This is a genomic window from Sporacetigenium mesophilum DSM 16796, assembly GCF_059569055.1.
Genome location: NZ_JCANUR010000008.1, coordinates 1 through 57,671, shown reverse-complemented (window position 1 = coordinate 57,671; position 57,671 = coordinate 1). Strand labels below are relative to the sequence as shown.

The following is a 57,671-nucleotide window of genomic DNA, read 5'->3' as shown; positions in this document are numbered from 1 at the left end:
GTTGTTTGTTATGGTATAAGCCTTCAGCTACATGATCTTCAACTAATTTTTTTATCTCATCTAAATTATCTGACTTTAAACTTGCATGATAAGGAGCAAGCATATCATAATTTGATTCCATTTTAGGTTTTACTTCATTTATAAAATCTTCAGATAACTTAACTAAGTCAAATGCATCTGACATTTTCATAAGTGCTAAAAACTCATCTTGAGGCATTATTTCCCCAAATTTACCATCTCTTGAACCTTCTATTTTCTTATCAAACCAAGGCATTTGATGATGTCTTAATTCTTCAGGTTTTATGTTTCCTATGTACACTTGATTTGGTAAGTAATTTACTACCTCTTCATAGCTTCTTATATGGTTATTAATTTCTTTTAATAAGTCTGAATTAGGATTAGCATGTCTTTCCATACTACAAGTACTTCCATTATGTACTATCATATCTGGAGTATGTACTAATATGTAGCTAGCTCCCTTTAAAACTGGATAAGTCATCTTTTGCACCCCCAAATTTTTTTAAAAAGTTTTATATATTACAATAGATGGGCAAAAGCCCATCTATCTCATTAATTTTCAAATACCGTTTGGCCATCTACTTCAGTAGTTAAAGCTTTTAACGCTTTTTCTACTAAGCCTCTTCTTAATGATTTTTCTTCACTAGCATCTAATGATGGGTTACCTAGTGGATGAGGTATTGCTATTGTTGGAACTATTCTGTTTGCACCAACTGTAAGTGATATTGGAACTACAGTACACATGTGAACCACAGGTATACCTGTTCTTTCTATTTCTTTTACCATCGTTGCACCGCAACGTGTACAAGTACCTCACGTAGAAGTTAATATAACTGCATCTACGCCAGCTTCTATTAATTCTTTTCCTATTTCAGCTGCGAATTGTTTAGAACTTTTAACTGCAGTACCATTACCAACAGTTGTATAGAAGTATTCAAATAGTTCTCCTATTTTACCTTCCTTCTCCATATCTCTTAATACGTCAACTGGTATTACTCTATCAGAGTCTATATTTGCATAAACTGGATCATATCCACCATGAGCAGTTTCATGAGTTGCTTCTGTTAAATCGCCAAAACCAGATATGCTGTATTTTCCGTATTTAGAAGCTGATGAAGACTCTATTCTATCTGGGTTTCCTTTTGGAACTATACCACCAGATGTAACTATAGCTATTTTAGCTTTTGATATATCTTTTATAGCTGGGCTTGGATCAACTCTATCAAAGTTTGGCATTGGATATTCAGTAGTAAATTCCTCGCCTTTTATTTTCTTTACAAGCATCTCAACAGCTCTTTGAGATCCTCTCTTATCTGAGAAGAAGTTCTTTCTTATTCCTCTAGCCATATAACCTTCTTCAGCTGGAGATCCTAACTCTTCATTTTTAGCTAACTTTAATGCAAATTTAGCTACTGCTGGAAGAGCTTTTCTCATACCTGCTGCAGAGTCAGTTGTTTCAACTATGTATACATCTTTCTTAAACATATCTGCCCCTGGATTTTCTACGTACATTGCAGTTAATACAGGTATATTTAATTCACTTTGAACAGTTGTAGCTATACTACCAGCTGCAACTCCGTATCTACCTGCATTAAATGCAGGTCCTGATATAAATAACTCAGGATTGAAGCCTTTTATCATATCTAATACTTCTTTAGAAGCACTTTCAATATTTTCGTTAAAGTATGAGTCTCCACATACCACTGTAGCAACTATTTCAGCATTATCTCCTAGTAATTGGTTTAGTTGTTTACTTATTGGAGGTAACTCATCAGCTACATGTGGCTTAGTGTCAGCCTTCTCTTCTCCACCTATACCAGCAAAGAACTGATTTACATAATGAACTACTCTTAATTTTTCCATAAATTTCCCTCCTTTCAACTTTTCATTAGTCGTTGAACTTGCAGAATTGGCCTCTTATATTTTTCATTTCATCTACTATAGAATCTACATCTATAACCATTTCCATCATACCTACTTGATCATCATATACACCTGCATCAAATGAATCTTTCATTTCAGGTTCTACAACGTGGAACACTCTTAATCCTAATTCTACTCCTGCTAAAGGTCCTGCGAAAGTAGGATCTCCTGCAGTAACAGTTTCAGCTGCTAGACCAGCAGCTTCAGCTTCAGATGCACCTAGAACAACCACAAGATTTTCTGCGCCAAATTTGTCAGCAAAATCTTTAACTCTCTTTTGGTTTTCTAAGTCCATAGCCCCAGCAGCAGTTCAGACAAAGCATTCTGTTGAAGAAAAAACTACTTCAGCTCCGTCTACAGTTTTTATACATTCTTCTATTGCAGGTCCTGGAATACCATCACGGTCTCCAACTATTATGACCTTTTTATTAGTTAATAAGCTCATAACTATATCCTCCTATTGAAATTTTTATTTTTATTAGAATCCCTTACTAGTTAAATAACCAAATCCTGTTTCATTTGTTGCACCAGTTATAGCTTGTATTTCTACTTCTATACTTCCATCTTCTCTTAAGCTTCCAGCGAAACCTCCAGCTATAACATCTACTACATTTATATGACCAATAATTTTATCCATTTTTGGAAGAACTATTACTTCATTTGCATTACCATTAGTAACAACTGCATTTGCTCTAACATCAGCATCTGCTAATGATTGAGAAGCACCGTCTCTACCAGCATACTCATCTGTAACTATAACAGTTTTTATTTCTTCCATTTCTATTTTCTTACAGTTCATTATAAGGTCAGTATCTGGGTTACCAAATCCTTCTTGAGAAACTATAACTGCGTCTAATCCTAAGTACTTAGCTAACTTAGCAGTCCAGTTAGAAGATCTTTCTTTATCTGCTAAGTAAACGTTTTCATTTGTTATGATAACGCCTACGAAGTTATAATCTTTTCCGTGTCCTGCGTATAAGTCTTCTACTACAGAGTTATTTAAGTGAACATAAGTTGGGTTCTTATCACAAGCAGAAACACAGTTACCACTTACTATTGCACCGTCCATTAATTCAGTTGGATATAATAAAGTAGGAACTATTTGCTTTGCATCTACACCGTATACATATGTATCATGTAGTAATCCTTGAGTTTGTAACATATAAACATATCCAACCTTAGGAAGCTCTGGATATTCTTTTACAGATTCCATTAAAGGTTTAGTTTCATAAACTTTTACTTCATCTGGATTAACATTTCTAGCAGCTTCTCCTAAATATCTAGCAGCTTTGAATCCTATCATTCTAACAGCTTTTTCATGGTCATATTGCTTTAATCCATCAACTGGTTCAGCTATTACCACTACATTGTGCAGTTTAGAGAATGGAGTATATTCAGCTCCAGGTCCAGTCATATCTACTATACCTTCTTGGAAGCCAACTATTTTACCAGTAGTTACAACAGCCATACCTTTTAATGCATGAGTTCTACCTTCTCCTACTGTATCAACCTTAGAAAGTATTCCTGGGAATATTCCACCATTACCTTCTACTTTTACTCTTGGTTCTATAACATCTTTAACAGGAGTTATTCTTACACTTTCTCCTGGATGAGCTAATTCTAGGTCTATTGACTTTATGTGCTCATCTCCACCAATTTCTCTTATCATTTCTTCTTTGTTGATATATAAAACGCCATTTTCAACCTTAGTTGCATCAGCGAATTTCACATCATTTATGAAGATATTTCCTAATTCAAGACGCATTTGGTGCACCTCCTAGTATTTATTTTAAAAGTTAAGAACTGAATTGTTCTCAAATTTTTTTAACTTAAGTAATTATATATGTTTCTTTATCATTTCTTCTATGCTAGTTTTGCTAGCATCATCTTTAGTTACCTCATCTATTTTTTGTCCTTCTTTGTACATAGCTATTGTAGGCAATCCTAATACTTTTTGTGATATAGCTAGCCTTCTAGCTCCAGTTGTGTTTAGTTTACAGAATTTAACTTTATCTCCATAAACTTCTGATAATGCTTCTATATCTGGTAATAAAGCCTTACATGGCTCACAACCATCACTCCAATAGTCAACTAAAACTAACCCTTCAGCTTTTAATACTTCTTCTTCAAAAATTTCTTTATCAAGTACAAACATATTAAATACCTCCTTTGATATTAGTGTTCAAATTTTGACTCTATATATTTCTCTGCTGCTACAACGGCTATTGCACCATCAGCAGTAGCAGTAACTACCTGTCTCAAAGATTTTTCTCTACAATCCCCAGCCGCAAATACTCCTGGTATATTTGTTTTCATGTCTGGATCAGTTAATACGTACCCTGATTCATTTAAAGTTATTTTTCCTTTAAATAAACTAGTTTGTGGTAAGAATCCTACAAATACAAATACTCCCATTGTTCCATCTTCTTCATCAGCTTGATATTCAAATACCTCACCAGTTTTAGTGTTTTCAAATACTACAGACTCTAGTATCCCATCGCCTTTTACTTCTTTAACAACTGTATCTAATAAGAATTCTACTTTAGAGTTTCTTTTAGCTTTTTCTTCTATAGACTTTGCACATCTAAACTCATTTCTTCTATGTACTATTGTTACTTTTCTGGCGAACTTAGTTAAGTACATTCCTTCTTCAATTGCAGTATCTCCACCACCTATTACAAATACTTCAAAGTCTGTGAAGAAATCTGCATCACAAGTTGCACAATATGATACACCCTTACCTGTTAGCTCTTTTTCTCCTGGAACTCCTAACTTTCTTGGACTAGCACCAGTAGCTATTATTATAGATTTAGCTCTATATTCCCCTTTTTCTCCTTTTAAAACCTTTATATCTGATTCTAGATCTGTGTCTAGTATAGTATCTTTTATCATTTCTGCTCCAAATTCTTTGCATTGCTCAACCATTCTAGCGATTAAGCTTGGACCTGTAGCATCTGGTATAGAACCTGGGTAATTTGCAACTTCATCAGTTGTAACTATTTGACCACCTGTTTTATCTTTTTCTATTATTAGAGTCTTCATTTTAGCTCTTGCTCCATAAAGACCTGATGCTAAACCTGCTGGGCCCGCACCTATTATTATTACATCATATACATTTTGCATCTCCATAAGCCCTCCTCCTTTTATATTACATACTCAATTCTTTCTATTGTGTTTTTGAATATATCAAAGTCTACTACTTGGAAGTCCTCTATTATATTCAGAGGCCATTTTGGTGTATCAAAATTCCCTCTGAATTTTGTAGCCGTACTTAAAGCTTCTTCTATCAACATCACAGAATTAATATCTAAGTCCTTATCATGCTTTAATATTATAGTCCTATATGGTGTTTCATTCGGTTTTACACTTCCGTAAAGTGGATGAGATAGTAGCCTGTATCCAGAGTGTATGTAATCTCTACATATTTTAAGTATACCTATATAATCTTCCTCTAAAAACTCAATATCTTTATTTAAATTACTATCTCTAACAAGAGGATTATTTGTTAATACTTTCACCTAAAACACCTCGCTTCTCCTTAAGTTGTCTTCAATAAAAAAACAGGGAAAACAAATTCCCAATTTGTTTTCCCTGTTTATTCCAGGGTTCTGTCCAGATATAGTCCTTTTGCCTGAGAATTTCACTTAATTTCTTGGGAGAAATTTAAGTTTGTCCCTTCGGCGGCCCTTAGGCTCTCTTCTATATCCTTCTATCAGACTGTTTTCGCTTTTCTATACCATAATTATACAATTTTTAATTTTTTTATTCAATACAATTTTGTTAATTTTTTATTTTTTTTTGTATTTTAAAACCTACAATCTATTCTATTATAATAATTCAATATTTATGACTAAATTAAATTATCTTTTCACACTTATGATATAATTTCGCCTTTTTAATATAATCTCCTTCTTAAAATAATAAATATCTTTTCGACAAATATATATATTATAAACATAATAAATGAACCTTATAATATATATTATAAGGTTCATTTATTATTCTTTTATATAAAATATACCCATTACTCCAGGACCTGCGTGAGTTCCTATAGACGTTCCTACATCTACCACGACTATATCTTTTGGATTTATCTCTTTTTGTATAATTTCCTTTAATTTTTCTAGCTCTTCTTGGTTGTCTCCATGGCCAATACCAATTGTTTTATCACTAAGGCTTGTTCCTCCTCTTTCTTTAACTAGCTCTATAATTTTGGAGATAACATTTCTTTTTCCTCTAACTTGAGCTATGTTTGTAACCAATCCATCTTTCACTTCTAAAATAGGTTTTATGTTTAACATAGTCCCTATTGCAGCCTTAGTAGAAGATATTCGACCACCCTTTTGTAGATATTCTAGCGTATCTACAGAAAATATAACATTCATTTTATCTCTCATTATTTTTAGTTCATTTAATATATCTTCTATATTTTTTCCTTCTTTAGCCATTTTTGCAGCTTGAACAACCTGCATACCAGCACCATAAGAAAAACTCATAGTATCAAAAGTGTATATCTCTCCATCAATATCGTTTTTAGCCATAATTCCGGATTGATACGTTCCCGATGCTACAGATGATCCACCAATGTATAATACAGTTTTTCCATATTTTACATGTTTATCGAAGACCTCTTTGAATTGGATGTATGTAGCTTGAGAAGTTTTTGGTATAACTTTTTCAGTTCTAAGTTTTGTATAAAATTCATTTATGGATATATCTATTCCATCTTTATATTCTTGTCCATCAATTATAATAGTTAGAGGAACGATATCTATATCGTATTCACCTATTAAAGTTTTTGGTATGTCTGATAAACTATCACATACAACTTTTATATTACTCATTGTGTAATCTCCCTCTATATATTAATTATTTACTCATATTATATATATTCAATATTTAATTTATTACTCCTTGGTAATTCTACACTATTATCTCATACCAGGATAATCTAGTTGTCTTAATGCTTCATATACTACTATGGCTACTGAGTTAGATAAATTCAGAGACCTAGCTCTCTCAATATTTAGCATAGGTATTCTTATACAAGTGTCTAAATTTGCTTTTATTAAGTCTTCAGGAAGTCCTTTGGTTTCTTTTCCAAATACTAAAAAACAATTATCTTCATACTCCACATCTGAATGAGTTTGTTTTACCTTAGTAGTACCATAAAAAAATTTTCCTTCTGGATTTTTTTGTTTTAATTCATCAAAGCTATCATAGTATTGTATATCTACTAAGTCTAAATAATCTAGACCTGATCTTTTTAAATATTTGTCATCCATAGAAAACCCTAATGGTCTAACTAAGTGAAGTTTAGATTTAGTTGCTGCACAAGTTCTTATTATGTTTCCTGTATTTTGAGGTATTTCAGGTTCTACAAGTACTATATTTAAAGCCATATTATCACTCCTTATTTTATGTGTCTAAATACAAAAGGTCTTTTTACATCAATTGCTTTTTTGGGGCACAGTTCATGACAACAATAACATCTTATACAAGAATTTAAATTTATATTAGGCCCTTTATCATTCATATATATAGTTTTAGCAGGACAAACTCTTGCGCATTCTCCACACTTAACGCAATCCTCATATCTTATTGCAGGTTTTGGAGTAAAGAATAAAGTTATATATTGTTCAAATACTTTAGGCATTTTTCCTTTAAAAAAGTTTATATTTCTATTTTTAGGAATTTTATAATCTTTTATTATTTTATCTTCAAGCTTTTCACCAACTATAATTATATCAGAGAAATCCTCTTTTAAAAGTTTTCTTTCTAAACTTCGTTGTACTGTAGGAACAGTATTAGGGGCTAAATTTATTATTTTACATCCAACAACATCTAAAGCATATGGATTAGATGATCCTATAAGTAAACCCACCTTTCTAGGTATTCCAGCTGATGGCCCTTCACCTTCCATACCTATTATCCCATCCATTATTGTTAATGTGGGTTTTACATATTCACATATATCTACTAATGCATCGGTAAAATCCTTTAGATCGGGCATTTTAAAGTGATATTCAGCTTTTGACATTCCAGGCACTACACCAAATAAGTTTTTTACTCCTCCAGTATACGTAGCCATTACATGTGTTTTAAGCTTACAAAGAGATATAACGTAATCTGCATCTTCTACAGGTTTTATTACAGTGAGGTATTTTAGTATTTTACCTTCTTTATTTTCAACCTTTACTTCAGATGTATCGTAATTTAACTTAATATCTAATTCATTTGCTATATCTTCAATTCCACAAGCTTTATATACACCTTTTAGAATTTTTTCTGTGTACGGCCCACCAGGGCTATCTCCTACTATAACTTCACAATCTAATTTTAAAAGTTCTTCTGCTAATGCTTTTAAAACTAATGGATGTGTAGTTGTAGCTTCTTCTGGCCTTTTCTTCATTAAAAGATTTAATTTTATTAAAACTTTGCTTCCTCTTTCTATGTATTTTTCAAGACCGCCTATATCATCAAGCATTTTATTAAATGAGATTTTTATATCTTCATATATATAATCATTACATTCTCTTATGGAAACTTTCTTCATTATAGCCCCCTATATATCTAGTAGTTTATTCAAAGCTTTTGCAACTCCACTTTCTGTATTTTTATCGGTAATATAATTTGCCTTTTCTTTTACCAAATCCTCTGCATTTCCCATGGCTACACCCATACCTGCATACTCTATCATACTTAAATCATTATAGTTATCACCAAAAGTTATTATTTCTTCCCTATTTATTCCTAAAAACTCTGCAAGCCTTTTAACTGCATGTCCTTTATTTACACCTTTGTTCATTATTTCTATATTGTTATGCCAAGAACTGCATAGCTCTATATTATCAATATCTCTTAGTTCTTCTTTTATTTTCTTTAATATATCTTTGTCTTCATCTATAATTATAACCTTTAATATATCCTTATCTTTTATACTTTCTTCTAGGTTGTTATCTATTACTATATTTATTCTCATGTCTTCTGAAATTGATTTGTTAAACTCATAATATTTTAAAGAAGAATGATTTAATTCTTTGCAATATAATGTATCAGCACTATAAAATTGATAAAATATATTATATTTATCAAGTATATCTATTATTTTTATACAAGAATTGTTTTCTATCTTATTTTCATATATAACATTTTCTGTACCATTTTCTCTTATAAGGGCTCCATTGCAAGCTATTATTGGAGTATTTATATCTAGCAATTTTGCATAATTTCTAGCTGATGTATATATTCTTCCAGTAGCTATAGCTACCTTTACCCCTTTGGCTATAGCCTTCTTTAGAGCTTCTCTATTTTCTTCACTTACTTCATGGTGATTACTAAGCAAAGTTCCATCCATATCTGTAACTATTAATTTGTAATCCATATAATATCACCTCATATTTTCTGTGCATTTAAGTTTTTATTTTAATACAAAATCAACTAAAAAACAATTAATCTCCTATCTTTGAATTAAGAAATAGGAGATTAATTTCTTTTTTATTCACCTTTTAGTATTACCTTATTTTTAGGAGGATAATAATTTTGTGCAATAAGTTCTTTTTTAATTACTTTTTCATTTTGACTGTAAATTCTATAAGTATTTATTCTATATCCTAACCTACCTTTTTCTTTTACTATTTCTTCTCCTTTAGAAAGTGTTTTATCAGTTTCAAAAACTACTTTATTAGGTATAGTTTTAATAACCTCTGTGTCTACTTTTATATTTACTTTATCTTTTATATTTCCATATACATTAGATATAACCTTATTCTTATTTACTATATTTTCAATATATACTGGATGAGAATAATTATTTTTAAATTTTAAATCTATTATACCGTATACTAAAGTAGCATCTCTTCCTTTTTCAACATAGGAACTAGGTATTGAATGGTTCCTAACTTGCGTTATCTGTAATCCTGAGTACAGTACAGAATTATATAGTGTAGATGATACTTGACATATTCCGCCTGCTATACCGTCTTCTAGTTCTCCATTGATTATAACAGGTGCTTCCTTAAAGCCTTGATTTATTCCTCTTTTTCCAGTTAACCTGTTAAAAGAAAATTCTTCTCCAGGATTTAAAAGGATTCCATTTACTTTATATGTTCCTAATTTTATATTATAAGACCTACCTTCTACTTTATCATTAAATTTCGTTTCATATCTTCCAAGTACTGTATTTATTTGAGATAGATAATTGCTATTAATATTTGGACTTATTACATCTACAGGAATTATTACATCTTCATAATTTCTAGAATTTAAATTATCAACTATTGTTTTTTCTAAGTTATCAAAGTTTACTTTTGCTCCATCACTATGTGGAGTTATATTTATATTTCCATCTCTAGTGCTTATTTTTGCATTTATAGGTTCTTTGCTTAAAGATTTATTTATGTTGTCTATATAATTTTTTAATTTATTTGAATCATATTTACTAGTTATATTTATTACTTCTTTTGACTTTCTATTTAAATCCCAAACCTTTTTTATATTAGCTATATATCCATTATCTCTACCTATATTATATGCTTGTTCTATATTCTTTTTTATTTCGTAGTTATAACTTATATCTTTTGAATTTAAAGTAAATACTTTATTATCATAGATTAAATTTATTTGTTTGTTTTCATTGTACTCAGCTAATCTTTGTAAAGCCTCATCTTTAGTTAACCCTCCAACATCTATATTTCCTATATATACATTTTTATATATCTTTTCATTACTGTTATAGCCATAACTATATATATTGAAACTAGATAAAAGTATACAAATTGTAAAAACTACAATAATAATCGATTTTTTCATTAAGATCCATCTCCTTTTTTATAGTAATTACAATATTCCTTTATAGGGCATTTGCTACACTCTGGGTTTCTCGCTTTACATATTCGTCTTCCATGAAATATAAGCAAGTGATGTGCCCTAGACCACCTACTTTTAGGTATAGCCTTCATAAGTTCAAATTCTGTTTTTTCAGGATTAGTTGTTTTGACTATACCTATTCTATTTGCAACTCTAAATACATGAGTGTCTACAGCTATAGTATCTTCACCAAAAGCATTGCTTAAAACTACATTTGCTGTTTTCCTTCCTACTCCAGCAAGCTTCGTCAATTCATCTAAACTTCTAGGAACTTCTCCATTATACTTTTCTATTATATCCTTAGATGTACTTATTATTTTTTGTGATTTGCTTTTATATAATCCACAACTTCTTATCATATTTTCCAACTTTTCTATTTCTAAATTTGCAAAGTCATAAGGTGTATTATATTTTTTAAAAAGTTCACTTGTAATTATATTTACTCTAACATCTGTACATTGGGCTGATAAAATTGTAGCTATTAATAACTCAAATGGTGTTTTGTAGTTTAGCTCGCATTCTGCATCTGGAAAAGTTTCTTCTAAAATATCTAGTATCTCATTTACTTTTTTCATAAGATCTCCCCCTTACAAAGTCTCTCTTTGTATATTTATTATTTCAATTCTATCATCATTGTCTATAAAACTTATTATTTTATCTATAGTTTCATTTACTAATTTAGAAGAATTAGACAAGGTACATAAACCTATTATACTTTTTTGCCATTTATCGTTCTCTCCTACTTCACAAATAGATATATTGAATCTATTTTTAAGCCTTTCTATTATACTTTTTATAACATGTCTTTTTTCTTTTAGAGAATTTGCGTTATATATGATTAATTCTATTTCACAACTACCTATTATCATATTTATCCTCCACACACTTTTATGAAACATTTTATATTTATAGTATTTAACATAGCTATACAATTTATTTACTGCAAAAAAAAGAAAAAAATAGCTCATAAGAGCTATTTTTCTTTTTTAAAAATTAAGCTTTATTCATTTCATGGTATTTAACTAACTTTGCAATAACTAATTCTTTTATTTCACTAAATGATTTTTCAGTTAATATTTGTATAGCTTCTTCTATTCTATCAACTGGGTATATATGAAATTTACCACTGTCTATAGCTTCTTGAACTTCATCTATTAATACTAAGTTTTGCAAGTTATTTTTTGGTAGTATCACTCCTTGATCCCCTGTCAAGCCATTTCGTTTGCAAATAGAGTAAAATCCTTCTATTTTTTCTGTTACTCCACCCACTACTTGAACATCGCCTTTTTGATTTATAGAACCTGTAACTGCTATATTTTGTTTTATAGGAACTCCACTTAATGCTGAAAGTAGAGCATATAATTCAGCTCCAGATGCACTATCTCCATCTACACCACCATAATTTTGTTCAAAACATATATGAGAAGTTAATGATATAGGACACTTTTCGGAGAATTGTTCTGATATATATCCTTCAAGTATTAATACCCCTTTACTGTGTATAGGTCCACTCATATCTACTTCTCTTTCTATATTTATTATCCCTGAGCTTCCTGGACTTGTAGTAACACTTATTACAGATGGTCTACCAAATGAATATTCGCCCATATTTAAAACTGATAATCCATTTATTACTCCTACCTTTTTCCCTTCAGTAGCTAGTAATATAAACCCTTTTTTATATGATTCATCTATTCTCTTTTCCCATTTATTGAGTCTATTCCATCTCTCATATATAGCTTCACTTACATCTTCTTTATCTACGAATTCTCCTTTTCTAATACTTGCAAATGCATTAGCTTCCACTATTATTTCAACTATTTTATTAAATTTCGTAGATAATTTATTATTATCACCTAATATTCTAGAGCTATATTTTAATAAAGATTCAACTGCATCATATGTGAAGTGTTTTAAGTTATTTTTATTACAATAAGATGCAACAAATCTTGCTACTCCTAATTTGTTTTCATCATTTTTATTCATATCACTTTCAAAGTCTACAAGTATTTTGAAATACTTGTTAAATTCACTGTCATATTTATAAAGGGTATTATACAGATAGCTGTTTCCAATTAGTATAACTTTCATATCAATAGGTATAGCTTCCGGCTTTACTCCAGTTAATGTATCTACAGTTATTTTCTTTGATTGAATAGTTCTCTTTAACATATCCCAAGATATAGGATATCTTAAGATTTGGTCTGCATATAAAACTAAATAACCCCCATTAGCTTTGTGTACTGCACCTGGTATTATCTTAGTAAAATCTGTTTTTAAAGATCCATTATACGTGTCATATTCTACCTTACCAAATAAATTACTTGGACTAGGGTTTGCTTCCACTATTACTGGTGCTGAAGAACTGCTTCTATCTGCGCCATTATCTACAAATAGATTTACCTTATATCTTGTGAAATGATTTTTATCGTATTTATCTTTTAAGTCTTCTTCATCCATATAAAATAGATATATATACTCTAATACATCATCTCTTAAATTACTTATATATTCTTTAACCTTTACGTCTTCTCCATATTTATTCATCAGAACTTCTATATGAGGATCGACTATATACGTACCTATTTGCTCTTCTAGGTCTAATATAGCTTCCTTAGCTTCATCTTCTAAATCTTTTACTTTATACACTAATTGTATAGATATATTCTCTAATTCCCTCTTCACTTTATAAAATTCTTCACTTGTAGTATCTATATCTTCATCTATTGGAGTAAATACCATACCGATTTTACTATTTTTAAGCTTAAATCCTTTTTCTTCTCCATATTTTTTAATTTGCTGAATTAAAGCTTCTTTTTCTATTTCATATTCATCTATTATTTGATTTTTACCTATTTCAAATTCTTCACTTTCAAATGCTGATCTTAATTCATCTAATAATGTTTCAATTAACTTTTCCATATCTTTTGTAAATACTTTACCCATGCCTTTTTCAAAGGATAAAGCTATAGGATCTCTTGGGCTTTCAAAATTATATACATAACACCAATCTTTATGGTCTTGTTTGTCCTCTGCATGTTGTTTTAATACCCCTAATGCATAAGTAGTTTTGCCAGTTCCTGATTCTCCAGCTAAATATATATTATAGGCAGGGTCTTCTATTTTTAAGCCAAATTCCATAGCCTTCGTAGCTTCCTTTTGACCTAATATACCTTCTAATGAAGTTAATTCTGCAGTAGTATTATATTTTTTCATAATATCCCCCTCCTTTTTTATGATTTATACATAGTATGTATAATAGCATGTCAATGTTAGCAAAAAATTTAAAAAACTCACTGCGCTCATTTCGCCAACGACCAGATGGGACCTTGCTCAAGTTATAGGTAGGAAATTTAAAAGTCTCCTGATTATAGTTAATCAGAAGACTTTTTTATAAGATTCATATTTCTAATTATTATTTTTTTTCCTCTCCAGCTAAACGACCTATCTCCGTATTTTCTTTTGAATTCTTTGTTCGACATATCCTCTAATTCATTGTACTCCAAATTATATATTAAACTTTCTTTGAATTCTTCTATATTAGTAACTTTTTTGTCTTTATTATGAGGACATACTTCTTGACATATATCACATCCAAATACCTTTTTATTGTTATTTAGTATGTTTGTTTCTTCTTCTAATAAATCTTCTTTTTTTTGAGTTAAAAATGATATACATCTTTTAGGATTTATTTCGAAGTTTCCTAGTATTGCATTTCCAGGGCACATTTTTATACATTTTCCACATTTTATACAAGTTTTATCTAATGGTTTATCGTATTCATAAAAGTCATGATTACTTATTATATAACCTATGAAAATATAAGAGCCATATTCATCATTTATTATATTATTATTCACTCCAAAATAACCTATTCCAGCTAGATTTGCTAGATATCTATCTACTAATGGACCTGTATCTGTATAGTACATATACTCAAATCCATCTACTTTACTTTCTACAAACTTACATATGCTTTCTAGTTTTTCATTTACTACTATATGATAATCCTTTCCATATGTATATTTAGATATATTGGAGTTTTCAATGTCTAGTACATAATACGGAAACCCACATACAATAATTGACTTTGCATTATCTAGAGTAATTCTTGGGTCTACCCTTTTTTCTATATTTTCTTCTTCAAAACCTGTATAGTATCCATTTTTAATTCTTTCTTTTAAAATCTCCCTTAGTTCATCAAATGGTTTTGCCTTTATTATGCCAACATAATCTATATCTATAGATTTGCAATAATCTCTTATTTTATACTTGTCCATAATTTGCCCTTTCTTTAATTTATTTTTAGGTCTATAATATTTAAAGTACAAGGATGGTGATAGTATGGTTAAGATAATAGTACCTGGAAGACCTATTAGCAAGTCAAATTTTAAGTTGCATAATATTCATGGTCAATCTTGGATGCCTATAAAAGGTAAACACTCAAAATATATAGCTTATGAAAATATGATAGCTGGGTATATAAATCAGCAATATCAAGGACCTCAAATTGAAGAAAACCTTATAACTATTTTAAAGTTATATTTTCCAAACAAGAAAATGGGGGATTTACATAACTATCCCAAAAGTATATGTGATGGTATAGAGAAAAGTGGAATAATTGTAAATGATAAACAACTAAAACCCGTTTTGCTATTTGATTATATAGACAAAGATAATCCTAGGGTAGAAATAGAACTTTATCCAATTTCTAAATATAGCGTTGATTATCAAATTATATCAAATAAATAAAAATCGCTACGCTCATGTCGCCAACGACCTTGAAAAGCAGGTCTGTTGCTCAAGCTTAGAAGTTGGAAATTATAATTTCCTAATAAATAAAAACAGGGGTAACCCCCTGTTTTTATTATGTTTATTTATCTAAGATTTTAGACACATCTTTTAACATTTCTCTTATTGGAAGTTGATATGGACATTTAGTTTCACATAATCCACATTCTTCGCAATCCTTAGCTTTTTTGTCTAATACGGAATATCTTTCATTTGCCCAATCTTGTAGATTATATCTAGTGTAATATCCTTCAATTAAGAAATTCTGAGGTATATTTATACCTACAGGACAAGGCATACAATATTCACATCTTCTACAAAATCTATTTCCTAAAGAACTTCTTATTTCATCTATTTTATTTAAATCTTCTTCATTTAAAGTCAAGTCCTTTAGAACTGATGTATTTTCCAAAACTTGTTCTGCACTATCCATCCCTGGTATAGCTACATTTATATAATCCTTTGATAAAATATATTTAATAGCTAGTTTTCCGTCTCTTATTGCACCACCTGCTAATGGCTTCATTGCTATTACACCTATATTTTTTTCATGAGCTTTTTTAAAAGTTTCATCAGCTTGATTCTCTACTATATTATATGGATATTGTACAGTTTCAAATTTCTCACTTTCTATTGATTTCTCTATAACATCTAAACTATGGCTCGTTATTCCTATATGTTTTATTTTTCCAGACTCCTTAGCTTCTACTAGAGCTTTATATGCTTCTTCAAATATATTATCCCATTCTTCTGGCTTTAAGTTATGTATTTGATATAAATCTATATAATCTCTTTTTAGGTTGTTTAAGCTAGTTTCTATATCAGCTTTCATAGCATCATATGTTCTAGCCATGCTTTTAGTAGCTATTATCCAATTATCCTTATCATCTTGTATCGCATTTCCTATATACTTTTCACTTACCGTATACCCTCTAGCTGTATCTATAAAATTAATATTATTTTTTCTTAATTCATCTATTACCTTATTTGTATCTTCCTGTGATATTCTTTGAATAGGTATACCACCAAAGCCAACTCTACTTATTTTTAAATTCGTCTTTCCAAAATTCATTATACTATTCCCCCCACCCATAATTTACAATACAATTATACACCAAAAAATACATTATTTACAAACTATCTCTCTTAACATTTTTATTTCTTTAGCATGTCCGGCATCATCATAAGGAGTTTCTAGATAAAATGGTAGATGCTTTAGTTTTGGATGGGTAATAAATCCAATTAGTGCATCAAACCCAATTTGGCCTTCTCCAATTCCAGCATGTCTATCTTTTTTATCTCCGAAAGGCATCATGCTATCATTAAAGTGAATGGCTTTTAACTTATCTAACCCTATTATATTATTGAATTCATTCAACACTCCATCTAAATTGTTTACTATGTCGTATCCAGCTGAAAAAATATGGCATGTATCAAGACATATTCCTATTTTATCTTTATGTTCTACCTTATCTATTATTTGCCTTAATTGTTCGAATTCAAATCCTATTTCAGTTCCTTTTCCAGACATAGTCTCTAGAAGTATAGTTATTTTTTCATTTCCCGTTATAGCCTCATTAAGAGAAAAGGCTATTCGTTCTATTCCAAACTCTATCCCCCCACCTACATGACTACCTGGGTGAAAGCACATATACTCTACACCTATTGAGTCCATTCTTTGTATATCTTCTTTAAATATCCTTCTTGCAAATTCATAAACATCATCCTTTGACCCACCTAGATTCATTGTATATGGAGCATGTGCAAGCAATGGTCCAAAGTTTTCTTGTTTTCTTATTTGTTGAAATTTCTCTATATCTTTTTCGTTGAAATCTTTGGCATTTCCACCCCTTGGGTTTCTAGTAAAAAACTGAAATGTATTAGCTCCTATGTCTACAGCAGTTTGAGCAGCCTTTGAAAATCCTTTGGCTATTGATATATGTGGACCTATTACTAACATATTAATTACCTCCTATAAAAAATTCGCGACCATCATATCTTTAAAACCTTATATAGTCATTATACCCAAAAAAAATAGTATCAACAGTTTGTTGATACCTAATCTTTTGGCAATACTAACATTGATATGTCATATTTACACTCATATTCCCCATTAAAATCATATCTATTCTTTATTACCTCTGTTATTTTTTCATTTATTGTTTCCATAATTTCATTTGCTTCTTTTTGTGTTAAGCTTATATTGTTAAAATGATTTATATTATTCTTATCTACTACATTATTCTCTATTGCATTATAAAAATCATGGCTTATTTTTTCAAACAAAGTTATGTAGTCTTGATTTTTATTTGCTTCTTCTTCTAATTCAAAGCTCAATATATTCTTCCCTATTACTATTCTCTTTGCTGTTGGTAGATAATATTTTTCAATTATGCCTGACTTTATTTTTTGATTTACTAAGTCTAGTATTCCTGCCTTATGTAAAGTCTTAATATGATAGTTAATTTTGGCATGAGGCTCTTTTAATATTTCTGATAACTGTTTTGCCGACAGTGGCTCTTTATCAAACGATTCTAATATTTCGATCCTATACGGATGCGATATTGCTTTTATCCCCTCTAACTCCCTTAATACCAAGACATCTTTCATGTCCCCACCCCTAATAAAAAATTATATAAATTACTTTTATTATATAACAAGTCAAGAATAATTGTCAAAAAATTCTATATTTTAGAAAATATTTAGTTGTAAATTTTTTGATAAGTCTTGTAATACCTTAGTTCCAGCTATACTATTTCCCTTTTTATCAAGTGCTGGACCGAATACACCTATACCCATTTTACTTGGAACTGATGCCATTATTCCACCACCTACTCCTGATTTAGCAGGTATTCCAACTTTTATAGCAAATTCACCTGATGCATCATACATTCCACATGTAACCATAAATGTTTTTACTATTCTAGATGTTTCTTCATCTATTATTCTTTCTCCTGTAGTTATATCCACTCCATAAGAAGCTAAATTTAAAGCTATTCTAGCCAAATCTACAACACTTACCTCTATAGAGCATTGCTTAAAATATAAATCCAATAATTCTTCTATATCATCTTGTATTATACCATCATTTTTCAAAAGGTATGCCATAGCTCTGTTTCTGTCTCCGGTTAATTTTTCTGATTTATATACATCATAATTTATGTCTAAGTTAGGATTTTTAGATAATTTCCTAAAAAAGTCCAACATTCTTTGTTCTTTTTCTTTAATATCTTTTCCTTTTATAAGAGACGTTGTTACTATAGCTCCAGCATTTATCATTGGATTAGATGGTCTTTTAGTATCATTTGTTTCTAACTTTGTTATAGAGTTAAACGGATCTCCACTAGGTTCCATTCCTACTTTTGAAAAAACATAATCTTTATCATTATCCATTATCGCCAATGCCAATACTATTGGTTTGGATACACTTTGAATGGTAAATTTTTTGTCATGGTCTCCCGATAGATATACATTATTGTCCGTGTCTATTATACAAACCCCAAGGTCTTCTCTATTAGCATTTCTAAGTTCTGGTATGTACGTTGCAACTTGTCCATAATTTGTATATTTTTTATTTTTATTTATTATATCTTTCAATATAGACTCCATAACTATTACCTCCCGATACAAAACTATCTTTAGTAAGTATATACTAAATACCATATAAAAGTCCTGATATTTTGTCAATATTCAGGACCTTTATATTTATGGATATACCCTTATATAATTAATGAACTATTCTACTTCCACCTATAAATTCCCTTATTATAGACGTAGGAGGTATGTCTAGCTCATCATCTAGACTTACAAAATACTGTAAAAACTTTAATAGTCTATTTGCTTCTCTATATTCTCTACAATTTACTTCTATTTCCTTTAAAATAGGCTCTACATACTTTTTAAGAACAGCTAATTCATACACACTGGCTGAATTAAACATGATATCTGCTTCTTCTTGGAATGGGAATATATTTTTTTCTTCTCCTCTCCTTACTGAAGGCCATTGAAATATAGTTCTTTGAGCACTATATCCTCTATGATTATAATCCCTAACTATTCTTCTAATTAATCTTAAATCTGTAGTTGGTATTCTGTTATGATCATCTAAGTTAATTTGTGTTAATACACTTATATATATTTTAAATTTATTTTCATCAGGTATTGACTTAGTAAGTAGTGGATTCAATCCATGTATTCCTTCTAGTATTATAGGTTGGTCTTCATTTAACTTTAATTTTCTTCCGTTATACTCTCTATTTCCTGTTTTAAAGTTAAATGTAGGCAACTCTACTTCTTCACCATTTAATAGTTTTTCTAAGTCTTTATTAAACAAGTCAATATCTATTGCATGTATAGATTCAAAGTCATAATTTCCTTCATCATCTTTAGGTGTGGATTCTCTGTCTACAAAGTAATCATCTAAAGATATTGGTATAGGATGTAAATTATTTACTTTTAGTTGAACAGACAATCTATGTGCAAAGCTAGTTTTCCCGGATGAAGATGGAGCCGCTATTAATATTATTCTTTTATTTTCATCATTAGCTATGATATCAGCGATTTGAGATATTTTTTTCTCATGTAGAGCTTCTACTATCCTTATTAATTCTGAATAGTTTTCTTTTAATACAATCTCATTTAGTGATGTAACTTTGTCTATGTTCATTAAAGTAGACCACTTTTCAGCCTCCCTATATATACTTGCCAGTTTTGGTTGAGGTTCAAAATCTCTAACTTTTGTTGGGTTGTCTCTTTGAGGTCCCATTATAACAACACCAGGTTTATAATATTGGAGTTTGAATATACTAAGATACCCTGTAGAAGGAATCATATAGCCATAGAAATAGCTTTTTAACCAACCACACTCATATATTTTAACACTATCATCTTGCTTATATTTCATAAGTTCAGACTTTGCATGCCTTCCAAAATTATTAAATATATCTATAGCTTCTTCTTTCGATACTATTTCTCTTTTGATAGGCTCATTATTATCTATTATTTCTCTCATTTTGTTTTCTATATTATCTATATCCTCTTGATTTATATCTCTTTCATACTTTATTTCACAGTATAATCCATGGGATAAAGAATGTTCTATTGTTACATTACAACCTTTTAATATTTCTTCACAAGCTCTTATAAATACAAAGGATAACCCTCTAAAATAAACCCTCATTCCATCTTCATTAGATGTATCTATAAATTCTATGTTACAATCTTTATCTATAGTTTCATTTAATTCCCTTAATTTATTATCTACAACTCCTAAGGTTATAATGCCCTTATACTCATTTTTAAGGTCTTTGCTTATATTCTCTAGAGTAATTCCTTTAGGATATTCTAGTATTTTATTTCTTATACTAACTTTAATATTATTCATTATAACACCCCTTAAATTATATCCTATTGTATTAATTTATATGAAAAAAAAAGAGGTATATACCTCTTTTATATTCTTACCATATCAAATTATTTCTAATTATAATATTATAATATTTTTTATTAAGTCTTTGCTTTCATTTATATACTTGTCCTGAATTTCTAGTACAATATATTTAACCCCTTTTATATTAACTATATTAGATATCTCATTTATATCTAGTAATCCATGTTTTAATCCTATATGTAAATCATTTAAACCATCATTATCACTTAAGTGTATTAGTTTGGTTTTATTGTACAAGCTTTTTATATATAGATCTTTATTTATAAGATTATGACCAGTATCATAACAAAAACCTAAGTTACCTATATTATTTAATTTGCTAAATATATACTCAAAATCGTATAAGCAATTTCCAACATTGCTAAAGTCTCCTTGCTTAGAATATGTATTTTCTATATATATATCTATCTCTCTAGATTTTGAGCATATTTTTTTAAAAAAATCTATAGAGTTATCTAGATATTTAGGTTTATTAGACAGAAACCTATTAGTCATAACATATCCAAGGTGAATATTAAAATATTTTAAATTTAGTTTATGTGCATGCTCAAAGTTTTTGCACATAAAATCTACCCATGCATTTCTTATATAATCTATATTTTCGCATGTATTTAATTCCATTGGCAAATGTATACCTACGCTTATATTATGCTTGTTTATTTCGTCTATATAATCATATAGTATTTCATATTCATCTAAGTTATCTATACCTAATTCTATATGATTTAGCCCTTCACTTTTGCACATATATATTTTATCTTTTAGCTCAAAGCTTAAAGAAGATATTCCTAGTCTCAACTATCTCACCTTTATTCTAAGGACCCTATTTTATTAAATGGATACAGTCTCAATATGACCTTACCCATTATATCATCTATAGAAACTAATCCTACTTGAGGGTCCCTACTATCCATACTATTTTCCCTGTTATCTCCCATAGCAAATATTTGTCCCTCTGGAATCACCATATCTATATCTCCCGCAGTATATGCTGCACTTATGTATGGTTCTTTTTGGAGTTCATCATTTATATATACTTCACTGTTTTTTATAACAAGATGATCCCCTGGAATAGCTATAACCCTTTTAACTAGGTCTTTACCTTTTCCATTTTCTTGAATCAAATGCGATTTAAATACTATTATGTTTCTTCTATCAGGAATATCATTTTTATAAGCCATTCTACTTATAATCAAATAATCATTTTCTTCTAGAGTCGGATACATAGAATATCCTCTTACTAATGTAGGTCTTACAAAAGTTGTTATTATAAATGCTATTACTAGGGCTACTGCTATTGTTTTTATCCATTCTAATATTTCTTTACCTACCTTATTCATCAGCTACCTCATCTCCTTCATAACGTAAATACTTACCGATAAGCTCTATTATAATATCATTTATTACATCATATTTGTTGGTTTTTATTTCCAAATCTAAAAGTTCGCAGATTTTTATAAAATCTTGTATTACTTCCATAGGTTCGCCGTATATTTGTTCTATATCTTCTTTGCTAACCCCTCTAAATCCATGTCCAACAGGACACTCATTTCTAAGATGTATTAATTTTTCAAGCTTATCGCTATTAAGCATTTCAAGAACTTTTTCTATTCTTTTCGTTTTTCTTACATACTTGTGTACATAGTTTGTAACACCATGGATTAAATTACCATTATATATATTATACTTCTTTTTTAGAGTATTTAATATACTTCTCTTTGAAACCATATTCCCATGCATAGATATTCTATCTTTTTTATTATCATATTGGCTTTGAACAAATATATATTTAAACAAAGCCTCCTTTAGTCTATATAATCTACCTAAAAAATCTATGTATTCTTCATTTATTATTTGAATCTTAATATTTGCTATTAATTCGGAAAGTATAGATTCTGGCTCTCCATCTATTAACTTAGCTAAATTGTTTTTTAGAGCCTTAATTTCTTTTCTATTTAAAACTGGATTACTTAATTTATCTAATTTTTTTATAGCTGTTTTAAAATCAAAATTTACAGCATATTTACATGAGCTTATAAAATTATATAAATCTCCATTATCTATACCTACCTCTGATAATATTTCTAGTACCCCATCATAATTATACCTTTTTAAAAATTTAGCTATAACGAACTCTTGTTTTTTATTTATACTGCCCATATAACCCTCCCAAATTTTTAATAAATACTAATCTTATTATTTTAATTATTTACTTATTTATCTATATTACTACATATAAATTTTATTAATTGAAAAAAATAAGTGCTGTTAAACCAGCACTACCTTATATATTAATATATAGTTTACAACTCAGCTAGCTTACTTACTATACTATTGTGTAATTTTTGATTAGAATATATGTTATTATCGCCTAAGTAAGTTATTTTTCCACCTGATTCTTTTAATAATAATTCTCCTGCTAGTACATCCCAAGGACTGCAAAATGCATAAAATAGAGCATCTGTCTTTCCACTTGCTAAAAAACTTAAATCTACACTTGCAGCTCCAAAACATCTAGTACGCATTGTGCTTTGTGAAAATTTATTTATTATATTTGACATCTCTATATTGTCTTTTTTCTTCATCTCATCATCTTTTCCTATATTAAAATCTCCTACAGATATTATAGCATCTTGTAAGTTAGAAGTATTAGATACACTTATTTTTGAATCATTTAAATAAGCACCTTTATTTTTTTCACAATAATAAAGTTCATTTAACATAGGTAGGTATATAACTCCAACTATAGTCTCTTCATTATGTAATAATGATAATATTATTCCAAATAAAGGTATTCCCTTAGCAAAATTTATTGTTCCGTCCAAAGGGTCTAGTATCCATTTATACTCTGAATTTTTATCTATAAATCCCTTTTCTTCTGATAATATGCTATGCTTTGGAAATCTCTTTTCAATTTCTTTAATTACTATTTCCTCACATTTATAATCGACTTCAGTTACTAAGTCCTTATATCCCTTTATATCTATTCTTATATTTTTCATGAAATTTTCTTTAAGAAATTGTCCACCTAATAAAGCTATTTCTTTTGCATCATTAATCATAATTTACCCCCTTACTTAATAACTTATTTAAGTTCATTTCTATGGTGTTTTCTACTACATTGATATTTAGAATCTTTAGTATATTCGTCTAATCTATCTAAATTTATCTTCCATAAGTATAACACATAAATAATAAACACTATCATAGCCCAACTTAAATTACTCATAAGTATAAAGTCAAATAATCCATGTAGTAAAATAGGAACATAAAGGGATTTTCTCAAATAGCTTTTTTTCTTTGTGCTATCAATACTACTATATTTATATAAAGATAGATAATATCCCATTGTAACTCCAAATAACATATGAGCAGGTACAGATATTAAGGCTCTATTGATTCCAATTTGAAAAGCTTCCATACTGGTATTAAAAAATACATACAATATATTTTCTATAGTAGCAAATCCCAAAGCTGAAAAAACGCAATATACTATACCATCTAACTTTTCATTAAAGTCTTTACTAGAAAAAGCAGATTTTAATACTACTAATCTTTTAAAATATTCCTCTGTAAATCCAGCAATTATAAATGATATATATGCAACTGATAATAATCCATCGAATATATTAAAATATGTTAATATATTCTCTACTATTAATGTTGGAATAGTACATAAACATCCAAATATAAATACCTTAAGTAAAAGATAAAGAGGTTCTTTATCATACTTATCTTTTAAATATATCCATAATCCAAATGCTATTCCTGGTGCTATCGATAATAATAATAATTCTAATTTCATCTTTATCTTCCTCTCTAGATAATATCTAATTATATTATTGCCAAATAACTTAACAATTTGTACATCATTTTCATAATATATAATAGTTAGTTAAAAACATATTAAGAAGGGATGTTATAAAATATGGCAGATGGACTATTAACCGTATTTGTAGTTGATAGTAATACAAATAGACCTGTTCAAGATGCAACAGTTAACGTATATTCTGTACCAGATGAATCATCTAGTTCTCCTACTTCAGTTTATCAGAATTTAAAAACTGATATATCAGGTCAGGTTACTGGGTTAACTGTACTTGCACCAGATGTAGAGTATTCACTTACTCCTGGTTCAACTGTAAGACCTTATAGTGAATATTTAGTAGAAGTTATAAAAGATGGATATGAAACCATCATTATAAACGGAACACAAGTATTTGCCACCGTTGAAGCGAGGCAACCTATTCAATTAGTGCCTAAAACAAGAAGCCCTCTATTGTATTCTCGACAAAATGAACTTGTATTTACTATAGGAGCAAATACTTTGTGGGGAAATTACCCGCCGAAAATACCAGAAGATGATCTAAAACCACTTCCACCTCCAACAGGCTTTGTTGTTTTGGATAACCCTGTGGTTCCTGAATTTATAATTGTTCATGATGGTATGCCTGATGATGCATCTGCTCAAAATTACTGGATAACATACAAAGATTATATAAAAAATGTAGCATCATCTGAAATATACTCTACTTGGCCAACTCAGACTATATATGCAAACGTATTAGCAATAGTATCATTTACTTTAAATAGGGTATTTACAGAATGGTATAGAAACCAAGGATATAACTATACTATAACTTCAACCACAGCATATGATCATAAATTTATAAATAAAAGAAATGTATTTGATACTATAAGCGTAGTCGTTGACGAGATATTTAGCACTTTTATAAAAAGACCTCCAAGTGCTAGACAGCCCCTTTTAGCACAATACTGTGATGGTGAAAAATCTCAATGTCCAGGTCAAATGACCCAATGGGGAAGTAAAGAATTAGGAGCACAAGGTCAAACCTATGAACAAATTATAAAAAATTTTTATGGTAATGACCTAGTATTTGCACAGGCCCCTGTAGTTACAGGTGTTCCAGTTTCTTATCCTGGTAAATCTCTTCAATTAGGGTCTACCGGTAGCGATGTAAGGACTATTCAAAACCAGCTAAATGCTATATCTAATGGTTACCCCGCTCTACCAAAGGTTAGAGAAAATGGTACTTTTGATGATGCAACTCAAACATCAGTAAAAGAATTTCAACGTATATTTGGATTACCTCAATCAGGAGTAGTTGATTTTAAAACCTGGTATGAAATATCGCGTGTGTATACAGCAGTTACAAAAATAGCAGAATTAAGATATAAATAATTTATATAGGATATTAGTTAATATTTAGACTAATATCCTTTACTTGTTTAGAATATCTATTTATTGGATATTAATGTTATGAGGAGATGATAAAATGAGTTTTCAAAAAATAGATGTGGAAAATAATAATAGGAATCATAATATACATAAGATACTTATATACGGATATAAGCAAGAGGAAAGAAAAGATTTAGGTGATTTCTTAAACAAATCAAATGAAGATGAATATATGATAGTTGAAAAATTTTTATTAGATAGTACACCTGAAGACCTTTTAAGCGATTCATGGGCTAAAAAAAATATTGACTTCGAATCTAATAATAATTACCCTGATGTTAAGTTTATGTTGCTTTGTGGATTTTCTCAAAAGGAAATTCATGATTTTTTAGATAAGTTTAAACAACATGGATTGCAAAGACCATTAATGGCTACATTGACTCCTACAAATATAAATTGGCAATTAAAAAACTTAATAAAAGATGTTTATCAAGAGCATATGCTAATGAGTAAAAAGCTTAAAAGATAAAAAATTCGCTGCGCTCATGTCGCCAACGCCCTTGAAGATCAGGTCCGTTGCTCAAGTTTATCAGTTGGATATTATAAAAGTATAAGGAGTTACTTTAGAAGTAACTCTTTATACTTTTCACTTAATACATCTTTTAATTCTTTTAGTGGTATTTCAAACTTAGGAATTCCAGCCGCATAAGGTGCTATTTCATATAGTTCAAAATATATAACTAAATTGTTATCCTGAAGATAAAAAGGTTGATTATCCTTTATTCCTTTAAACTCATATATAGGAGTACTTTCTCCGTTCGCTTCTATCATTTCGTCTATTTGTTTGTTTATCTTTTTGTTTATTATATTTTTATAATCTACATTTTCTTTAAATAAATCTTTTAGTTCTATTAGTTCTCCATCTGATAAGTCTATATTATAAGTAATATCATTATTGTACCCATGGGCTCCACCACTGTACTGATAGTATATTGTGTATATGCTCAATATATTATTTTCATTTTCTTTTATATCAAAAGTTACGTTTGCTACAAAAGGATTTATTCCTACTCCCTTAGCATTACTGTAATATTGAGAAGCTTCTTTTTTTACTTTTTCAAAAAAGTCTAAAACTTCTTTTCTTAACATTTTATTTATTTTCTTTTCTATATCCTTATTATCAATGCTTATTACAGGTATGTTTAATATACTATTTATATAAGGCTCTTCTCTTATTATATTTATATAGTCTATACTTGCACTTAAAGGATTAGTTTTTACTTTGGTTATTTTGTTTTTAAATATACTATATGGAATTTTAAATTCATAATCTAACTTTTCGTAATTATCTTTATAAGGATTAAAGTATACTCCAATTCCATCATCTAATAAGTAATATCCTGTTTTTGAATCTATTATTATTTTATTCGTACTATAGGGCAAATTATTTTTATTTATATAATTAACTATATAGTCTCTAATGGTTTTTTTATAGTCTGGGTTATCTTTTAATAACTCTCCAATTGATACTATTTGGCCACTATTTAAATCAAATACATAGCTATCTTTTATAAAGTAATAACTATCTTTATTTAAAAATATTTTTTTATTTATTACTATATTTAATATATTTTTATCTTCAAATGGAATATAGTAATTTATTTCAACATTCTTTTTATATTTTTCATTATATAACTGTGAATTTTGAATTTCAGTATTTACAAACTCATTAACCTCTCTATCTATAAGGAGGTTTATATTTTGTTGTATATTTTTATCTTTATAATATACTACAGGCATTTTCCCGCTTATGTTTATGTTATCTTTTTTTACTCTTATATTTTGTTCCTTTATTTTTATTGATTTTAGTCCTTGTTCCAAAAATACTTGTGGTGTCTGTTTTGTATCTAGATTATAAATAAAATCATTTTGATACAATGTAATAAACATTAATATACTTATAACTATAGAAACTCCTAATTTGGATATTTTCATTTATCAACCCTCCTAAATATTATTGTCATATAAGTATTCTTAGGAGTTTTTGTAAATTTATTTTAATTTACTATATATTCGTTCTTGAAATTTTCACCAAATAAACTTATAGGAATTTCAAATCTAGGGTTCCCTATGCCATTTTGAGCTATTTCACCAGGGCTAAAATATATAATTAATTTATTATCTTTTAAATAGTATTTTTGATTGCTTGCTATCTCCTCAAATTTCTTATACAAGTTTCTATCCTTATCATTATTAATTATTTTTTTTATTTCTTTATTTATTGCTTTTTCATAGTTATAATCCACTATAAATAAATCTTTTAAATCTAATAAGTCCCCAGTTCTTAAGTCTATATTATAAGCTACATCATTATAATATTCTGTAGAATTATCATCATATTTATTGTACATAGTATATATACTTAATATATTTCTATTGTTTCTCATAATTTCGTAGTCTATATCAACTACATAATTATCATAGTTTTTATTACTTTTTTTGGCATCATCATAGAATTCTATAGCTTTAGCTTCAAATATCTCGCTTATATCTTTAGGTTTATCATCATATTTTTTATATTTTATAACTGGCATATTTATACTGGCAACCACATTATTTTCTTTTTTATTTATTGTTTTTTTATCAATAATTACATTTTCTATATCGTCATATTTCTTTTCTATTGCTTGTGTTTTAAAATTTTGATTATCCTTATCAGCTATAACTCCAACACCTAATATTCCTCCTATCATTACAGTCATAATAGCATATATAAATTTATTCATATAAATTATTATCCTCCTTTATATTTATTAACTGTAATATTTTTACACTTAACTTTAATTTCTATGCAAAAAAAGCTATGAACTTTAAAATAGCTCATAGCCTTTATTTTCTTATTTATTAATTATTTAATACTTTTATTAACTAACTGTAATACATTATACAAATCGTCTACACCTATTTGCCCAGGAGCTGAAGCTTTTTTTGCTGCACCAAATGTTAATGCAGACCCAAATACTTCTCCTGTTAAACGACTTATAACACCTACTGATGCCATAGATATTGTGGCAATAGGCCTGGTAGCATATTTTTCTGACATAATAACAGTAGCTTCTAACAACTCTAAAACATCCAATTTAGAATTTGGCATTACTGCAATTTTTAGAATATCGGCTCCAATATCTTGCATTTTTCTTAAACGATATATTATATCATCCTTAGATGGAGTCTTATAAAAATCATGATTTGAAGCAATAACTTTTATTCCTTCAGAATGTGCATATTCAATTATATCTTTTACAACTTCATCTCCTGTAAAGGCTTCAACATCTATAATATCTACTAATCCAGTAGCTGCTACAGCTTTGTTTAACTTAGCATATTCATTAGGGCTTATTTCTTTTGCTCCACCTTCTTTAGATGTACGAAAAGTAAATAGTAGAGGGATATTATTTAAAGAACGAACTAAGTCCTTTAAAACAGCTTTGACTTTTTCTATATCTGATGCATCTTCAAACCAATCTACACGCCATTCTACAATATCTATTTTTATATTTGCAAAACTCAATGCGTCTTCTATTATTTCTTTTTTATTTTTTGCTACAATTGGTACGCAAATTTTTGGTATCCCATCACCTATTACTATATTTTTTACTTTTACTGTATTCATGTGAATCTCCTTAAATCTCCACTTATAATACCTCAATTTCTTTTTTTGTTATATATTAATAGCCCATACCCTTTAATATTCTTGATAAAGTACGTAAACGTTCACCGATAAGCTCGTCATCATCACTCAGCGCCTGACTAAACAATTTAATATCTTCATTAATTTTTTCATTGTCGGTACATACAGATACAGTCATTGCATCACCCTGTAATCCTACTCTATCTATAATAGGATTTTCTGTATCATATAAGTTTTCGTATCTATAAGCCTCTCTAAAGTGAAGCTTTGTACTACAAACTAAAATTGCAAGATCAAGTACTCGGTGGAATGGTAATTCTTCAGACTGCCTTGACCATTTTTCCCCTGTGTGTCTCCATACTTTTGCCGAAATATCTACCTTCCCTCTATCATTCCATTGAGCTAATCCCAAGGAAATACCCTTAGCGTCTGTATTATAAGCAGTTCTTCCGTCAATATTTTCATAGTTTTCACATACTATAACTGGTTTATGTTTTAAAGTAGTTGGTATTTTCATTTTTTACCTCCATCAACATTACTGGTTTAGTAATTTACTAATCAAATTATAATTCTATTATTATGTTTATGTCAACATATAACTATTTGTATACATAAAAAGAATGTAGTTTTTGAGTATAGAGAAATTTTCTTTAATACTAAAAACTACATTAATAATTATATTTTTCTATTTTTTATGTATTTAGGGTTATTCCTAACCGACACTTAATTCTCCAGCTTCTATTTCTATAGAATCATAATTTTTGTATTTATATTTTAATTCTTTAAGATTCCCTCTATAAATTATACTACCCTCTAAGCTTAGTAAATTTTGTGGTCTAACAAGATTTCTTGATATATTCAAATCTATAATACCACTTTCATTTAAAATATAATATACGAATTCCGAACATAGGAATCTACTATCATAACAAGATTCCTTATTAAGCATACCGTCCAGTAAACCCTTATAATTATATCTATACTGGTCACTATTATTAATAAAGTGATTTAATAGTCTTGTAGCATCCTTGTATTGCTGCTTCGATACCTCAAGCTCTATTATTGTACCATGTAATGATTTTTGTAATTTATATATTCCTTTATCAATCTCCTCTTGCCTAAATACTCCAACGAAAGGATTGTAAGTATGTTTTCTACTAAAACTGTACATATTATTAAGTTCTTTATCTAATGATATAGATGCATGAGTAAATTCATCATCTTTAATTAATGAGATGAGTTTAGATATCATTGTATTCGTTCTTGTGAGAACCACATATAGGTAATATTTCCCCATTACTAATTACCATCCTTTTTTGTATTATCTATTCATTATACAATATAAAGTATAAAAATAAATAACAAATATCTTACAAAGTTTTATATTTTATTATATAAGACTATTTTTATCAAAATTTATGTTATATTTATTATTTTTGGTTATAATAATTAACAGAAAATAATTTTTACGTAGGAGGATTTATAAATGAAAAGAAAAGCATTATTATTATCATTAGCTTTATCAACTGCTGTATTTGTTGGATGTGCTAAACAAGAACCTGCTGAAGATCAAACTGGAGAAAAAACTCAACAAGAAACTCCAGCACCAAAACCAGAATCAACTCCAGATGTTGTAACAACAGCATCAATAGTAGATACTAATGAAGCTTTTGAAAAAGCAATAAGCAACGAAGGTACATGGATAATAGCCACACTAAAAGATTTAAAATTTGATAAAGATTTAGTGCTTGACGGCGAATTCAAAAATGGTAAAAAAGATGATGCTGGTAAAGATGTAGTACAACGTAAAATAGCTCTTTACACTCAAGATGAAGATCGTAACGTAACTGCTAGATTCACTTTAACTGCACCAAAGTTAACTGTAAATAGTCCAAACGCTAGTATTCAACATGGAACTTTTGTAGGTGATTTATATGTTTCAGCTGAAAACTTCGAGCTAGTTGATAATAAAGTTGAAGGAAATGTATACTTTACTACTCAAGAAGCTAAGGATACATTCAAAATGGATGACAAAAGCTCTGTAACTGGAAAACAAGAATTAAAGAAATAGTATACATACAAAATTAACCAATTGATTAATCAATTGGTTAATTTTTTTATTTCAAAGATTATTCTACGAAATCTATAACTAATGATATTGATATATTTGATTTTATATTCATGGATAAAGCTACTAATACAGGAGTACCAAACTCTGATGCTGATTTCGGTAAAAACTACGGAGATCCACCAAAGGTTTTAGCTTCTAAAATAACAAATGCAGATGCTTATATCAAAAACATGAAAGAAAAAGGTGGAGCTATATTAGCATATACTTATGGATATGTTAAGACTTACATTGAAGCTACAAAACCTGCAAAGAATAAGCCCTCTATTGTAGCATTGAGCTAAAATAGAGGGCTTATTTATATCATTAAATAATTGTTATTAGTTCTTAGGAATAACGATTTTCTTTCCTGCCTTTTTCCACTCTGCAAATTCAGCAGTAGCAGTGAAAAGTGCATCTGTTGAAGAGTTAAGTGCAGTTTCACAAGAGTCTTGGATAACTCCTATAATGAATCCTACCCCAACTACTTGCATTGCTATGTCATTTGGAATACCAAATAAACTACATGCAAGAGGGATAAGTAGTAATGAACCACCAGCTACTCCTGATGCTCCACAAGCACTTACAGTTGCAACTATACTAAGAATTAATGCAGTACCAAAATCTACTGGAACACCTAGTGTTTTAGCTGCTGCAAGTGATAATACAGTTATTGTAATTGCAGCTCCTGCCATGTTTATAGTAGCTCCAAGTGGAATTGATACTGAGTAAGTATCTTTATCTAAACCTAACTTTTCACATAGTGTCATATTTACTGGTATATTAGCAGCTGAACTACGTGTAAAGAATGCTGTAATACCACTTTCTTTTAAACACTTTAGAACAAGTGGATATGGATTTTGACGTATAAAAGCAAATGTTATAAGCGGATTTACAACAAGTGCAACAAATAACATCGAACCAACTAATACAAGAAGTAATTGACCATAGCTTAGTAAAGATTCTATACCACTTGTAGCAATTGTATCAAATACTAGTCCCATGATCCCTATTGGTGCAAAGTTTATTACCCATTTTACTATTGTAGCTAATGCGTCTGAAAGATTGTTAATCCCTACTTTTGTAGATTCAGATGCATTTTTTAATGCAAGACCAAGAATTAACGCCCAAGCTAAAATACCAATGTAGTTAGCTTCAGAAAGTGCAGTTACTGGATTAGAAACTAAATTCATAAGTAATGCTTTTAGTACCTCTCCAACACCTCCTGGAGGTGCTGCATTTTCAACTCCTGCTGCAAGTGTTAATACCGTTGGGAACATAAAACTTGCCACAACAGCAACAACTGCTGCTGCAAATGTTCCAAAAAGATAAAGAATGATAACTGTTTTCATATTAGTCTTTTGACCACTTTTGTGTTGAGCTATAGCAGATGTTACTAAGAATAATACCAGTATAGGCGCAACCGCTTTTAAGGCACCTACGAATAATGAACCAAAAATTCCTATTGGCTTTAATGGTCCAGGAGCTACAAGAGCTAAAATAATACCGACGATTAAACCTATAAGAATACGCTTAACCAAACTCATTTGATTCCATGCTTTTAACATTTTGAATTTCCCTCCTATTTTAATTTTAGTTGAATATAAATGTAATCAACTTTCAGAAATATCTTGCAACAAGGTTAAACGCTTTCCTTTTGCTAAGTTGAATATTTTTAACATTCATATAATACTAAAATTTTAACATAGTTTCTATTTAACTTCAAGAGATTTAATTGAAAATATCGATAAATCTCAAAATTTGTCGATATCTCTAATTTTATAACATCTCTTAAATTACAATGATATTTAGATTATTGCCATATTTTTAAATTCTATACAATTTATATTGTTTATATCATTGTAGTAAGTAGAAAACATCTAACTAAAGTTAGATGTTTTCTACTTAAGTATATGTTATTCTATTTCTTTTACCCTTCCTACAGTTCCATCCTCAAGCATAACTTTAATACCGTGATGATGAGTATCTGAATTAGTAAGAATTCTTTTTACTATACCCTCAGTTAATTTTCCAGTACGTTGGTCTTGTTTTTGTACAATTTTTACTCTTATACCTGGCTTTATATATTTTCTTATTGTTCCGTCCATAATATTCATCCTTTATTAAATATGATTTTACTATCATATATTTATCTATTAATGTTTCTTCAACTTTACTATAGTTTCAACGTGAGGAGTATTAGGGAACATATCCATACATCTAACCTTTTCTATATTATATCCATATTTTTTAAACTCAACTAAGTCTTTAACTAATGTCTTAGGATTACACGATATATATATTATCTCTTTTGAATTAAAGTTAACTATATCTTTTATTGCATCTTTATGAACACCAGGTCTTGGAGGGTCTACTATTATTAAATCCGGTTTTGCTTTTATAGTCTTAACCTTTTGTCCAACATCTCCAGCAATAAATTCGCAGTTAGTTAATTTGTTTAACTTAGCATTTTCTTTGGCTGCCTCTACTGCCTCTTCTACTATTTCTATACCAATTACTTTTTTTGCCTTTTGAGCCATAACTTGTGCTATTGTTCCTGTTCCACTATATAAATCAAATATAACCTTATTTTCATGTTCTCCTATAAATTCTCTTGCTATATCATATAATACTTCTGCACCTTTGGTATTAGTTTGGAAGAAAGAAAAAGGAGATATTTTAAACTTAAGACCTAATAATTCTTCATATATATAATCTCTTCCATGTAATATTCTAAGTTCATCACAATATACAGCATCTGATAATCTATCGTTTACAGTATGTAAAATACTTACTAAATTTGCTTCTAAGTTTAAATCTAATAATAAATTTTTATATTCAGTCATGTCAAAATCAAGTTGAGATGATGTAACTATATTTACCATTATCTCATTTGTATTTATACCTTTTCTAACAACTAAGTTTCTTAAATAACCTTCATGACTTAAGGTTCTGTAGTAAGGTATTTCTTTTGAACTAAAGTAATCTACTGTAGATTTTAATACTTGTAGATAGTCATCATCGATTAAGAAGCATCCATCTACAGTTACTATATCCATATTTTTACCTTTTTTATGAAGACCTAGTGTTAAAGGACCTCCCTTTATTTCATCTCCGAATGTATACTCCATCTTATTTCTATATTTTCTTTCTCTCGGACTAGAAGTTATATCTTGAAACTGAAATCCAGATAAATCTTCACTTAAAAACAAATCCATAACCTGCTTTTCTTTTATTTCTAATTGTTTATCATAAGGAACAGATAAAATTGTACATCCTCCACATACATCAAAATGCTTACACGGTTCTTGAGTTTCTAAAGGAGATCTTTCTAATACTTCTAGAAATTTTGCTTCTGCTTTATCTTTTCTTATTTTCTTTATAAGAGCTTTAACTTTTTGACCAGTTATCCCGCCCTTCATTTCAACCTTTTTGTCATCTATGTAAGTTACGCTATTCCCTCCAAATGCCATCTTGTCTACATTTATTTCTATAATATCTCTTTTTTTCACTTTTAGTCCTCCATAATGCTTTTATTTTATTTAATCTTATTATCTTTGTTCAAGGAGTATTAACTCTTCATCACTTAATTCTCTATATTCTCCTAAAGCTAGATTTTCATCTAATTTTAACCCGCCCATAGATATCCTTTTTAAATATATAACCTTCTTTCCTACACTTTCAAACATTCTTTTTACTTGATGAAACTTGCCTTCATGTATAGTTAACTCTATCTCTGATATATCATCAGACTTTATTATGTTAAGGCTTGAACTCATAGTAATATATCCATCATCAAGTTCTACCCCTTTTTCAAAAGCTTCAACATCATCTTTTGTAACGGCACCTTCAATTTTTGCATAATAGGTCTTTGGTACATGTTTTTTTGGGGATAAAACTCTATGTGATAATTGACCATCATTTGTAATCACTAATAAACCCTCCGTATCCTTGTCCAATCTACCTACTGGAAATGGCTCAAATGAAAGATATTTTGGATCTATTAGATCTAATACCGTTTTGTCATGTTTATCAAAAGTAGCAGATATACATCCAGCTGGCTTATTTAATAGTATATATATATATTCTCTATATTCAACTTTCTCACCATCGAATATAATGCAGTCAGTTTCTGGATCTACTTGCATTGATGAGTTTTTAGCTACTTGTCCATTTACAGTAACTATACCGTATTTGCAGTATTTTTTTATTTCTGTTCTACTTCCATATCCTAAATTTGATAGAATTTTTTCTAAACGTTGTTTTTTACCCATTTTATCCTCCAACTTATATATGCTGAGTTTTTAGAAATGTTGTCCATTTTCATAGTATTTTTCTTTTTCAAAAACTGTAAATGCTAAATCCATACTATCTACATTCAAATTATTTCTTATATTATCCGTAATTATTTTAGCAACCTTGTCTTGTACTTCTTGACCTCTATCGAACCATGCAACCTCTACAAATGGATATGCATCTGATATTTGTCCATTTCTTACGGCTACAGATTGTATGCACTCTATTTCAAAATAATCCCTTGGACACTTTACAGCTTCAACTAACTCATCTATCATATTTTCACTTATTTCACATAATTTTTCTGGTTTTATACCTCTTATTATTATCTGTGGCATATTGTACCTCCTAATTTCTACTATTATAAGTATTATTATACATGAATATTATTATACTTTTAAATTTTGGTTATTACAATTTTATCTATACATTTTTTAATTTTTATGGGTATAATATATTTGGTAAAGAAATACAATAATGTATTCAAATAACTTATTATTTTACATATCAAAGGGAGGATTAACCATGGCATTGATTAGTACTAAAGAAATGTTTAAAAAAGCTTATGAAGGCGGATATGCTATAGGCGCTTTTAATATAAGTAACTTAGAACAAGTACAAGGAGTATTAAAAGCTGCTAAAGCTAAAAATTCAGCTGTTATGTTACAAGCTTCGGCTTCAGCTATAAAATATACTGGACCTAAGACATTAGTAAATATGATTGAAACTGCATCTAATGAATTAGGATTAGACGTTGCTCTACACTTAGATCACGGTTCAGACCTAGAAACAGTTAAAATGTGTGTAGAAGTAGGATTTACATCTGTTATGATAGACGGTTCTCATCACGAATATGAAGAAAACATTAGAATAACTAAAGAAGTAGTAGACTATGCTCATGCACACGGCGTTGTTGTTGAAGCTGAGCTTGGTGTATTAGCAGGTATTGAAGATGATGTTGTAGCAGAGCATCACGTTTATACTGATCCAGACCAAGCAGTAGACTTTGTACAAAGAACTGGTGTTGATTCACTAGCTATAGCTATAGGAACTTCTCATGGAGCATTTAAGTTTAAAGGAGAAGCTAAATTAAGATTTGATATATTAGAAGAAATACAAAATAAATTACCAGGATTCCCAATAGTTCTTCATGGTGCTTCTTCTGTTGATCCTGAAGTTATTGAAACTTGTAATAAGTACGGAGGAAGTATAGCTGGTGCTAAGGGTATACCTGTAGATATGTTAAGAAAAGCTACTTCTATGGCTGTATGTAAAATAAACATGGATACAGACTTAAGATTAGCTATGACTGGAGCTGTAAGAAAGTTCTTAGTTGAAAATCCAAAGGAATTTGACCCAAGAAAATATATAGGTGCTGGTAGAGATGCTATACAATCAGTTGTAGAAGATAAAATAGAAAACGTTTTAGGCTCTGTTAATTCAGCTAAATAGTATAAAAGGATGAGATTTTAACGTCTCATCCTTTTTAATTATAATATTTTGATTCACCTTGTAATAATCTTTTTGATATTATTTTTGTTAAATTCATAAGGGATGCTATTTTAATATTTGCAAATGATACAGCGAATACAAACTTGACATCTGTAAATGTATCATCTATATCGTATATCTCAAAATGACACCTTAAATTATCATACATATATTCCTCTTGTAAATCAGCTTCTATTTCATCACAAGCATCTTTTAAATAAGCTCTTATATCTTCAAATAATACTTGAAAATAAGATTCATCAACGTCTTCTCCAAGTTCTTCCATTAAGTCTTCTAATTCTTCATATCTAAATACTGATTTATCTAATTTACAGTCAAATACCATTATATTTCTTTGATTTATAGTATTAGATATATCTTCTACATATTCAAAGTCAGGGCGTAACCTTAGTGTGTCTACTACATCATCACTTTTAAGTTTTAGCTTTCCTTTTTTATTTTGGAAATTAACTTCTATCATATTTAACCTCCCCCAAACTTATATTATAAAGATAAATTTTTTATTATATCACTTATCTCATACCAATTTTTAACTCTTATTACATTTTCATGACTTATAGCCTTATTATAGTTAGTTTCTATAAGAAGAACTTTTATACCTTCTTGTGCTAATTCTAAGGCGTTATCAGGGTTATCTTCTATAAAAACATTACAGTTCAATTCTTTTGCCTTGTCTACCTTATAATAACTTCCTAATAAGTGAACATCTATTTTGGGAAATTCTTTCTCTATAAGCCACTCTAATGTATGCTGCTCTAATATCTCACTTCTAGCTGTTACAAAGTATAAATTGTGTTCATTATGTAGTTTGGTTATTATACTATGAGAACCTTCAACTATATCTGCTTCTTTATAACAATAGCTATATTCATTATGAAACTTTTCTAATATATCTTCTAGCGATTTATTATATAAAACTTCTAATCTATGGGTATAACAATCTTCAGCTTTTATATTATCATTATACATTTCATTCATATACGGTATAAAATGATATGGATCTGTTATAGTCCCATCAATATCTATACAAATATTTAATTTTTTCATTGATTCCCTCCATTTGTAAATATGACTTTACAAGTTAACTATTATAACATAACTCATATTTTTATGCAAAATTGCATTTATTATTTAATTCCAAAAAGCTTGCCTTAGCAAGCAAGCTTTTAGATAATAATTTGTTATTCTACTTTAGTTTCAACAATCTTTACCTTTTGAACGAAATTTTTTATATATTCATCAGATAGCTCCATATACTCTTTTACTTCTCCTAAGTACTTAGGGTTTTTTGTATTAATAAAACTAACCCCAGATTCCATAGCCTTACCTCTTAGGATGTAAGCTTTTTGAACATCTATTTTTGCTTCATATAGCTTTTTTTCATATTCTTCTTTATCTAATTCTGGAATCTCTAGTGCTTCATAGGTTTCAACAACCTCTTCACACTTTTGTTGTGCATCTATTACTTCTTTCTTTATTTCCTTTAAATTTGATGCATTTTCTAAAAATGCCTTGGCATTAGGTACACATTCTCTCATAGGAATTAATGCTACTTTTTCTATATCATAAACTTCGCTTTTAAATTCAAATACTAAATCAGAATCCTTTATTTCTTTTTTATTAGTTTCTATATTTAAAGTAGATTTAGGTTCTTCTTCTATTTTATCTACACTTTCATCATTTACAATAATCTCTTTTTCTTCACTTGGACTTTGTGTGTCAATCTCCACTGATTTTTTATCCTTAGGAACATCTTCTTTTTTTGGTTCTACTTCATCTGCTGCATAAGAATTATAATAAACCATATCTCTTATATTATTAACCTTACTTATATATATATTGCTTATAAGTATAATACTTGATAATACAGTATATATACTGGCATATGTGCAAGCTCTTTTAAAATTTTTATTATTTTTGAACAAAATTACTAAAGGTATTAAATACAAGAGCAAGATCACCAAAATCCATCTCATAGATCACAACTCCTTTATACTTTAAATTGAGATTCATATAAACTGGCATATATTCCTTTTTTATTAATAAGCTCTTCATGTTTTCCAACCTCAGATATCTTATCTTTATCTAAAACTACTATTCTATCTGCATTTTTTATTGTCGCTAATCTATGTGCTACTACTAAAGTTGTTCTATCCTTACTTAAATCATGTAGGGATTTTTGTATTATTTGTTCAGTTTTATTATCAAGCGCTGAGGTAGCTTCATCTAATATTAATATCTTTGGGTTTCTCAAAAACATCCTTGCAATTGCTATCCTTTGTTTTTGTCCACCTGATAACTTTACACCTCTTTCTCCTATATAGCTATCATATCCATTTTCTAGAGAAATTATAAATTCATGAGCATTTGCATTTTTAGCGGCTTTTATTACTTCTTCATCACTTGCATTTATATTCCCGTAAGCTATATTTTCTTTTATAGTTCCGTAAAATAAAAATACATCTTGTTGAACTACCCCTATATTATTTCTTAATGATTTTATATATATATCTTTAATATCTATATTATCTATTTTTATACTGCCACTTATAACCTCATAAAACCTAGGAATTAAATTACATAGAGTTGTTTTACCTACTCCCGATGCACCTACAAATGCAACTGTCTCATTCGGTTTTATATGTAAGTTTATATCACTTAAAACCTCTTTTTTTCCTTCATATGAAAAATTCACGTGCTCAAACTTTATATCGCCTTTGACATTTTCTATATTTATAGCATTTTTAGAATCTTTTATACTTGGATTGACATTCATTATTTCTATAAATCTTGAAAAACTTGCCATACCTTTTTGATAGCTCTCTATTAAATTTGATATTTTTCTTATTGGTTGTAAGAATAATGATATGTAAAGTAAAAATCCAACCAAGTCTCCTATAGTAAGATCATTTATTGTTATTAGGTACCCACCGTATACCAAAATAATGAGATTTATAAAATTAGAGAAAAATGTAATTCCAGAAAAAAATTCAGCCATAGCTTTGTAAGAGTCTTCTTTTGCTTTTTTAAAGTTTAAGTTACCGATTCTAAATTTTTTTTGTTCATACTGTTCATTATTAAAAGCTTTGACAACTCTAATTCCACTTATACTATCTTCAGCTTGAGAATTTATATCTCCTAGTTTTGATCTTAACTCTCGAAATGACTTTCTCATAAATTTATTTTTATTTATTCCGAAATACAACATAAAAGGTATTATGATTAATATTGATAATGCTAATTTTGCATTTAGTGTCATCATTATAGCAAATGACCCTATCAATGTTATAGCTGCTATAAATAAATCTTCAGGCCCATGGTGCGCAAGCTCTGCTATTTCGTTTAAATCATTAACCAATCTTGACATTATTTGACCTGTTTTATTGTTATCAAAATAAGAAAATGGCAGTTTGCTAATATGAGAAAATAGATCTTCTCTCATATCATACTCCATCCTTACTCCTAACATATGGCCCCAATAATCTACTATATATTGAAATATACTTCTCAATACATATATAGTTAGAAGTACGATACCTATTATCATTAATAATTTTAGATTCTTAGATGGTATTACATTATCTACAATATTTTTGGCAACCATAGGAGATATCAAATCTATTATAGATATTAAAAAAGCACACGAAAAATCCAATATAAACAATCCTTTATGTGGCTTGTAATATTGAATGAATTTTTTCAACATATATTTCTCCTCTTTTAACTACTATTTATATATTATTTACTAAACACTGTATATTAATCCATTATTTTTATAAGTTTAAATTCTGTATAATCACATGAAGCTAATATATATTCAACTTCATTGAAAATCCCTTTTAATCCCATGTTAAAAGATTCTTGTCCATGAAGATGTCCATATATAACTTTCTCAACACTGTATTCATCGTATAGCTTAGTAAATTCCGATTCTTCTAGCTTATCATTTGTAGGCGGATAATGAGTCATTACTATTATTTTTTCATGACCATCCTTTTTTGCAGCATCTAGGGATAACTTTATCCTATGTACTTCTCGAGGATATATTTTTTTGTCATTTTCATCGAACTTAACCTCATTAGGACATATCCACCCTCTACCCCCACATATAGCATATTCATTGTATGTATAATAATTATTCTGTAAAAAACGCATATTATCAAATAGTTTGTTTAACTTTCCTATAGTACTCCACCAATAATCATGATTTCCTTTTATAAATATTTTACTTCCTGGAAGTTCATCTATAATATTTAAATCCGGAATTGCCTCTTGCATATTTATACCCCAAGAAGTATCTCCCAGTACTAATACAGTATCATTATTATTTACATTACTTGTCCAATCTTCTATTATTTTTTCCTCGTGATTTTTCCAGTGGTCTCCAAAGATATTCATAGGTTTATTTACAGCCTTTGAAAGGTGTAGATCTCCAATTGCATACAAAGCCATATTATCACTTCCTCTTTAAATAATTATATCCTAACTATGTATTCTTTATAATTTTATACAATAAATAATAATCATATAAAAATAAAAGAAGTGAAATTACTTCACCTCTTTTTTATATTGCCCTAATATTTCATCTATTTCATTTTTTAAAATTATTATCTCACTTATATCTCTTTCATTATCTATTCGATCTAGTCTTCTTTGAAACATTATAGCTTTATGAGTTTCTCCTATATTGTAAAGTTCTTGTATTCTATTTAATACATCTCTTATAGTTATAGATTTTACTTGATACATAACTTGAGCTTTCATTATCTCTTCTCTTATTTCACTCATTTCTTGATCTAGTAAAAAAGCTGCATCAGCTGCTCTTCTCAATCTAGCCTCTATATCTTCTGGTATATAATGTTCGTATTTATACTTTAAAGAATGTTCTATTGTAGCCCAGAAATTCATAGCAAGAGTTCTTATTTGTATTTCAGCTAATATTTCCTTAAATCCTAAAATCGTATTTATAGGATACTTTATTATTACATGATAACTTCTATAGCCGCTGTCCTTAAAGTTTTCTATATAGTCTTTTTCATATACTATAGTCATATCATTTCTATTTTTTATAATATCTACTATAGTATGTATATCCTCAACAAATTGACACATTATCCTTATTCCAGCAATATCCTCCATTTTATCTACCTCATCTAAAGGTATACTCAATCTCTTAGATTTAGATATTATAGATGCTATTTTTTTAACTCTTCCTGTAACAAATTCTACAGGAGAATACTCTCCCTTATTTAAAAATTCTTTTCTTATATTTTTAAACTTTACTTTTAGTTCTTCTATCCCATGTTCATACGGTACTAATATATCATCCCACTTCTCATATTCCATATTTCTCACCCTTTATATCGTTATTAACACTATCTATTTTACCATAAATCATTATTTTTTTGTACAATAATGTGAATTTCCATTATAAAGTTCGTAGTATAGACTTACACTATATTCTCTATAAATTTTAAGGTAATATTATTAAATTTCTCTATTTATTATATGAGTTATATTTAGTTTAACCCCTCTATATTTAAAATTCACGCAAAAAATTATTTGCTTTTACTAATATATAAATAATCTTTTTAATTTATTAAGGGTCTTCTCTCTTAAGTTATTATCTTTTGTAATTTTAATTTTTATATTTCTAGAAACTTTTTCATTAAATATAGATTCTATAAAATATTCTACTATCCCTCTATCCTTAAAATCTATGTTTATTATCCCCTTAGAATATAATTTAGAATCTAATGTAACTATTCTATCAGAGAAACTTAAACGATTGTATTTACTCATATAATCTTTATAGGGTTTAAAATCCTCACAGTAAGCAATTTTATAATTCACTATACTATCGTTTATAGTTAAATTATGTGCTTCTCTCATATATTTAGCAAACTCTATATTTTGTTTTTTTATTTTATTTAGGTTATTATTATAATCATCTTTTATCCAATGTCCATATATTCTACAATTAAGCGGCCTTACTTCATATATAGAACACATATTATTTTCATCTTTAAATGGACAAGGTAGCTTTTGGACATACTCTAAAAAATAATAATCGAAAATATTATTTATACTATTTGATTTTAAATTGTTGTTTTTTTGTAAATAATTATATATGTTTAGAAATTCAACCAAACTTATTCCAACGGACTCCATGCAGCAGTTTCCACAGCCTTTGCAATTCCCCTTTGGAACATCAGCATATATTTTGTGTAGTTCTGAAAAAACTTCATTTTCTTTACAATGCTTTATACCTTTTAATATAGTTTCTTTTTTTATACTAGGCATTATAACATCTCCTTGTTATAATATATTAGGTTAACACAAAAGAATATTATACCATAATTTATACATATTAGTAGGAGGTAATTTTTTATGAATAGATATGCCAAGGTAATATCTCCAATGGGAATATATTTTACAAAGGATTTTGAAAAAAAGAAAAAAGACATAATTAAAGTTAGAGAAGTAAGAGAAGACACTGTAAGAAAATTTTTCTTAGCAGCAGATTGTGAAGTTTTGGTGATATTTCAAGACAGTGGAAAAGAGATATTAATAGATCCTTTTTCTTCAGAAGAAGACATCAAAAAATATTTAGGCCCAAAATTTATAAAAAAATAAAAATTTTTCAAAAAATGTATAACAAATCCTAAACTTGTACATATTATAATTGTACGAACAAAGATTTAACTCAATCTCCCCCTTTGAGAACTTCCATACTCCCCCAAGGAAGTTCTCTTTTTTTTCAAAAAAATATGGTAATATTTTAATACCACGTGAATATACTATACTATAACATTGTAAGGCGGCATAGCCAAGTGGTAAGGCAGAGGACTGCAACTCCTTTATCCTCGGTTCAAATCCGGGTGCCGCCTCCATTATTAATAAGGGTAGGCTTAAATATATTTAAGTCTACCCTTGTTAGATTTATAAAAACTTTTTAACCGCTTTTCCGTTTAGATAACCACACTTACTTCCTTGATATATATTGTTTATCTCCATATATTCGTCTATCATGTCTTTTATTTTCCACCAAGAAGTATTCCAATTACAAAACAGTGTATTTTCTTCAGGAGCTCTGCCTATTAGCCTATGAATTACTATATCATTAGATAAATACTGTAAAAATATTGATACTCTTTTTACATATTCATCTAAATCTATCATATTTATTTCATTATTTATATACTGGCGTGCCATAACTGTTTCTTTTGCTATATATAAAGAATGTAGTTTTACTCCATCTATTCCTAATGCTGATAATACTTTTGCATTTTCAATTACATCAGTCATATTATCTCCAGGTAAATTTAATATAAGATGAGCACAAACCTCGAAACCATATTTTTTAATTCTTAAAACAGCGTCTATAAATTCTGCTAGGCTATGACCTCTATTTATTTGATTTAAAGTATGATAATTTACTGTCTGAAGTCCCATTTCTATAGAGATATTTATATTATTCTTTTCACTAATACTCTTTAATATTTTAAGATATTCTTCATTTATAGAATCTGGCCTTGTAGATATATCTATCTCAACTATATCTTCAATAATAGCTTCATTTATATACTCTTCAAATTTCTCTAAAGACATGTAGGTATTAGTATAATTTTGAAAATAAGCTATAAACTTATTTGCTTTATATTTTTTTCTTATATAATCCATATTCTTAATAAGTTGGTCTTTTACCGATAAAGTGTTTTCTAGACTTTCAAATCCTGCACCTACATCTGCACAAAATGTACAACCTCCTTTACTTATCTCTCCATCTCTATTTGGACAAGTTATAGGCAAATTCAAAGGTAATTTATAAACTTTTTCTCCGTATTTTTCTTTAAGATAATTAGAATATATTTTATATCTATTATTCATTTTGTCCTCCTGATAAATAGTAGTTCTCAAATAATATATAGAACTAATTATATTATATATTTTTAATGCTATATACATTAATATATACTAATTTACTTATACTATATATGTAAATATTATATATTGAAAATTTATTATACAAAATTTATTGACAAGTCATAAACTATATCGTAATATATGAATATAGCATTGTTGGAGGGAATAAACATGGAAACATTCTTAAATAACCCTAAATTATTCGAGGAAAGTGCTGAAATATTAAAAGCATTATCTCACCCAGTTAGACTTTGTATAGTAAAAGGCCTATTAGATGCAGGTAGTAGTAATGTTACTACTATGCAAATATGTTTAGATATGCCTCAATCTACTATTTCTCAGCATGTTGCTAAATTAAAATCTTCAGGAATCATTTCTGGAGAAAGAAATGGCCTTGAAATAATATACAAAGTTTCTAATGAAAAAGTTGCAAGAGTAATAAAAGCCTTATTTGAAGAATAATTAAAATGTGTCAAAATATAAAAGAAGTTAAAACATATAATTTTATAATTATGACTTCTTTTATATAAACTTAATCATATTATTATAATATAATGTTTTTATAATATAAAAATGGAAGGGGTCTTATAAATGTCTAAAAAAGTAATTATAGTAGGTGGAGTTGCTGGCGGTGCTTCTACTGCAGCTAGACTTAGAAGGATTGATGAAAATGCTCAAATTATAATGTTTGAAAAAGGAGAATATATTTCATTTGCTAACTGTGGTCTTCCTTACTATATAGGAGAAACAATAGCTGATAGAAGCAACCTTCTTGTTCAAACTGTAGAAGGAATGTCTACTAGATTTAATATGGATATAAGAAATCTAAGCGAAGTTATTAAAATAAATAAAGATAATAAAACTGTTACTGTTAAAAATCATAAAACTAAAGAAACATATGAAGAGTCATATGATGTATTAGTATTGTCTCCAGGTGCAAACCCAATTAAACCTCCGATCCCTGGAATAAATGAAGCTAATAACTTATTTACTTTAAGAAATATACCTGATACCGATGCAATAAAAGGATTTGTAGATAATAACAAACCTAAACGTGCAGTTGTTATTGGTGGAGGATTTATAGGTCTTGAAATGGCTGAAAATCTTCATGAAAGAAATGTTCATGTAACTATCGTTGAAATGTCTAACCAAGTAATGGCTCCAATTGACTATGAAATGGCTTGTATAGCACATGATCATTTAGTAGATAAAGGTGTTAATTTAATACTTGAAGATGGTGTTAAAGCTTTTGAAAGTAATGGTACAAAAGTTATATTAAATAGCGGTAAAGAAATAGAAACAGATATGATAATACTTTCTATAGGTGTAAAGCCGGAAAGCACAATAGCTAAGGACGCGGGCCTTAATCTTAATGAAAGAGGAGCTATAATAGTAGATGATCATATGAGAACATCAGACCCTAGTATATTTGCTTTAGGAGATGCTGTTGAAGTAACAGATTATATAAATGGAAAACCTACTATGATACCTCTAGCTTGGCCTGCAAATAGACAAGGTAGAATAGTAGCTGATAACATATCAGGTAGAGATGTTAAATATTCTGGTACAATGGGATCCTCTGTTGCTAAGGTATTTGACTTAACAGTTGCCTCAACTGGTAATAATGAAAAAGTATTGAAAAGAATAGGTTTAGATTATAAAGTATTGCACATACATCCAGGGTCTCATGCTGGTTATTATCCTGGCGCATTCCCTATATCACTTAAACTAATATTTGATCCTAAAGACGGAAAAATATTTGGTGCACAAGGTGTTGGTTTTGATGGAGTTGAAAAACGTATAGATGTTATAGCTACTGCTATAAAAGGTAACTTAACTGTATTTGATTTGCCAGATGTAGAGTTATGTTACGCTCCACCATACTCTTCAGCAAAAGATCCAGTAAATATGGCAGGATATGTTGCATCGAATATAATAGAAGGTCTTGTTGATACAGTTCAGTGGAATGAAATAGATGATATAGTTAAAAATGGTGGGCTATTAATAGATGTTAGAGAACCTGAAGAAATAGATATGGGATATATAGAAGGTTCTATAAATATACCTTTAGGTCAACTTAGAAATAGAATTAATGAACTACCAAAAGATAAGGAAGTATATTTAACTTGCCAAGTTGGTCTTAGAGGATATATTGGTTGTAGAATACTTTCTCAAAATGGATATAGCTGTAAGAACTTAGATGGTGGATACAAAACTTATGCTTTAGTTAAAGGTATAAACGGTGACAAGGGAAAAAAGTATGATGCTCCAGTTGATGATTCTGGAGTTATAAAAGGTGGCTCTTCTTTGAATAATGAAGAATTAAAAGATATAACTGCACATGTAGTACTAAATGCATGTGGCCTTCAATGCCCTGGCCCAATAAGAAGAGTTTTTGAAGAAGTTAATAAAATGAATGAGGAAGAAATTTTAGAAGTCAAAGCTACTGATCCAGGATTTGCTAAGGACATATCTACTTGGTGTGAAAGAACAGGAAATACTTTAATAAAATCTGAGTTTGATAAAGATGAAAAGGCATTTAAAGCATTCATCTTAAAAGGAAATAAACAACTAAATAACTCTGATACATCTTGTACTGTAGGATCAGCTACTATAGCTAATCAATCTAAAGATGGCGCTACAATGGTTGTATTCAGTGGTGAGTTAGATAAGGCGATAGCATCATTTATAATAGCAACTGGTGCTGCTTCAATGGGCAAAAAAGTAACTATGTTCTTTACATTCTGGGGCTTAAATGTGCTAAAAATAAAAGATAAACCATCAATCAAAAAAGATTCAATAGAAAAAATGTTTGATATGATGCTTCCAAAGCATACTGGGCAACTTCCACTATCTAAGATGAATATGGGTGGTATGGGACCTAAGATGATAAGTCATATAATGAAGAAAAATAATGTAGATGATATAGATACATTAATAAAGAATGCTATAGATATGGGTGTTAATGTAGTAGCATGTGCTATGTCTATGGACTTAATGGGGATAAAGAAAGAAGAACTAATAGATGGAGTTGAAATAGCAGGAGTTGCTTCATATCTTGGTGCAGCTGATGAATCTGGATTAAACCTATTTATATAAAAATTATCTTTATACAAAAATAATCCTTTTTCGACAATAAGATTATATTTTATATGTCAAAACATGTTTTTTATTTAAAAAATAAGGGGGCCTTAATAGGCCCCTTTATTTTTTAAATTTTTGTTTTATATAATTATTATATTAACATATTATTTAAAAGTCAACACTTAGTCGTTAAACTTTTCAGAAAATTTTAAATTGTTTTTGTTTAGTTGAAAACCTAATTATTTTACTTTATTCTATAAATGAAATGTTCACTTGTTTATATCCTGCATTTTTTAATGTTGTTTTCAATGAACTTGTTGTATTCTCTTTCACTTCATCTAAAAATCCTTCTGAAATTGTCTGTTGTTCATACTCATCCTTATATTTATTGAGTTCTTCGAAAACCTCATTTATAGTTAACTTATTAAATATAGAATTTTTTATGTCATATACATAAATATTCTCTTGATCTATATAATGATCTAATATTACACATTTTTTTATTTGAATATCTATAGTATCTCCAGTATTTTTTGTAACTTTTATATCCTCACCATTTATTCCTGCCTTTATCACTCCATTATACTTTACTATAAAGGATTTTTCTGTAAATGGTATTTTTATGTTATTTACAGTTTTATCCTTTTTAAAAGTTACTATATTTGTGTAATTATATTTAGTAGTTGTAATTTCTAAAACTTCATAAATAGTATCCATTATTGCACTCGTATTTTTTTTAGTATGTTCAGATAAAATATACTTATAACTAAATATAGAAACAAGTACGCATACTAATGTTATAAAAATTACTGACATTTTTTTAGTTTTTTTTACTTTTTGTACCAAAATTCTACCCCCTTTGATATAATATAAGTTATTGCAATATAACAATTTTTTAAGTGAAAGGAGCATCACAATGCCTGCATTAGTATTCGGACATAAAAACCCTGATACAGACTCAGTATGTTCTGCTATAGCTTTAGCTAAGTTAAAAAACATGCTAGGATATAAAGCTACACCTTATATATTAGGTGAAATAAGAAAAGAAGCTCAATACATTTTAAATCACTTCGATGTAGAACATCCTGAAATTTTAAAAAATGTTAAAATACAGGTTAAGGATTTACAATACGACAAAGTAAATCCAATGAATCCACATGAATCTGTATTAGAAGCATATAAAACTATGGATAAAAACAATATAAGAACTTTACCTATAGTAGATGAAAATGGATCTTTTATAGGTCTTATAACTATGAAGGATATAGCTACAGGATTACTTCTAAATAATCATAGAACTATAAATACTTCTATATCAAATATATGCAAAGACCTAAATGGTTCAGTACTTGTAAATTGTAATCCAATAATAAATGGTAGAGTTATAACTTTATCTTTTGGATATGAAACTATAAAGGAAGTATTACATCAAGGTGATATAGTAATAGTCGGAGATAGATATGACACTATTAATTATGCTATAGAAACTAAGGTTCAACTAATAATAGTTACTGGAGACCAAGAAATTCCACAAAATATATTACAACTTGCTAAAGACAATTGTGTTTCTATAATATCTGTTCCATTAGATACTTATGAAACATCTAAACTAATAAATCATTGTAATTATTTGGAATCGATAGTTAATACTAGTGATTTAATTGTATTTAATGAAGATGATTATGTTGATGATATAAAAGATGATATGATAAATACTAATTTTAGAAGTTATCCTGTAACAGATAATAAGGATAAGTTTTTAGGATTAATTGGCAGAAAGCAATTATTAAGTCCATCTAGAAAAAAAGTTATATTAGTTGATCACAACGAATATGCTCAAAGTGCAGATGGCCTAGACCAAGCTGAAATACTAGAAATAGTAGATCACCATAAAATTGGAGGTATAGCTACATCTACTCCTATAAATTTTAGAAATGTAACAGTTGGGTGCAGTGCTACTATAATTTATCAGATGTACAAAGAAAATTATTTAGAAGTACCACATGATATAGCTGGATTATTGATGTCAGCAATATTATCAGATACATTGTTATTTAAATCTCCAACAACTACTGATATAGATAAAAAAGCAGTTGAAGAATTAAGTACAATACTCGGAATTGATTATGAAAAATACGCTATGGAAATGTTTAAAGCAGGTACTTCATTAGAAGGATATACTATAGAACAAATAGTTAATATGGACTTTAAAGAGTTTAATATTGAAGGCCGTAGAGTTGGCATAGGACAGGTATTTACCTTAGATGTAGATTCTGTATTTAATAAAAAAGAAGAATTCATAAATCATATAAATAATACTAACTATGATATATTACTTTTAGCTATAACTGATATTATAAAAGAAGGATCTTATATCTTATATAAAGGATCTGATAGTGTTATGTCTAGCTCATTTGATATAGATGCTCACCAAGGAGCATTTGTAGATGGATTAGTTTCTAGAAAGAAACAGTTAGTTCCTAAGTTGACTAATGCACTTAAAATAAATAAATAAAATTCGTTTCACTCATGTCGCCAACGACCTTGCAATATGGTCTGTTGCTCAAATTTATATGTTGGAAATTATAATTTCCTTGTAATTTTAAAAAGGTATTGATTATATTTTAATCAATACCTTTTTGTTACTATGCTTTTTCTACATCACTATAATCTATTCCGAAAGTTTCTACTGTAACTTTTTTCATAGCTTGAGGTTCAAGTGGCTTATCTCTAAAATCAGTTGGAACACTAACTATTTTATCTACTTCTTCTATTCCTTCTAATACTCTACCAAAAGAAGCATATTGTCCATCTAAATGAGGAGATCTAGCAGTCATTATAAAAAACTGAGATCCAGCAGAGTTAGGACTCGCAGACCTTGCCATAGATATAACTCCTTTTTCATGCTTTAGGTTGTTTGTAAATCCATTAGAGCTAAATTCACCTTTTATAGAATATCCTGGATTTCCAGTTCCTGTTCCTTGTGGGCATCCACCTTGTATCATAAATCCAGGTATTACTCTATGGAATATAAGTCCATCATAAAAACCTTTTTGTACTAAAGATACAAAGTTTTTAACTGTATTAGGAGCTATGTGTGGATATAATTCCACAACTATTTTACCTCCGTTTTCCATTTCAATATTAACTATAGGATTTTTAGTTTCCATATAACTACCTCCGATGTAAAATATTTACAAATAAATTATACTATGTACTTCTTATTTAGTATATACAAAACCATAAAAAATAAGCATGGCTTATTTTTCTTGTACTCCGTCTAATTGTGGTGTTTCCTGATAATCTATATCTAAAATATTTAGTATTTTTTTAGATCTTTCTTTTGTAGTCCCATTTACTTCTACATAATTTACATTTTCAGACTTTAAGAATCCTAATATAGATTCATCTATTTCTGAAGCTATTTTCTCATCTTGCCATCTTATTCCATCTTGTACATACCCAAATTCTCTTGGGACATATATTATAAGGTCGTAATTTTGTATATCTTCTAATGCTAATGCATATAGGTCCTTTAGTATTTCTATTTCTTTTTTAGACCTTTGCTTATTTCCTAACATGAATCTACCATATATATATGGTACAAAGGTAGCATAATCAGTTAAAGCATAGTCAAATTGAGATAATTGATCTTCTAATTTCTTTTGACCTAAATATATTCCATATTGTTCTGCTATACTTTCAATCATACCTTTATCTCTTAAATATTCAGTTGAATATTCAAAGGCATATCCTACGTTCAATCCAGATATTTTCATCTCAACATATAGGTGTTGTATAAGCGTTGTTTTTCCACATCTTGGACCGCCCAAAACGGCTATTCTCTTTGTTGCCATATTTATTCTCAACTCCATAGTTTTTATTTTGAAAGAACCTGTATATTATACTAATTTTTAGAATTTTATTCAAGTTTATTGATAATGTCCTTGGCTAATTCATAGCCTTCATTAAATATATCTATACAGAACTTTCTTTCAAATTTTAAAGTATGTTCAGAAGTAAGGTTTGTGTTTGGCTTTATTATAACTATATTTTCATCTTTATAATGTTCTTTTATATACTCTGGCGCATTATAGTCATTTCTCATAGGTATTATGATTAATTTATCTACTTTGTGTTCTATAAATGGTGTGAGCAATGTATTTCTAATTATTCCCCCATCTAAATCGTATCCATCGAATATTCCATTTAGAACATCTGTCTTAAAGTCCTCAAATACCTTTACTACATCATAAGAATTTATTAATTCCTTAAGTGTAACTTCTTCATCTATTTTACATGGCAAAAGAGAGCTATATTTTATATAATCCAATCCCTCTTCTACATCTTGTTTGGCCACATCTACTGTAACTTCTTCGATGCTATGGTTTCTTATTTTAGTGTAATTTACATACAGTGACTCTGTATTATTACCTTTATCATTTAGATTTTTTAATACATTTATTATTTCAGAGTTATCCACAACATTATCGCTTATTTTAGCATCAGCGAAATTTTTTTCATCTAGATTTGTCCACATATCTCTAAGTTTATCAACATTATCTGTATATACAAAGTATCCATTAATAGCTCCTATGGACGTGCCTGTAACTATGCTAAAGTTATTTATTTTATTGTCATAAAGTGAACATATAGCCCCTGCTTGAAATGCTCCTTTGGCACCGCCGCCTGGTAAACAAAGTCCTATATTCATTGCGTCATCTCCCTTTTACTAAGTTCTATACCTCATAAAATTTAATAAAGCTCTTATGTATATAATAATGATCTACGACAGAACCTAATTCTCTTATTGAGTGCATAGCAAGTATCGGCGTCCCTATATCAATTGATGGTATATCTATATGGGTAGAAGATATAGGTCCTATAGTACTTCCCCCTCTTTCATCTGATCTATTCACAAATTTTTGACATGGTACATCAGCTTCTCTACATATACTTTCATAAATAGCTATAGAATAGCTATCACTTGTATAGCTTTGATTAGCATTTATCTTTATGACTGGCCCCTTACCCATAACAGGTCTATTAGTCGGGTCGTGTTTTTCTGGAACATTAGGATGAACTGCATGAGCCAAATCTGCTGATATCATAAATGAAGAGTACAAACTTCTAAAGAAACCTTCTCTATCTTTATCAAAACTCAAACAAATTCTTTCTAATATATTTAATAACATATTAGAATCTGCTCCTTGCTTTGTTGAACTCCCTACTTCTTCATTATCAAATACAACAGCTATATTTATACCTTTATTTCCATTACTATTACATAAAGCATGTAAACTAGCATGAGCCATAGCTAAATTGTCTAATCTTGAAGAAGATACTAGTTCTTCATTAGGGCCCATTAAAATACCTTTTTCATACTCATATAAAAATAAATCAAAATCCAGTATTTCATCTATGGAAATATTTAAATTATTAGATATTTCTTTTAGTAAAAAGTTATCTTTTTCTAATCTATCATTTAAAATACCTACCAATGGAAGCATATCTCTTTGTTTATTTAATGCTACCCCTTCGTTTACACTTCTATTCATATGTATAGCTAAATTAGGTATTATACATATGGGTTTATTTATATTTACCAATATTTCCTTTGGTCTTAATATATTTTCACTTTTAACTGTAACTCTACCTGCTATAGCTAATGGTCTATCTAGCCAGGTATTTAGTATTGGTCCGCCATATACCTCTGTATTTAATTTTAAATATGTTTTTTCAGCTTCCATTTCAGCATTTGGCTTTATTCTAAACGATGGTGAATCAGAATGAGACCCTATAATTCTAAATCCTTCTTCTTCAATGTTGTTAGAATTTATAGTAAAAGCAACTATAGCAGATTCATTCTTCTTTACATAGTATTTGCCCCCTAATTTTAAATTCCATTTATCTAATAAATTAATTTTTTCAAAGTCGTTTTTACAAAGTAACTTTTCAGCATTTTCTACAGCATGAAATGCAGTAGGGCTTTCATATAAAAAATCTATTAAATCATTCCCAAATTCCTTAATGTTCATTTTACTATCTCCTTTTTAAATTAAATCTAAAGTTGTATAATCTTTATTTATAATTTTTATTCCCTTATTTTCAAATGCAATAGTTACATTTGACCCTTGAATTGATACAACAGTTCCTATTCCAAACTTTTGATGATGAACTTTGCTCCCTAGTTTTATATCAGGTTCGCCATCATTACCTTCAGGTTTTATAGTAGCCCCTATATTTGTAGCAACAGCCTTTTTATTCATATTTTGCATATACTTTTGTTTGTACTTATCTAGCAAATTATGTCCTGATTTAGAGCTTCCAATACTTATAGATTGGTATTCATCTTTATTTGGCCAGTTAACACATTCTTGCGGTAATTCCCCTATAAACCTTGATTTAATAGATGTGTTTGTTTTACCATATAAAGTTCTTTTTATTGTATGTATCATGAATAACTCTTCTTTCGCTCTAGTTATTCCTACATAACACAATCTTCTTTCTTCTTCTATTTCTGATTCCACCATAGATTTAATAGCTCTAGATATAGGGAATATTCCTTCTTCTACCCCAGGCAAGAAAACCACAGGGAACTCAAGTCCTTTTGATGTATGCATAGTCATAAGAGATACTCTGTCATTATCCTCTTGATTTCTATCTGCATCAGAGGTTAAAGCAACAGAAGTTAAAAATGTTTCAAGGTCTTTTTCTTCACTGCTATTTTCAAATTCTATAGCTATCGATATAAATTCTCTTAGATTGTCTATTCTATCTTGACTTTCATCAGATTTATCTAACTCTAATTCTTTTATATATCCTGTAGTTTCTAAAACCTTTTCTATTAGCCTACTTACTGGATAAGCCTGCTTCATGGCTCTTAATGTTCCTATTACTTCTACGAAATTATTTATACTAGCTTTAGCTTTGGTAGATATATCAGAGTTAATATCTATATCTAATAAGACAGAGAATATACTTTCTTGTTTAATAGTAGCCCTATCTTCTATTTTTTCTATTGTTCTAAGGCCTATTCCTCTCTTAGGAACATTAATAATTCTTCTTAAACTTATATCATCTTGTGGGTTTTGAACTAATCTTAAGTATGATATTAAATCCTTTATTTCTTTTCTTTCATAGAACTTTATACCGCCATATATATTATAAGGTATTTGTTGCCTATTAAGTGCATCTTCTATTGGACGAGCCTGTGCGTTTGCCCTATATAATATGGCGAAATCTCTATGCTTTCTTCCTTGTCTGCGTAATTTGATTATAGTATCTGCTATAAAATCTGCTTCTGTAATTTCATTTTCCGATATATATATATTTATAGGCTCGCCTTCTTTTTGCTCACTCCATAATTTCTTTCTTTTTCTCTCAATATTATTTGCAATTACAGTATTTGCGGCATCTAGTATAACCTGAGTAGATCTGTAGTTTTGTTCAAGTTTTACTACATGTACACTATCATAATCTCTTTCAAATTCTAGTATATTTCTTATGTCAGCGCCTCTCCATCCATATATCGATTGATCATCATCTCCAACTACGCATATATTTTGATGTTCCTTAGCAAGTATTTTTATAAATTCATACTGTGCTTTACTAGTGTCTTGGTATTCGTCCACCATTATGTACCTAAATCTATTTCTATAATAAGCAAGAACACTTTCATCTTCTTTAAGTAACTCTACTGTCTTCATTATCAAATCATCAAAATCTAGCGCACTATTTCTCTTAAGACGATCTTGGTATAATGAATAAATAGATGCTATTTTGCTCATTCTTAAATCATCTTGATGTATTTTCTTAAACTGCTCTGGAGATATTAACTTGTCTTTAGCGCCAGATATTTGACTTATAACACTCTTTGGCTCAAATACCTTATCACTTAAGTTAAGTTCTTTCAAACAGTCTTTTATAAGAGTCATTTGATCTCCACTATCATAAATAACAAATGATCTATTATATCCTATTTTATTTATATCTTTTCTAAGTATTCTTACGCAGCAAGAGTGGAATGTGCTAATCCACATTTCTTTTGTATCTGCCTCCAAAGTTTCTTCAACTCTTTCTCTCATTTCATTAGCTGCTTTATTTGTAAATGTTATAGCTAATATATGAGATGGGTGAACTCCTTTATCTTCTATTAAATGTGCTATTCTATATGTTAAAACTCTAGTTTTACCAGATCCTGCTCCCGCTAGTATAAGAACTGGCCCTGCTATTTTTTCTACCGCTTCTCGCTGAGCTGGATTTAACGTATCTAAATTCATATTGTGCCTCCTCTAAAAGTTCCATAAGTATATTTTAATTGAAATAATAGAAATGTTCAAATTTAATACTAATTTAATTTACTACTTATTAATTATTTACTATATTAATAGAAATTAGAACAAAACTTTGTAAATAAAAAAAGCAACCCCCAGGTCGCTTTCAGTCTACTTATTTATTAAAATTATAAAAAAAGACTACGCGGCTACGTCCTACTCTCCCAGGCAGCTTCCCACCAAGTACCATCGGCGCTAAAGAGCTTAACTTCTGTGTTCGGAATGGGAACAGGTGTATCCTCTTTGCTATAGTAACCACATAATCTTATTTATAGTGTTAGCACACTAAAAACTAAACAGCATATTATTGGTCAAGTCCTCGACCTATTAGTATTCATAAGCTAAATCCATTACTGAACTTACACCTTGAACCTATCAACCAGGTAGTCTTCCTGGGGTCTTACCCTTACGGTGGGAAATCTTATCTCAAAGTCGGCTTCGCGCTTAGATGCTTTCAGCGCTTATCCATT

The 57,671-nt window shown here is 28.9% G+C and carries 60 protein-coding genes, 1 tRNA gene, 2 rRNA genes and 1 riboswitch (1 of these 64 running past the window's edge); of the genes, 11 read left to right on the top strand and 52 right to left on the bottom strand.

Annotation, left to right across the window (positions count from 1 at the left end; translation table 11 throughout):
* From grdC to queG, 16 genes are all read right to left on the bottom strand, one after another.
* Positions 1–499, bottom strand: the 5' portion of a protein-coding gene (gene grdC / locus BS62_RS08290; RefSeq protein ID WP_496490794.1) for a glycine/sarcosine/betaine reductase complex component C subunit beta. 1,034 nt of this gene lie to the left of the window's left edge; only the first 499 of its 1,533 coding nucleotides appear in the window; it begins with the start codon at positions 497–499; its stop codon lies off the left edge, out of view.
* Positions 500–570: 71 nt separating this feature from the next.
* Entirely contained in the window at positions 571–1,881 is a 1,311-nt protein-coding gene (gene grdB, locus BS62_RS08285; protein WP_496490793.1) for a glycine reductase complex selenoprotein B, read from the bottom strand.
* Positions 1,882–1,906: 25 nt separating this feature from the next.
* The gene (gene grdA, locus BS62_RS08280; protein ID WP_496490792.1) at positions 1,907–2,386 is read right to left on the bottom strand and encodes a glycine/sarcosine/betaine reductase complex selenoprotein A; all 480 of its coding nucleotides are present in this window, start codon (positions 2,384–2,386) and stop codon (positions 1,907–1,909) included.
* Between the two features lie 33 nt (positions 2,387–2,419).
* The gene (locus BS62_RS08275; RefSeq protein WP_496490791.1) at positions 2,420–3,706 is read right to left on the bottom strand and encodes a glycine/sarcosine/betaine reductase component B subunit; all 1,287 of its coding nucleotides are present in this window, start codon (positions 3,704–3,706) and stop codon (positions 2,420–2,422) included.
* Between the two features lie 72 nt (positions 3,707–3,778).
* A complete protein-coding gene (gene trxA, locus BS62_RS08270) occupies positions 3,779–4,096 on the bottom strand; it encodes a thioredoxin TrxA (protein WP_496490790.1) in 318 nt (105 codons plus the stop codon).
* A gap of 20 nt (positions 4,097–4,116) precedes the next feature.
* Entirely contained in the window at positions 4,117–5,064 is a 948-nt protein-coding gene (trxB, locus tag BS62_RS08265; RefSeq protein ID WP_496490850.1) for a thioredoxin-disulfide reductase, read from the bottom strand.
* Between the two features lie 20 nt (positions 5,065–5,084).
* Positions 5,085–5,459 (bottom strand): GrdX family protein, encoded by a 375-nt coding sequence (locus BS62_RS08260; protein ID WP_496490789.1) that lies wholly within the window; start codon positions 5,457–5,459, stop codon positions 5,085–5,087.
* A 91-nt stretch (positions 5,460–5,550) separates the two neighbouring features.
* Positions 5,551–5,653: riboswitch (glycine riboswitch) on the bottom strand.
* Positions 5,654–5,939: 286 nt separating this feature from the next.
* The gene (locus BS62_RS08255; protein WP_496490788.1) at positions 5,940–6,785 is read right to left on the bottom strand and encodes a DegV family protein; all 846 of its coding nucleotides are present in this window, start codon (positions 6,783–6,785) and stop codon (positions 5,940–5,942) included.
* Positions 6,786–6,872: 87 nt separating this feature from the next.
* Positions 6,873–7,343, bottom strand: a complete 471-nt coding sequence (gene trmL, locus BS62_RS08250) for a tRNA (uridine(34)/cytosine(34)/5-carboxymethylaminomethyluridine(34)-2'-O)-methyltransferase TrmL (RefSeq protein ID WP_496490787.1) — start codon at positions 7,341–7,343, stop codon at positions 6,873–6,875.
* A gap of 11 nt (positions 7,344–7,354) precedes the next feature.
* Complete coding sequence (locus BS62_RS08245) at positions 7,355–8,497, bottom strand: DUF362 domain-containing protein (RefSeq protein ID WP_496490786.1); 1,143 nt, start codon at positions 8,495–8,497, stop codon at positions 7,355–7,357.
* Between the two features lie 9 nt (positions 8,498–8,506).
* Positions 8,507–9,325 carry a Cof-type HAD-IIB family hydrolase gene (locus BS62_RS08240; protein WP_496490785.1) on the bottom strand — a complete coding sequence of 273 codons (819 nt, stop codon included), beginning with the start codon at positions 9,323–9,325 and terminating at the stop codon, positions 8,507–8,509.
* 113 nt (positions 9,326–9,438) lie between these two features.
* Positions 9,439–10,752: a VanW family protein gene (locus BS62_RS08235; RefSeq protein WP_496490784.1), complete on the bottom strand. Its 1,314-nt coding sequence runs from the start codon at positions 10,750–10,752 to the stop codon at positions 9,439–9,441.
* The gene (nth, locus tag BS62_RS08230; RefSeq protein WP_496490783.1) at positions 10,752–11,384 is read right to left on the bottom strand and encodes an endonuclease III; all 633 of its coding nucleotides are present in this window, start codon (positions 11,382–11,384) and stop codon (positions 10,752–10,754) included. Before nth ends, BS62_RS08235 begins: the two co-directional genes overlap by 1 nt.
* A 12-nt stretch (positions 11,385–11,396) precedes the next feature.
* A complete protein-coding gene (locus tag BS62_RS08225; protein ID WP_496490782.1) occupies positions 11,397–11,678 on the bottom strand; it encodes a DUF503 domain-containing protein in 282 nt (93 codons plus the stop codon).
* Between the two features lie 124 nt (positions 11,679–11,802).
* Positions 11,803–14,025 (bottom strand): Lon protease family protein, encoded by a 2,223-nt coding sequence (locus BS62_RS08220; RefSeq protein WP_496490781.1) that lies wholly within the window; start codon positions 14,023–14,025, stop codon positions 11,803–11,805.
* 158 nt (positions 14,026–14,183) lie between these two features.
* A complete protein-coding gene (gene queG / locus BS62_RS08215) occupies positions 14,184–15,089 on the bottom strand; it encodes a tRNA epoxyqueuosine(34) reductase QueG (RefSeq protein ID WP_496490780.1) in 906 nt (301 codons plus the stop codon).
* A 64-nt stretch (positions 15,090–15,153) separates the two neighbouring features.
* Here queG and BS62_RS08210 point away from each other — a divergent pair, with 64 nt between their 5' ends.
* On the top strand, positions 15,154–15,561 hold the full coding sequence (locus BS62_RS08210; protein WP_496490779.1) for a RusA family crossover junction endodeoxyribonuclease: 408 nt from the start codon (positions 15,154–15,156) through the stop codon (positions 15,559–15,561).
* A 121-nt stretch (positions 15,562–15,682) separates the two neighbouring features.
* On the opposite strand, the gene BS62_RS08205 is transcribed toward BS62_RS08210, so the two are convergent.
* The 10 genes from BS62_RS08205 to BS62_RS08160 all read right to left on the bottom strand — a co-directional run bounded on the left by BS62_RS08205 (position 15,683) and on the right by BS62_RS08160 (position 24,854).
* Positions 15,683–16,675, bottom strand: a complete 993-nt coding sequence (locus BS62_RS08205; RefSeq protein ID WP_496490849.1) for an aldo/keto reductase — start codon at positions 16,673–16,675, stop codon at positions 15,683–15,685.
* Positions 16,676–16,726: 51 nt separating this feature from the next.
* Positions 16,727–17,560 (bottom strand): deoxyribonuclease IV, encoded by an 834-nt coding sequence (locus BS62_RS08200; protein WP_496490778.1) that lies wholly within the window; start codon positions 17,558–17,560, stop codon positions 16,727–16,729.
* Between the two features lie 98 nt (positions 17,561–17,658).
* Entirely contained in the window at positions 17,659–18,210 is a 552-nt protein-coding gene (locus BS62_RS08195) for an ArsR/SmtB family transcription factor (RefSeq protein ID WP_496490777.1), read from the bottom strand.
* A gap of 81 nt (positions 18,211–18,291) precedes the next feature.
* Positions 18,292–19,209, bottom strand: a complete 918-nt coding sequence (gene glsA, locus BS62_RS08190) for a glutaminase A (protein WP_496490776.1) — start codon at positions 19,207–19,209, stop codon at positions 18,292–18,294.
* A gap of 118 nt (positions 19,210–19,327) precedes the next feature.
* Complete coding sequence (locus BS62_RS08185) at positions 19,328–20,983, bottom strand: nucleoside kinase (protein WP_496490775.1); 1,656 nt, start codon at positions 20,981–20,983, stop codon at positions 19,328–19,330.
* A gap of 99 nt (positions 20,984–21,082) precedes the next feature.
* On the bottom strand, positions 21,083–21,847 hold the full coding sequence (locus BS62_RS08180; protein WP_496490774.1) for a sugar phosphate isomerase/epimerase family protein: 765 nt from the start codon (positions 21,845–21,847) through the stop codon (positions 21,083–21,085).
* Between the two features lie 11 nt (positions 21,848–21,858).
* Positions 21,859–22,389, bottom strand: a complete 531-nt coding sequence (lepB, locus tag BS62_RS08175) for a signal peptidase I (protein ID WP_496490773.1) — start codon at positions 22,387–22,389, stop codon at positions 21,859–21,861.
* On the bottom strand, positions 22,382–23,209 hold the full coding sequence (locus BS62_RS08170; protein WP_496490772.1) for a hypothetical protein: 828 nt from the start codon (positions 23,207–23,209) through the stop codon (positions 22,382–22,384). The genes lepB and BS62_RS08170 overlap by 8 nt, the downstream gene beginning before the upstream one ends.
* Before the next feature lie 143 nt (positions 23,210–23,352).
* Positions 23,353–24,111 (bottom strand): inositol monophosphatase family protein, encoded by a 759-nt coding sequence (locus BS62_RS08165; RefSeq protein ID WP_496490771.1) that lies wholly within the window; start codon positions 24,109–24,111, stop codon positions 23,353–23,355.
* A gap of 23 nt (positions 24,112–24,134) precedes the next feature.
* Positions 24,135–24,854 (bottom strand): PrsW family intramembrane metalloprotease, encoded by a 720-nt coding sequence (locus tag BS62_RS08160; RefSeq protein WP_496490770.1) that lies wholly within the window; start codon positions 24,852–24,854, stop codon positions 24,135–24,137.
* Positions 24,855–24,977: 123 nt separating this feature from the next.
* Here BS62_RS08160 and sleC point away from each other — a divergent pair, with 123 nt between their 5' ends.
* Together sleC and BS62_RS08150 are read left to right on the top strand one after the other, a co-directional pair.
* The gene (sleC, locus tag BS62_RS08155) at positions 24,978–26,252 is read left to right on the top strand and encodes a spore cortex-lytic germination protein SleC (RefSeq protein ID WP_496490769.1); all 1,275 of its coding nucleotides are present in this window, start codon (positions 24,978–24,980) and stop codon (positions 26,250–26,252) included.
* 94 nt (positions 26,253–26,346) lie between these two features.
* Positions 26,347–26,778, top strand: coding sequence for a DUF3783 domain-containing protein (locus BS62_RS08150; RefSeq protein ID WP_496490768.1), 432 nt, complete (start codon positions 26,347–26,349; stop codon positions 26,776–26,778).
* Positions 26,779–26,867: 89 nt separating this feature from the next.
* On the opposite strand, the gene BS62_RS08145 is transcribed toward BS62_RS08150, so the two are convergent.
* The 5 genes from BS62_RS08145 to BS62_RS08125 form a co-directional block, all read right to left on the bottom strand.
* Positions 26,868–28,244, bottom strand: coding sequence for a DUF3298 and DUF4163 domain-containing protein (locus BS62_RS08145; RefSeq protein WP_496490767.1), 1,377 nt, complete (start codon positions 28,242–28,244; stop codon positions 26,868–26,870).
* Positions 28,245–28,306: 62 nt separating this feature from the next.
* Positions 28,307–29,035 carry an RsiV family protein gene (locus BS62_RS08140; protein WP_496490766.1) on the bottom strand — a complete coding sequence of 243 codons (729 nt, stop codon included), beginning with the start codon at positions 29,033–29,035 and terminating at the stop codon, positions 28,307–28,309.
* A 122-nt stretch (positions 29,036–29,157) separates the two neighbouring features.
* Positions 29,158–29,922, bottom strand: a complete 765-nt coding sequence (gene aroD / locus BS62_RS08135; RefSeq protein ID WP_496490765.1) for a type I 3-dehydroquinate dehydratase — start codon at positions 29,920–29,922, stop codon at positions 29,158–29,160.
* 55 nt (positions 29,923–29,977) lie between these two features.
* Entirely contained in the window at positions 29,978–30,457 is a 480-nt protein-coding gene (locus tag BS62_RS08130; RefSeq protein ID WP_496490764.1) for a DUF6530 family protein, read from the bottom strand.
* A 195-nt stretch (positions 30,458–30,652) separates the two neighbouring features.
* On the bottom strand, positions 30,653–31,237 hold the full coding sequence (locus BS62_RS08125) for a hypothetical protein (protein WP_496490763.1): 585 nt from the start codon (positions 31,235–31,237) through the stop codon (positions 30,653–30,655).
* Between the two features lie 189 nt (positions 31,238–31,426).
* Here BS62_RS08125 and BS62_RS08120 point away from each other — a divergent pair, with 189 nt between their 5' ends.
* Positions 31,427–32,011, top strand: coding sequence for a hypothetical protein (locus tag BS62_RS08120; protein ID WP_496490762.1), 585 nt, complete (start codon positions 31,427–31,429; stop codon positions 32,009–32,011).
* A gap of 110 nt (positions 32,012–32,121) precedes the next feature.
* Complete coding sequence (locus tag BS62_RS08115) at positions 32,122–32,352, top strand: hypothetical protein (RefSeq protein WP_496490761.1); 231 nt, start codon at positions 32,122–32,124, stop codon at positions 32,350–32,352.
* A 36-nt stretch (positions 32,353–32,388) separates the two neighbouring features.
* Here BS62_RS08115 and sstT read toward each other — a convergent pair whose 3' ends face one another.
* The 5 genes from sstT to BS62_RS08090 all read right to left on the bottom strand — a co-directional run bounded on the left by sstT (position 32,389) and on the right by BS62_RS08090 (position 36,681).
* Entirely contained in the window at positions 32,389–33,615 is a 1,227-nt protein-coding gene (sstT, locus tag BS62_RS08110) for a serine/threonine transporter SstT (protein ID WP_496490760.1), read from the bottom strand.
* Positions 33,616–33,963: 348 nt separating this feature from the next.
* Entirely contained in the window at positions 33,964–34,155 is a 192-nt protein-coding gene (locus BS62_RS08105) for a YwbE family protein (RefSeq protein WP_496490759.1), read from the bottom strand.
* 48 nt (positions 34,156–34,203) lie between these two features.
* Positions 34,204–35,559 carry a 23S rRNA (uracil(1939)-C(5))-methyltransferase RlmD gene (gene rlmD, locus BS62_RS08100; protein ID WP_496490758.1) on the bottom strand — a complete coding sequence of 452 codons (1,356 nt, stop codon included), beginning with the start codon at positions 35,557–35,559 and terminating at the stop codon, positions 34,204–34,206.
* A 39-nt stretch (positions 35,560–35,598) separates the two neighbouring features.
* Positions 35,599–36,321 (bottom strand): pseudouridine synthase, encoded by a 723-nt coding sequence (locus tag BS62_RS08095; RefSeq protein ID WP_496490757.1) that lies wholly within the window; start codon positions 36,319–36,321, stop codon positions 35,599–35,601.
* Between the two features lie 30 nt (positions 36,322–36,351).
* Positions 36,352–36,681: a DUF1904 domain-containing protein gene (locus BS62_RS08090; RefSeq protein WP_496490756.1), complete on the bottom strand. Its 330-nt coding sequence runs from the start codon at positions 36,679–36,681 to the stop codon at positions 36,352–36,354.
* Between the two features lie 187 nt (positions 36,682–36,868).
* On the opposite strand from BS62_RS08090, the gene fba reads away from it, so the two are divergent.
* A complete protein-coding gene (gene fba / locus BS62_RS08085) occupies positions 36,869–37,795 on the top strand; it encodes a class II fructose-1,6-bisphosphate aldolase (RefSeq protein ID WP_496490755.1) in 927 nt (308 codons plus the stop codon).
* Between the two features lie 34 nt (positions 37,796–37,829).
* On the opposite strand, the gene BS62_RS08080 is transcribed toward fba, so the two are convergent.
* The 7 genes from BS62_RS08080 to BS62_RS08050 form a co-directional block, all read right to left on the bottom strand.
* Positions 37,830–38,315 carry a hypothetical protein gene (locus BS62_RS08080; RefSeq protein WP_496490754.1) on the bottom strand — a complete coding sequence of 162 codons (486 nt, stop codon included), beginning with the start codon at positions 38,313–38,315 and terminating at the stop codon, positions 37,830–37,832.
* Positions 38,316–38,338: 23 nt separating this feature from the next.
* Positions 38,339–38,902: a 5' nucleotidase, NT5C type gene (locus BS62_RS08075; protein ID WP_496490753.1), complete on the bottom strand. Its 564-nt coding sequence runs from the start codon at positions 38,900–38,902 to the stop codon at positions 38,339–38,341.
* Between the two features lie 134 nt (positions 38,903–39,036).
* Entirely contained in the window at positions 39,037–39,831 is a 795-nt protein-coding gene (locus BS62_RS08070; protein WP_496490752.1) for a hypothetical protein, read from the bottom strand.
* Positions 39,832–39,845: 14 nt separating this feature from the next.
* On the bottom strand, positions 39,846–41,561 hold the full coding sequence (locus BS62_RS08065; RefSeq protein ID WP_496490751.1) for an ABC transporter ATP-binding protein: 1,716 nt from the start codon (positions 41,559–41,561) through the stop codon (positions 39,846–39,848).
* Between the two features lie 53 nt (positions 41,562–41,614).
* On the bottom strand, positions 41,615–42,307 hold the full coding sequence (locus BS62_RS08060) for a metallophosphoesterase (RefSeq protein WP_496490750.1): 693 nt from the start codon (positions 42,305–42,307) through the stop codon (positions 41,615–41,617).
* Between the two features lie 96 nt (positions 42,308–42,403).
* Positions 42,404–43,201, bottom strand: coding sequence for a GTP pyrophosphokinase (locus BS62_RS08055; protein WP_496490749.1), 798 nt, complete (start codon positions 43,199–43,201; stop codon positions 42,404–42,406).
* 225 nt (positions 43,202–43,426) lie between these two features.
* A complete protein-coding gene (locus tag BS62_RS08050) occupies positions 43,427–44,158 on the bottom strand; it encodes a YkgJ family cysteine cluster protein (protein WP_496490748.1) in 732 nt (243 codons plus the stop codon).
* Positions 44,159–44,245: 87 nt separating this feature from the next.
* Between BS62_RS08050 and BS62_RS08045 the strand changes: the two genes are divergently transcribed.
* Together BS62_RS08045 and BS62_RS08040 are read left to right on the top strand one after the other, a co-directional pair.
* Positions 44,246–44,491: a hypothetical protein gene (locus tag BS62_RS08045; protein WP_496490747.1), complete on the top strand. Its 246-nt coding sequence runs from the start codon at positions 44,246–44,248 to the stop codon at positions 44,489–44,491.
* A 183-nt stretch (positions 44,492–44,674) separates the two neighbouring features.
* A tRNA-Cys gene (locus BS62_RS08040) sits at positions 44,675–44,748 on the top strand.
* Positions 44,749–44,797: 49 nt separating this feature from the next.
* Here the strand turns inward: BS62_RS08040 and mnmL are convergent.
* Entirely contained in the window at positions 44,798–45,745 is a 948-nt protein-coding gene (mnmL, locus tag BS62_RS08035; RefSeq protein ID WP_496490746.1) for a tRNA modification radical SAM protein MnmL/YtqA, read from the bottom strand.
* A 207-nt stretch (positions 45,746–45,952) separates the two neighbouring features.
* On the opposite strand from mnmL, the gene BS62_RS08030 reads away from it, so the two are divergent.
* Both BS62_RS08030 and BS62_RS08025 read left to right on the top strand, forming a co-directional pair.
* Positions 45,953–46,243, top strand: a complete 291-nt coding sequence (locus tag BS62_RS08030) for an ArsR/SmtB family transcription factor (RefSeq protein WP_496490745.1) — start codon at positions 45,953–45,955, stop codon at positions 46,241–46,243.
* Positions 46,244–46,372: 129 nt separating this feature from the next.
* Complete coding sequence (locus BS62_RS08025) at positions 46,373–48,880, top strand: CoA-disulfide reductase (protein WP_496490744.1); 2,508 nt, start codon at positions 46,373–46,375, stop codon at positions 48,878–48,880.
* Between the two features lie 234 nt (positions 48,881–49,114).
* On the opposite strand, the gene BS62_RS08020 is transcribed toward BS62_RS08025, so the two are convergent.
* A complete protein-coding gene (locus tag BS62_RS08020) occupies positions 49,115–49,711 on the bottom strand; it encodes a DUF4230 domain-containing protein (protein ID WP_496490743.1) in 597 nt (198 codons plus the stop codon).
* Between the two features lie 70 nt (positions 49,712–49,781).
* Here BS62_RS08020 and BS62_RS08015 point away from each other — a divergent pair, with 70 nt between their 5' ends.
* Positions 49,782–51,380: a putative manganese-dependent inorganic diphosphatase gene (locus BS62_RS08015; protein ID WP_496490742.1), complete on the top strand. Its 1,599-nt coding sequence runs from the start codon at positions 49,782–49,784 to the stop codon at positions 51,378–51,380.
* Positions 51,381–51,510: 130 nt separating this feature from the next.
* Here BS62_RS08015 and BS62_RS08010 read toward each other — a convergent pair whose 3' ends face one another.
* From BS62_RS08010 to BS62_RS07980, 7 genes are all read right to left on the bottom strand, one after another.
* Positions 51,511–52,035, bottom strand: a complete 525-nt coding sequence (locus BS62_RS08010) for a peptidylprolyl isomerase (RefSeq protein WP_496490741.1) — start codon at positions 52,033–52,035, stop codon at positions 51,511–51,513.
* A gap of 90 nt (positions 52,036–52,125) precedes the next feature.
* The gene (locus tag BS62_RS08005; protein ID WP_496490740.1) at positions 52,126–52,722 is read right to left on the bottom strand and encodes an AAA family ATPase; all 597 of its coding nucleotides are present in this window, start codon (positions 52,720–52,722) and stop codon (positions 52,126–52,128) included.
* A gap of 65 nt (positions 52,723–52,787) precedes the next feature.
* A complete protein-coding gene (locus BS62_RS08000) occupies positions 52,788–53,579 on the bottom strand; it encodes a patatin-like phospholipase family protein (RefSeq protein ID WP_496490739.1) in 792 nt (263 codons plus the stop codon).
* A gap of 25 nt (positions 53,580–53,604) precedes the next feature.
* Positions 53,605–54,903: a M18 family aminopeptidase gene (locus BS62_RS07995; protein WP_496490738.1), complete on the bottom strand. Its 1,299-nt coding sequence runs from the start codon at positions 54,901–54,903 to the stop codon at positions 53,605–53,607.
* A 15-nt stretch (positions 54,904–54,918) separates the two neighbouring features.
* On the bottom strand, positions 54,919–57,147 hold the full coding sequence (gene pcrA / locus BS62_RS07990; protein WP_496490737.1) for a DNA helicase PcrA: 2,229 nt from the start codon (positions 57,145–57,147) through the stop codon (positions 54,919–54,921).
* Positions 57,148–57,344: 197 nt separating this feature from the next.
* Positions 57,345–57,461, bottom strand: a 5S ribosomal RNA gene (gene rrf, locus BS62_RS07985).
* Between the two features lie 47 nt (positions 57,462–57,508).
* Positions 57,509–57,671, bottom strand: a 23S ribosomal RNA gene (locus BS62_RS07980); the annotation flags it as partial.

Excerpts from the sequence above, each read along its gene's own strand:
- BS62_RS08275 (WP_496490791.1), bottom strand. The coding sequence starts at position 3,706 with ATGCGTCTTGAATTAGGAAATATCTTCATAAATGATGTGAAATTCGCT.
- trxA (WP_496490790.1), bottom strand. The coding sequence starts at position 4,096 with ATGTTTGTACTTGATAAAGAAATTTTTGAAGAAGAAGTATTAAAAGCT.
- trxB (WP_496490850.1), bottom strand. The coding sequence starts at position 5,064 with ATGCAAAATGTATATGATGTAATAATAATAGGTGCGGGCCCAGCAGGT.
- BS62_RS08255 (WP_496490788.1), bottom strand. The coding sequence starts at position 6,785 with ATGAGTAATATAAAAGTTGTATGTGATAGTTTATCAGACATACCAAAA.
- trmL (WP_496490787.1), bottom strand. The coding sequence starts at position 7,343 with ATGGCTTTAAATATAGTACTTGTAGAACCTGAAATACCTCAAAATACA.
- BS62_RS08245 (WP_496490786.1), bottom strand. The coding sequence starts at position 8,497 with ATGAAGAAAGTTTCCATAAGAGAATGTAATGATTATATATATGAAGAT.
- BS62_RS08240 (WP_496490785.1), bottom strand. The coding sequence starts at position 9,325 with ATGGATTACAAATTAATAGTTACAGATATGGATGGAACTTTGCTTAGT.
- BS62_RS08235 (WP_496490784.1), bottom strand. The coding sequence starts at position 10,752 with ATGAAAAAATCGATTATTATTGTAGTTTTTACAATTTGTATACTTTTA.
- nth (WP_496490783.1), bottom strand. The coding sequence starts at position 11,384 with ATGAAAAAAGTAAATGAGATACTAGATATTTTAGAAGAAACTTTTCCA.
- BS62_RS08225 (WP_496490782.1), bottom strand. The coding sequence starts at position 11,678 with ATGATAATAGGTAGTTGTGAAATAGAATTAATCATATATAACGCAAAT.
- BS62_RS08220 (WP_496490781.1), bottom strand. The coding sequence starts at position 14,025 with ATGAAAAAATATAATACTACTGCAGAATTAACTTCATTAGAAGGTATA.
- queG (WP_496490780.1), bottom strand. The coding sequence starts at position 15,089 with ATGGACAAGTATAAAATAAGAGATTATTGCAAATCTATAGATATAGAT.
- BS62_RS08210 (WP_496490779.1), top strand. The coding sequence starts at position 15,154 with ATGGTTAAGATAATAGTACCTGGAAGACCTATTAGCAAGTCAAATTTT.
- BS62_RS08200 (WP_496490778.1), bottom strand. The coding sequence starts at position 17,560 with ATGTTAGTAATAGGTCCACATATATCAATAGCCAAAGGATTTTCAAAG.
- BS62_RS08195 (WP_496490777.1), bottom strand. The coding sequence starts at position 18,210 with ATGAAAGATGTCTTGGTATTAAGGGAGTTAGAGGGGATAAAAGCAATA.
- glsA (WP_496490776.1), bottom strand. The coding sequence starts at position 19,209 with ATGGAGTCTATATTGAAAGATATAATAAATAAAAATAAAAAATATACA.
- BS62_RS08185 (WP_496490775.1), bottom strand. The coding sequence starts at position 20,983 with ATGAATAATATTAAAGTTAGTATAAGAAATAAAATACTAGAATATCCT.
- lepB (WP_496490773.1), bottom strand. The coding sequence starts at position 22,389 with ATGAATAAGGTAGGTAAAGAAATATTAGAATGGATAAAAACAATAGCA.
- BS62_RS08170 (WP_496490772.1), bottom strand. The coding sequence starts at position 23,209 with ATGGGCAGTATAAATAAAAAACAAGAGTTCGTTATAGCTAAATTTTTA.
- BS62_RS08165 (WP_496490771.1), bottom strand. The coding sequence starts at position 24,111 with ATGATTAATGATGCAAAAGAAATAGCTTTATTAGGTGGACAATTTCTT.
- BS62_RS08160 (WP_496490770.1), bottom strand. The coding sequence starts at position 24,854 with ATGAAATTAGAATTATTATTATTATCGATAGCACCAGGAATAGCATTT.
- sleC (WP_496490769.1), top strand. The coding sequence starts at position 24,978 with ATGGCAGATGGACTATTAACCGTATTTGTAGTTGATAGTAATACAAAT.
- BS62_RS08150 (WP_496490768.1), top strand. The coding sequence starts at position 26,347 with ATGAGTTTTCAAAAAATAGATGTGGAAAATAATAATAGGAATCATAAT.
- BS62_RS08145 (WP_496490767.1), bottom strand. The coding sequence starts at position 28,244 with ATGAAAATATCCAAATTAGGAGTTTCTATAGTTATAAGTATATTAATG.
- BS62_RS08140 (WP_496490766.1), bottom strand. The coding sequence starts at position 29,035 with ATGAATAAATTTATATATGCTATTATGACTGTAATGATAGGAGGAATA.
- aroD (WP_496490765.1), bottom strand. The coding sequence starts at position 29,922 with ATGAATACAGTAAAAGTAAAAAATATAGTAATAGGTGATGGGATACCA.
- BS62_RS08130 (WP_496490764.1), bottom strand. The coding sequence starts at position 30,457 with ATGAAAATACCAACTACTTTAAAACATAAACCAGTTATAGTATGTGAA.
- BS62_RS08125 (WP_496490763.1), bottom strand. The coding sequence starts at position 31,237 with ATGGGGAAATATTACCTATATGTGGTTCTCACAAGAACGAATACAATG.
- BS62_RS08120 (WP_496490762.1), top strand. The coding sequence starts at position 31,427 with ATGAAAAGAAAAGCATTATTATTATCATTAGCTTTATCAACTGCTGTA.
- BS62_RS08115 (WP_496490761.1), top strand. The coding sequence starts at position 32,122 with ATGGATAAAGCTACTAATACAGGAGTACCAAACTCTGATGCTGATTTC.
- sstT (WP_496490760.1), bottom strand. The coding sequence starts at position 33,615 with ATGTTAAAAGCATGGAATCAAATGAGTTTGGTTAAGCGTATTCTTATA.
- BS62_RS08105 (WP_496490759.1), bottom strand. The coding sequence starts at position 34,155 with ATGGACGGAACAATAAGAAAATATATAAAGCCAGGTATAAGAGTAAAA.
- BS62_RS08095 (WP_496490757.1), bottom strand. The coding sequence starts at position 36,321 with ATGGGTAAAAAACAACGTTTAGAAAAAATTCTATCAAATTTAGGATAT.
- BS62_RS08090 (WP_496490756.1), bottom strand. The coding sequence starts at position 36,681 with ATGCCACAGATAATAATAAGAGGTATAAAACCAGAAAAATTATGTGAA.
- fba (WP_496490755.1), top strand. The coding sequence starts at position 36,869 with ATGGCATTGATTAGTACTAAAGAAATGTTTAAAAAAGCTTATGAAGGC.
- BS62_RS08080 (WP_496490754.1), bottom strand. The coding sequence starts at position 38,315 with ATGATAGAAGTTAATTTCCAAAATAAAAAAGGAAAGCTAAAACTTAAA.
- BS62_RS08075 (WP_496490753.1), bottom strand. The coding sequence starts at position 38,902 with ATGAAAAAATTAAATATTTGTATAGATATTGATGGGACTATAACAGAT.
- BS62_RS08070 (WP_496490752.1), bottom strand. The coding sequence starts at position 39,831 with ATGAGATGGATTTTGGTGATCTTGCTCTTGTATTTAATACCTTTAGTA.
- BS62_RS08065 (WP_496490751.1), bottom strand. The coding sequence starts at position 41,561 with ATGTTGAAAAAATTCATTCAATATTACAAGCCACATAAAGGATTGTTT.
- BS62_RS08060 (WP_496490750.1), bottom strand. The coding sequence starts at position 42,307 with ATGGCTTTGTATGCAATTGGAGATCTACACCTTTCAAAGGCTGTAAAT.
- BS62_RS08055 (WP_496490749.1), bottom strand. The coding sequence starts at position 43,201 with ATGGAATATGAGAAGTGGGATGATATATTAGTACCGTATGAACATGGG.
- BS62_RS08050 (WP_496490748.1), bottom strand. The coding sequence starts at position 44,158 with ATGCCTAGTATAAAAAAAGAAACTATATTAAAAGGTATAAAGCATTGT.
- BS62_RS08045 (WP_496490747.1), top strand. The coding sequence starts at position 44,246 with ATGAATAGATATGCCAAGGTAATATCTCCAATGGGAATATATTTTACA.
- mnmL (WP_496490746.1), bottom strand. The coding sequence starts at position 45,745 with ATGAATAATAGATATAAAATATATTCTAATTATCTTAAAGAAAAATAC.
- BS62_RS08030 (WP_496490745.1), top strand. The coding sequence starts at position 45,953 with ATGGAAACATTCTTAAATAACCCTAAATTATTCGAGGAAAGTGCTGAA.
- BS62_RS08025 (WP_496490744.1), top strand. The coding sequence starts at position 46,373 with ATGTCTAAAAAAGTAATTATAGTAGGTGGAGTTGCTGGCGGTGCTTCT.
- BS62_RS08015 (WP_496490742.1), top strand. The coding sequence starts at position 49,782 with ATGCCTGCATTAGTATTCGGACATAAAAACCCTGATACAGACTCAGTA.
- BS62_RS08010 (WP_496490741.1), bottom strand. The coding sequence starts at position 52,035 with ATGGAAACTAAAAATCCTATAGTTAATATTGAAATGGAAAACGGAGGT.
- BS62_RS08005 (WP_496490740.1), bottom strand. The coding sequence starts at position 52,722 with ATGGCAACAAAGAGAATAGCCGTTTTGGGCGGTCCAAGATGTGGAAAA.
- BS62_RS08000 (WP_496490739.1), bottom strand. The coding sequence starts at position 53,579 with ATGAATATAGGACTTTGTTTACCAGGCGGCGGTGCCAAAGGAGCATTT.
- BS62_RS07995 (WP_496490738.1), bottom strand. The coding sequence starts at position 54,903 with ATGAACATTAAGGAATTTGGGAATGATTTAATAGATTTTTTATATGAA.
- pcrA (WP_496490737.1), bottom strand. The coding sequence starts at position 57,147 with ATGAATTTAGATACGTTAAATCCAGCTCAGCGAGAAGCGGTAGAAAAA.